This window comes from Mesorhizobium sp. M0136 (genome assembly GCF_040322515.1).
Taxonomy (GTDB): Bacteria; Pseudomonadota; Alphaproteobacteria; order Rhizobiales; family Rhizobiaceae; genus Mesorhizobium.
The window spans coordinates 54803-110742 of record NZ_JAMYTP010000002.1 but is presented as its reverse complement, the minus strand read 5'-3'; the positions used below and the strand labels follow the sequence as shown (position 1 = coordinate 110742).

At 63.4% G+C, this 55940-nt stretch carries 53 protein-coding genes and 1 pseudogene (2 of these 54 running past the window's edge); 35 read left to right on the top strand and 19 right to left on the bottom strand.

Annotation, left to right across the window (positions count from 1 at the left end):
• The 11 genes from murC to NKJ35_RS02350 all read left to right on the top strand — a co-directional run.
• Positions 1-174, top strand: partial view of a UDP-N-acetylmuramate--L-alanine ligase gene (murC, locus tag NKJ35_RS02400; RefSeq protein ID WP_352644712.1) — the 3' end only. It extends 1233 nt beyond the left edge of the window; 174 of the gene's 1407 nt are visible here — the last part of the coding sequence; its start codon lies off the left edge, out of view; the stop codon is at positions 172-174.
• A complete protein-coding gene (gene murB, locus NKJ35_RS02395; RefSeq protein ID WP_352505601.1) occupies positions 171-1136 on the top strand; it encodes a UDP-N-acetylmuramate dehydrogenase in 966 nt (321 codons plus the stop codon). The genes murC and murB overlap by 4 nt, the downstream gene beginning before the upstream one ends.
• A 312-nt stretch (positions 1137-1448) precedes the next feature.
• The gene (locus NKJ35_RS02390; protein WP_352475369.1) at positions 1449-2375 is read left to right on the top strand and encodes a D-alanine--D-alanine ligase; all 927 of its coding nucleotides are present in this window, start codon (positions 1449-1451) and stop codon (positions 2373-2375) included.
• A complete protein-coding gene (locus NKJ35_RS02385; protein WP_352644710.1) occupies positions 2363-3304 on the top strand; it encodes a cell division protein FtsQ/DivIB in 942 nt (313 codons plus the stop codon). Before NKJ35_RS02390 ends, NKJ35_RS02385 begins: the two co-directional genes overlap by 13 nt.
• On the top strand, positions 3301-4608 hold the full coding sequence (ftsA, locus tag NKJ35_RS02380; protein ID WP_254818984.1) for a cell division protein FtsA: 1308 nt from the start codon (positions 3301-3303) through the stop codon (positions 4606-4608). The genes NKJ35_RS02385 and ftsA overlap by 4 nt, the downstream gene beginning before the upstream one ends.
• A gap of 67 nt (positions 4609-4675) precedes the next feature.
• Positions 4676-6346: a cell division protein FtsZ gene (gene ftsZ, locus NKJ35_RS02375; RefSeq protein ID WP_352644708.1), complete on the top strand. Its 1671-nt coding sequence runs from the start codon at positions 4676-4678 to the stop codon at positions 6344-6346.
• A gap of 279 nt (positions 6347-6625) precedes the next feature.
• On the top strand, positions 6626-7573 hold the full coding sequence (lpxC, locus tag NKJ35_RS02370) for a UDP-3-O-acyl-N-acetylglucosamine deacetylase (RefSeq protein ID WP_352644706.1): 948 nt from the start codon (positions 6626-6628) through the stop codon (positions 7571-7573).
• Between the two features lie 204 nt (positions 7574-7777).
• Positions 7778-8647 carry an outer membrane protein assembly factor BamD gene (locus NKJ35_RS02365; protein WP_254818981.1) on the top strand — a complete coding sequence of 290 codons (870 nt, stop codon included), beginning with the start codon at positions 7778-7780 and terminating at the stop codon, positions 8645-8647.
• Between the two features lie 13 nt (positions 8648-8660).
• Entirely contained in the window at positions 8661-10334 is a 1674-nt protein-coding gene (recN, locus tag NKJ35_RS02360) for a DNA repair protein RecN (RefSeq protein ID WP_352644703.1), read from the top strand.
• Between the two features lie 255 nt (positions 10335-10589).
• Positions 10590-12797 (top strand): NAD-dependent DNA ligase LigA, encoded by a 2208-nt coding sequence (ligA, locus tag NKJ35_RS02355; RefSeq protein WP_352644701.1) that lies wholly within the window; start codon positions 10590-10592, stop codon positions 12795-12797.
• Positions 12797-13489, top strand: coding sequence for a DUF2461 domain-containing protein (locus NKJ35_RS02350; RefSeq protein WP_352644699.1), 693 nt, complete (start codon positions 12797-12799; stop codon positions 13487-13489). The genes ligA and NKJ35_RS02350 overlap by 1 nt, the downstream gene beginning before the upstream one ends.
• Positions 13490-13505: 16 nt before the next feature.
• Here the strand turns inward: NKJ35_RS02350 and NKJ35_RS02345 are convergent, their stop codons facing one another.
• Positions 13506-14303: a class I SAM-dependent methyltransferase gene (locus NKJ35_RS02345; RefSeq protein WP_352644697.1), complete on the bottom strand. Its 798-nt coding sequence runs from the start codon at positions 14301-14303 to the stop codon at positions 13506-13508.
• Positions 14304-14537: 234 nt separating this feature from the next.
• Between NKJ35_RS02345 and NKJ35_RS02340 the strand changes: the two genes are divergently transcribed.
• From NKJ35_RS02340 to NKJ35_RS02330, 3 genes are all read left to right on the top strand, one after another.
• Positions 14538-15266 carry an AzlC family ABC transporter permease gene (locus NKJ35_RS02340; RefSeq protein WP_352644695.1) on the top strand — a complete coding sequence of 243 codons (729 nt, stop codon included), beginning with the start codon at positions 14538-14540 and terminating at the stop codon, positions 15264-15266.
• Positions 15263-15559, top strand: a complete 297-nt coding sequence (locus tag NKJ35_RS02335) for an AzlD family protein (RefSeq protein ID WP_254818975.1) — start codon at positions 15263-15265, stop codon at positions 15557-15559. The genes NKJ35_RS02340 and NKJ35_RS02335 overlap by 4 nt, the downstream gene beginning before the upstream one ends.
• Positions 15560-15875: 316 nt before the next feature.
• Complete coding sequence (locus tag NKJ35_RS02330) at positions 15876-16766, top strand: LysR family transcriptional regulator (RefSeq protein ID WP_352644693.1); 891 nt, start codon at positions 15876-15878, stop codon at positions 16764-16766.
• Here the strand turns inward: NKJ35_RS02330 and NKJ35_RS02325 are convergent.
• Positions 16756-18600 carry an aminopeptidase P family protein gene (locus NKJ35_RS02325; RefSeq protein ID WP_352644691.1) on the bottom strand — a complete coding sequence of 615 codons (1845 nt, stop codon included), beginning with the start codon at positions 18598-18600 and terminating at the stop codon, positions 16756-16758. The two genes, NKJ35_RS02330 and NKJ35_RS02325, sit on opposite strands and share 11 nt — an antisense overlap.
• A 36-nt stretch (positions 18601-18636) precedes the next feature.
• Between NKJ35_RS02325 and NKJ35_RS02320 the strand changes: the two genes are divergently transcribed.
• Complete coding sequence (locus NKJ35_RS02320) at positions 18637-18981, top strand: hypothetical protein (protein ID WP_352644689.1); 345 nt, start codon at positions 18637-18639, stop codon at positions 18979-18981.
• A 39-nt stretch (positions 18982-19020) separates the two neighbouring features.
• Here the strand turns inward: NKJ35_RS02320 and NKJ35_RS02315 are convergent, their stop codons facing one another.
• Positions 19021-19893: a 50S ribosomal protein L11 methyltransferase gene (locus NKJ35_RS02315; RefSeq protein ID WP_352644688.1), complete on the bottom strand. Its 873-nt coding sequence runs from the start codon at positions 19891-19893 to the stop codon at positions 19021-19023.
• 11 nt (positions 19894-19904) lie between these two features.
• Complete coding sequence (locus NKJ35_RS02310) at positions 19905-20483, bottom strand: SCO family protein (protein ID WP_352644687.1); 579 nt, start codon at positions 20481-20483, stop codon at positions 19905-19907.
• A gap of 204 nt (positions 20484-20687) precedes the next feature.
• Between NKJ35_RS02310 and NKJ35_RS02305 the strand changes: the two genes are divergently transcribed.
• From NKJ35_RS02305 to NKJ35_RS02295, 3 genes are all read left to right on the top strand, one after another.
• Positions 20688-21176, top strand: coding sequence for a CreA family protein (locus tag NKJ35_RS02305; RefSeq protein WP_352644685.1), 489 nt, complete (start codon positions 20688-20690; stop codon positions 21174-21176).
• Between the two features lie 97 nt (positions 21177-21273).
• Positions 21274-21915, top strand: a complete 642-nt coding sequence (locus tag NKJ35_RS02300; RefSeq protein ID WP_352644683.1) for a DapH/DapD/GlmU-related protein — start codon at positions 21274-21276, stop codon at positions 21913-21915.
• An 87-nt stretch (positions 21916-22002) separates the two neighbouring features.
• Entirely contained in the window at positions 22003-22434 is a 432-nt protein-coding gene (locus NKJ35_RS02295) for a low affinity iron permease family protein (protein WP_254819100.1), read from the top strand.
• A 40-nt stretch (positions 22435-22474) separates the two neighbouring features.
• On the opposite strand, the gene NKJ35_RS02290 is transcribed toward NKJ35_RS02295, so the two are convergent.
• A complete protein-coding gene (locus tag NKJ35_RS02290) occupies positions 22475-23338 on the bottom strand; it encodes an SDR family NAD(P)-dependent oxidoreductase (RefSeq protein WP_352644681.1) in 864 nt (287 codons plus the stop codon).
• Positions 23339-23465: 127 nt separating this feature from the next.
• On the opposite strand from NKJ35_RS02290, the gene NKJ35_RS02285 reads away from it, so the two are divergent.
• Positions 23466-23747: a hypothetical protein gene (locus NKJ35_RS02285; protein ID WP_023721174.1), complete on the top strand. Its 282-nt coding sequence runs from the start codon at positions 23466-23468 to the stop codon at positions 23745-23747.
• 113 nt (positions 23748-23860) lie between these two features.
• Here NKJ35_RS02285 and NKJ35_RS02280 read toward each other — a convergent pair whose 3' ends face one another.
• Positions 23861-24436: a TMEM175 family protein gene (locus NKJ35_RS02280; RefSeq protein ID WP_352475354.1), complete on the bottom strand. Its 576-nt coding sequence runs from the start codon at positions 24434-24436 to the stop codon at positions 23861-23863.
• 156 nt (positions 24437-24592) lie between these two features.
• Here NKJ35_RS02280 and NKJ35_RS02275 point away from each other — a divergent pair, with 156 nt between their 5' ends.
• Positions 24593-25801, top strand: coding sequence for an MFS transporter (locus NKJ35_RS02275; RefSeq protein WP_352644679.1), 1209 nt, complete (start codon positions 24593-24595; stop codon positions 25799-25801).
• Complete coding sequence (locus NKJ35_RS02270) at positions 25789-26130, top strand: PfkB family carbohydrate kinase (RefSeq protein ID WP_352645035.1); 342 nt, start codon at positions 25789-25791, stop codon at positions 26128-26130. The genes NKJ35_RS02275 and NKJ35_RS02270 overlap by 13 nt, the downstream gene beginning before the upstream one ends.
• A 31-nt stretch (positions 26131-26161) precedes the next feature.
• Here the strand turns inward: NKJ35_RS02270 and NKJ35_RS02265 are convergent, their stop codons facing one another.
• On the bottom strand, positions 26162-27187 hold the full coding sequence (locus NKJ35_RS02265) for a LacI family DNA-binding transcriptional regulator (RefSeq protein WP_352475350.1): 1026 nt from the start codon (positions 27185-27187) through the stop codon (positions 26162-26164).
• A 195-nt stretch (positions 27188-27382) separates the two neighbouring features.
• Between NKJ35_RS02265 and NKJ35_RS02260 the strand changes: the two genes are divergently transcribed.
• From NKJ35_RS02260 to NKJ35_RS02240, 5 genes are all read left to right on the top strand, one after another.
• Positions 27383-28417, top strand: a complete 1035-nt coding sequence (locus NKJ35_RS02260; protein ID WP_352644677.1) for a Gfo/Idh/MocA family protein — start codon at positions 27383-27385, stop codon at positions 28415-28417.
• Positions 28414-29322, top strand: a complete 909-nt coding sequence (locus NKJ35_RS02255; RefSeq protein WP_352644675.1) for a sugar phosphate isomerase/epimerase family protein — start codon at positions 28414-28416, stop codon at positions 29320-29322. Before NKJ35_RS02260 ends, NKJ35_RS02255 begins: the two co-directional genes overlap by 4 nt.
• A gap of 105 nt (positions 29323-29427) precedes the next feature.
• On the top strand, positions 29428-30441 hold the full coding sequence (locus NKJ35_RS02250) for a substrate-binding domain-containing protein (RefSeq protein WP_352475347.1): 1014 nt from the start codon (positions 29428-29430) through the stop codon (positions 30439-30441).
• Positions 30442-30527: 86 nt separating this feature from the next.
• Positions 30528-31325 carry an ATP-binding cassette domain-containing protein gene (locus NKJ35_RS02245; protein ID WP_352644674.1) on the top strand — a complete coding sequence of 266 codons (798 nt, stop codon included), beginning with the start codon at positions 30528-30530 and terminating at the stop codon, positions 31323-31325.
• Positions 31322-32371: an ABC transporter permease gene (locus tag NKJ35_RS02240; RefSeq protein WP_352644672.1), complete on the top strand. Its 1050-nt coding sequence runs from the start codon at positions 31322-31324 to the stop codon at positions 32369-32371. The genes NKJ35_RS02245 and NKJ35_RS02240 overlap by 4 nt, the downstream gene beginning before the upstream one ends.
• A gap of 9 nt (positions 32372-32380) precedes the next feature.
• On the opposite strand, the gene NKJ35_RS02235 is transcribed toward NKJ35_RS02240, so the two are convergent.
• Entirely contained in the window at positions 32381-35146 is a 2766-nt protein-coding gene (locus tag NKJ35_RS02235) for an ATP-dependent helicase (RefSeq protein WP_352644670.1), read from the bottom strand.
• A 253-nt stretch (positions 35147-35399) separates the two neighbouring features.
• Between NKJ35_RS02235 and NKJ35_RS02230 the strand changes: the two genes are divergently transcribed.
• A complete protein-coding gene (locus NKJ35_RS02230; RefSeq protein WP_352644668.1) occupies positions 35400-37712 on the top strand; it encodes a glucose/quinate/shikimate family membrane-bound PQQ-dependent dehydrogenase in 2313 nt (770 codons plus the stop codon).
• Positions 37713-37722: 10 nt separating this feature from the next.
• Here NKJ35_RS02230 and NKJ35_RS02225 read toward each other — a convergent pair whose 3' ends face one another.
• Positions 37723-38154, bottom strand: coding sequence for a hypothetical protein (locus NKJ35_RS02225; protein ID WP_352644666.1), 432 nt, complete (start codon positions 38152-38154; stop codon positions 37723-37725).
• A 9-nt stretch (positions 38155-38163) separates the two neighbouring features.
• A complete protein-coding gene (locus NKJ35_RS02220) occupies positions 38164-38313 on the bottom strand; it encodes a hypothetical protein (RefSeq protein WP_352644664.1) in 150 nt (49 codons plus the stop codon).
• Between the two features lie 272 nt (positions 38314-38585).
• Between NKJ35_RS02220 and NKJ35_RS02215 the strand changes: the two genes are divergently transcribed.
• A complete protein-coding gene (locus NKJ35_RS02215) occupies positions 38586-39485 on the top strand; it encodes a dienelactone hydrolase family protein (RefSeq protein ID WP_352644662.1) in 900 nt (299 codons plus the stop codon).
• Here the strand turns inward: NKJ35_RS02215 and NKJ35_RS02210 are convergent, their stop codons facing one another.
• Complete coding sequence (locus NKJ35_RS02210; protein ID WP_352644660.1) at positions 39486-40394, bottom strand: EamA family transporter; 909 nt, start codon at positions 40392-40394, stop codon at positions 39486-39488.
• A gap of 90 nt (positions 40395-40484) precedes the next feature.
• Here NKJ35_RS02210 and NKJ35_RS02205 point away from each other — a divergent pair, with 90 nt between their 5' ends.
• Positions 40485-40964, top strand: coding sequence for an Lrp/AsnC family transcriptional regulator (locus tag NKJ35_RS02205; protein WP_352645033.1), 480 nt, complete (start codon positions 40485-40487; stop codon positions 40962-40964).
• Positions 40965-41224: 260 nt separating this feature from the next.
• Here NKJ35_RS02205 and NKJ35_RS02200 read toward each other — a convergent pair whose 3' ends face one another.
• Both NKJ35_RS02200 and NKJ35_RS02195 read right to left on the bottom strand, forming a co-directional pair.
• On the bottom strand, positions 41225-41422 hold the full coding sequence (locus tag NKJ35_RS02200; RefSeq protein ID WP_352466944.1) for a hypothetical protein: 198 nt from the start codon (positions 41420-41422) through the stop codon (positions 41225-41227).
• A 164-nt stretch (positions 41423-41586) separates the two neighbouring features.
• Positions 41587-42072: a thioesterase family protein gene (locus NKJ35_RS02195; protein ID WP_352644658.1), complete on the bottom strand. Its 486-nt coding sequence runs from the start codon at positions 42070-42072 to the stop codon at positions 41587-41589.
• A gap of 119 nt (positions 42073-42191) precedes the next feature.
• On the opposite strand from NKJ35_RS02195, the gene NKJ35_RS02190 reads away from it, so the two are divergent.
• Together NKJ35_RS02190 and NKJ35_RS02185 are read left to right on the top strand one after the other, a co-directional pair.
• Complete coding sequence (locus tag NKJ35_RS02190; protein WP_352644656.1) at positions 42192-43607, top strand: FAD-binding oxidoreductase; 1416 nt, start codon at positions 42192-42194, stop codon at positions 43605-43607.
• 96 nt (positions 43608-43703) lie between these two features.
• Positions 43704-47732, top strand: coding sequence for an AsmA family protein (locus tag NKJ35_RS02185; protein WP_352644654.1), 4029 nt, complete (start codon positions 43704-43706; stop codon positions 47730-47732).
• Between the two features lie 11 nt (positions 47733-47743).
• On the opposite strand, the gene NKJ35_RS02180 is transcribed toward NKJ35_RS02185, so the two are convergent.
• A complete protein-coding gene (locus tag NKJ35_RS02180; RefSeq protein WP_352644652.1) occupies positions 47744-48181 on the bottom strand; it encodes a MarR family winged helix-turn-helix transcriptional regulator in 438 nt (145 codons plus the stop codon).
• Positions 48182-48332: 151 nt separating this feature from the next.
• Between NKJ35_RS02180 and NKJ35_RS02175 the strand changes: the two genes are divergently transcribed.
• Positions 48333-50126: a chloride channel protein gene (locus tag NKJ35_RS02175; protein WP_352644651.1), complete on the top strand. Its 1794-nt coding sequence runs from the start codon at positions 48333-48335 to the stop codon at positions 50124-50126.
• 3 nt (positions 50127-50129) lie between these two features.
• On the opposite strand, the gene NKJ35_RS02170 is transcribed toward NKJ35_RS02175, so the two are convergent.
• The 4 genes from NKJ35_RS02170 to NKJ35_RS02155 form a co-directional block, all read right to left on the bottom strand.
• The gene (locus NKJ35_RS02170; protein WP_352644649.1) at positions 50130-50351 is read right to left on the bottom strand and encodes a ribbon-helix-helix domain-containing protein; all 222 of its coding nucleotides are present in this window, start codon (positions 50349-50351) and stop codon (positions 50130-50132) included.
• Positions 50352-50370: 19 nt separating this feature from the next.
• Complete coding sequence (locus tag NKJ35_RS02165; RefSeq protein ID WP_352644647.1) at positions 50371-50574, bottom strand: DUF4169 family protein; 204 nt, start codon at positions 50572-50574, stop codon at positions 50371-50373.
• 17 nt (positions 50575-50591) lie between these two features.
• Positions 50592-51128: an SspB family protein gene (locus NKJ35_RS02160; RefSeq protein WP_254818944.1), complete on the bottom strand. Its 537-nt coding sequence runs from the start codon at positions 51126-51128 to the stop codon at positions 50592-50594.
• A gap of 134 nt (positions 51129-51262) precedes the next feature.
• On the bottom strand, positions 51263-51946 hold the full coding sequence (locus tag NKJ35_RS02155; RefSeq protein WP_352644645.1) for a TetR/AcrR family transcriptional regulator: 684 nt from the start codon (positions 51944-51946) through the stop codon (positions 51263-51265).
• A 152-nt stretch (positions 51947-52098) separates the two neighbouring features.
• Here NKJ35_RS02155 and NKJ35_RS02150 point away from each other — a divergent pair, with 152 nt between their 5' ends.
• Both NKJ35_RS02150 and NKJ35_RS02145 read left to right on the top strand, forming a co-directional pair.
• The gene (locus tag NKJ35_RS02150) at positions 52099-53304 is read left to right on the top strand and encodes a multidrug effflux MFS transporter (protein WP_023676705.1); all 1206 of its coding nucleotides are present in this window, start codon (positions 52099-52101) and stop codon (positions 53302-53304) included.
• 101 nt (positions 53305-53405) lie between these two features.
• A pseudogene (locus NKJ35_RS02145) lies at positions 53406-54221 on the top strand (LysR family transcriptional regulator); the annotation flags it as partial.
• Positions 54222-54293: 72 nt separating this feature from the next.
• Here NKJ35_RS02145 and NKJ35_RS02140 read toward each other — a convergent pair.
• A complete protein-coding gene (locus tag NKJ35_RS02140; protein ID WP_352644644.1) occupies positions 54294-55034 on the bottom strand; it encodes an SDR family oxidoreductase in 741 nt (246 codons plus the stop codon).
• A gap of 402 nt (positions 55035-55436) precedes the next feature.
• Here NKJ35_RS02140 and NKJ35_RS02135 point away from each other — a divergent pair, with 402 nt between their 5' ends.
• Positions 55437-55940: the start of an acetolactate synthase 3 large subunit gene (locus NKJ35_RS02135; RefSeq protein ID WP_352644642.1), read on the top strand. The gene runs 1296 nt beyond the window's last position; only the first 504 of its 1800 coding nucleotides appear in the window; its start codon is at positions 55437-55439; its stop codon lies beyond the right edge, outside the window.

Genomic DNA, 55940 nt, shown 5'->3' with positions numbered 1-55940 from the left:
CGCATCCGCTCCGGCGGCCATCGCGACGCACGCTACATCGAAGGTCCGGCGGCGATTGCGCCGATCGTGCGCGAAGTGACGAAGCCGGGCGATTTCGTGGTTTTCCTCGGCGCCGGCAACATCACTCAATGGGCCTATGCGCTGCCCAAGGAACTCGGCGGGACCATCTCATGATGCGCGGCCAGGCGTTGATCGAGAAGCTTGGCGACCGGCTTGCCGGACTGCGCGGCCGCATCACGCCCAATGCCGAGATGGACAAGATCACCTGGTTTCGAGCCGGCGGGCTCGCGGACGCATTGTTCCAGCCGGCCGACGAGGACGATCTTGCCGCGTTCCTGAAGGCGGTGCCCGAGGAAATACCACTGACCATCGTCGGCGTCGGCTCGAACCTGCTTGTCCGTGACGGCGGCATTGCGGGCTTCGTCATCCGGCTTTCGGCCAAAGGCTTTGGCGAGACCGAAGTGATTGCGCCGACCATGATCAAGGCGGGCGCCGCAACGCCCGACAAGCGCCTTGCGGCCGTCGCATACGAGGCCGGCATTGGTGGCTTTCATTTCTACCACGGCATTCCCGGCGCCATTGGCGGAGCGCTGAGGATGAACGCCGGCGCCAACGGCGTCGAGACACGCGAGCGTGTGGTCGAGGTGCGGGCACTCGACCGCAAGGGCAATGTTCATACGCTGAGCAATGCCGACATGGGCTATGCCTATCGCCATTCAGCGGCGCCGTCGGGGCTGATCTTCACATCGGCGCTGCTCGAAGGCGTTCCCGAGGACAAGGCGGCGATCAAGGCCGCGATGGATGCTGTCCAGAACCATCGCGAGACCGTGCAGCCGATCCGCGAAAAAACCGGGGGCTCGACCTTCAAGAATCCCGAGGGCACCTCGGCCTGGAAGGAAATCGACAAGGCCGGCTGCCGCGGCCTGATGGTCGGCGGGGCGCAGATGTCGCCGATGCATTGCAACTTCATGATCAACACCGGAACCGCCACCGGCTACGAGCTTGAATATCTCGGCGAGACGGTGCGTGCGCGCGTGCTCGAAAAATCAGGCATCCGGCTGCAGTGGGAGATCAAGCGCATCGGTAATTTTCGGCCGGGCCACGCGGTCCAGGAATTTCTCGGGCAGTTGCTTTAGCAAGTCCACCGCCGTTGCTTTTCGGACTCATGAATTCACATTTTGCTGCCGTTTTTGCGGAAAGTGAATCCATCGGAATCGTAAGCACTTGCCAGCGAATCAACTCTCTGATTCTCTGCCCTGAAGCGTTTCCTGATTTGAGTCGTTTCGACGCGTTGCTCGCGTTTCCGTCTGGGGGGGCAACCTGCCGGGAGACTCGGACTCAATGTTGCGGAAACACGGAGCGAAGTTGCTCGGCGCGTGTGAGTGTGCGCGATGCTTTTCGGGTCGTGCACGATAGTGCAGGCCTGCTGTGAGAGGAAATGACGGGGAATGACAAGCAAGCACGTGGCCGTCCTTCTGGGAGGATTCTCGTCCGAGCGGCCCGTGTCCTTGTCGTCGGGCAAAGCCTGCGCCGATGCGCTCGAGGGAGAGGGCTACCAGGTCACCCGCGTCGACGTCTCGCGCGACATCGGCTCGGTGCTCGGCGCGCTCAAGCCTGACGTCGTCTTCAACGCACTGCACGGCCCTTTCGGCGAGGACGGCACCATCCAGGGCATCCTCGAGTACCTCGCCATTCCGTACACCCATTCGGGCGTGCTTGCCTCGGCGCTCGCGATGAACAAGGAACAGGCCAAGAAGGTCGCCAAGGCGGCCGGCATTCCGGTGGCGGAATCGAAGGTGGCCAATCGCTTCGCCATCCAGAACAAGCACCCGATGAAGCCGCCCTATGTGGTCAAGCCGGTCAACGAAGGGTCGAGCTTCGGTGTCGTCATCGTGCATGAAGGCCAGTCGCATCCGCCGCAGATCATCGGCTCGTCCGAGTGGAGATACGGCGATACGGTCATGGTCGAGCGTTATGTGCACGGGCGGGAATTGACCTGCGCGGTGATGGGCGATGTGGCGCTCGGTGTCTGCGAGATCATCCCGACCGGCCATTCCTTCTACGACTATGATTCAAAATACGTCGCGGGAGGATCAAAACACGAATGCCCGGCAAAACTTTCACCGAATATTTACCAAAAAATACAGACACTGGCACTCAAGGCTCATCAAGCTATCGGCTGTCGGGGCGTTTCCCGATCGGACTTCCGTTATGACGATCGTCACTCCGAAAACGGCGAAATTGTCTGGCTCGAGGTCAACACCCAGCCGGGCATGACGCCGACGTCTTTGGTGCCGGAAATCGCCGCGCAAGCGGGACACTCGTTCGGCGATTTGTTGAGTTGGATGGTGGAGGACGCTTCGTGTCTGCGTTGAAGTGGGGACAGGGCAGGGGGAAGGGCGCGGCCGGGCCGGCGCTGTTCGGCATGCCGTTGTCGTTCGACCATTTCGTGCTGCCACGCCTGCTCCGCCGGCCGGTGCGCGTGCTGGCGCGCCTCGGCGAAGGCGACTTCGAGGCGCCGCCCTATTGCGCTGCCATGCTGTCGGCGGCACTGCTTGTTTCGAGTAGTGCCTATGGCGCCTATCTCGGCGGACATGCCGACGCCATCGTCCAGAGTGTCACCGCCCGAACCGGCTTTGCCGTCGATCAGGTCAAGGTCGTCGGCAACCGCGAAACATCCGAGATCGATATTCTCGACAGGCTGGAACTCGACGGCTGGACCTCGCTGATCGGCTTCGACGCCGAAACCGCGCGCGAACGCATCACCACGCTACCCTGGGTCGAAGCCGCGGCAGTGCGCAAGGTCTACCCGCATACGCTGGAAGTGCGCGTCGAGGAGCGCGAGCCGTTCGCGCTGTGGCAGCAAGGCAGCGCGCTTTGGGTCATCGAGAAATCCGGCGCCGTCATTGCGCCGTTCTCCGGCGGCAAGCAGATATTGCTGCCGCTGATCATCGGCACCGGCGCACCGGCCAAAGCGCCGGATTTCCTAGCGAAGATCAAGAATTATCCGGAGCTTGCCGCGCGGATCAAGGGCTATATCCGCATCGGCGAACGGCGCTGGGATCTCAAGCTTGAAAACGGCATCACGATCAAACTACCCGAAGACGGCGAGGACCAGGCGATTGCCGACCTGGTCAGGATGGACCACGAGAACGGGCTTTTGACGCGCGACATCGCCGCCGTCGACATGCGCCTTTCCGATCGTCTGGTCGTCCAGTTGACGCCGGAGGCGGCGACACAGCGCCAGGCCGCGCTCAACGAAAAGCCCAAGATGCTGAAGCGCAAGCCGGAGACGAAGATATGAGCTGGCTTGGCGGCAATAGCGATGCTTCGGCGCGCCGGTCCGGCATCTTGACGGTGCTGGATGTCGGCTCCAGCAAGGTCTGCTGCGTGGTGGCCAAGCTCAAGCCGCGCGAGGATGGCAAGCTGCTGCGCGGACGCTCGCATCGCGTCCAGGTGATCGGCATCGGCCACCAGAAATCGCAAGGCGTGAAATCGGGCGTCGTCATCGATCTCGACCGCGCCGAGCACGCCATCCGTCTTGCCGTCGACGCCGCCGAACGCATGGCGGGACTGACGGTCGATTCGCTGATCGTCAACATGACTGCCGGCCGGTTGAAGAGCGAGGCTTTTTCGGCCACCATCAATCTCGGCGGCCATGAGGCCGACGAGGCCGACATCAAGCGCGTGCTTGCCGCCGGCGCCAAGCAGGCGCTGCGGGCCGAGCGCGAGGTGATCCATTCGCTTCCCGTAGCCTTTTCTCTGGATGCAGAGCGCGGTGTGCGCGATCCGCGCGGCATGGTTGGCGACCAGCTTGGCGTCGACATGCACGTGCTGACGGGCGACGCGGCGCCTTTGCGCAATCTTGAGCTCTGCATCAACCGCTCGCATCTGTCGGTCGAGCGCATGGTGGCGACGCCTTATGCCAGCGGGCTTGCCGCGCTGGTCGACGACGAACTCGAAATGGGCGCGGCCTGCATCGACATGGGCGGCGGCACGACGACGATCTCGGTATTTTCGGAAGGCAAGTTCGTCCACGGCGACGCCATCGCGATCGGCGGCAACCACGTCACGCTAGATATGGCCAAGGGCCTGTCGACCTCGCTCGATGCCGCCGAAAGGCTGAAAGTGATGCATGGCTCGGCGCTGCCTGGCAGTGCCGACGACCGCGACCTGGTTTCCATCCATCCGATCGGCGAGGACGGCGAGGTGCCGTTGCAGATCCCGCGCTCGGTGATGACGCGCATCATCCGCGCCCGCATCGACGAGACGCTGGAATTGCTGCGCGACCGGCTGAACAAGTCCGGCTACGGCAATGCCGTCGGCAAGCGTGTGGTGCTGACCGGCGGCGCCAGCCAGCTTGCCGGCCTGCCCGAAGCAGCACGCCGCATTCTCGGCCGCAATGTGCGCATTGGCCGCCCGCTTGGCGTGGCAGGCCTGCCCGAGGCGGCCAAGGGGCCGGCTTTTTCGACGCCCGTCGGGCTTCTGATCTACCCGCAGATGGCGAGCTTTGAGAGCCGCCCGGCGAAGGGAATTTCCGGTCTTCGGATGACCGGAACAGGTGGAAAACTGCATCGAATGAGTCAGTGGTTGAGAGACAGTTTTTAATTTGACGGGGACAGCCCCATAGGCGGCCGCGGCGGCGAAGCGGCGGGAAAGGCAAAGGACGAAGACAATGACCATCAATCTGCAGAAGCCGGACATCACCGAGCTCAAGCCGCGCATCACCGTGTTCGGTGTCGGCGGCGGCGGCGGCAATGCCGTCAACAACATGATCACCGCCGGCTTGCGCGGCGTCGAATTCGTGGTGGCCAACACCGACGCACAGGCACTGACGATGTCGAAGGCCGAGCGGCTGATCCAGCTCGGCGCGCATGTCACCGAGGGTCTCGGCGCCGGATCGCAGCCTGAAGTCGGGCGCGCGGCGGCGGAAGAGTGCATCGACGAGATCATCGATCATCTCTCCAACACGCATATGTGCTTCGTCACTGCCGGCATGGGCGGCGGCACCGGCACCGGGGCGGCTCCCGTCGTTGCCCGCGCTGCCCGCGAAAAGGGTATCCTTACCGTCGGCGTCGTCACCAAGCCGTTCCACTTCGAAGGCCAGCGCCGAATGAAGACGGCCGACATGGGTATCGAGGAACTACAGAAATGCGTCGATACCCTGATCGTCATTCCCAACCAGAACCTGTTCCGGCTGGCCAACGATAAGACCACCTTCGCCGATGCCTTCGCCATGGCCGACCAGGTGCTCTATTCGGGCGTTGCCTGCATTACCGACCTGATGGTCAAGGAAGGCCTGATCAATCTCGACTTCGCCGACGTCCGCTCGGTCATGCGCGAAATGGGCAAGGCGATGATGGGAACCGGCGAGGCTTCGGGCGAGGGCCGCGCAATGGCCGCGGCTGAAGCCGCCATCGCCAACCCGCTGCTCGACGAGACCTCGATGAAGGGCGCCAAGGGCCTGCTGATCTCGATCACCGGCGGCCGCGACCTGACCCTGTTCGAAGTCGATGAGGCCGCAACCCGCATTCGCGAAGAGGTCGACCAGGACGCCAATATCATTCTGGGCGCCACCTTCGACGAAGAACTCGAAGGCGTTATCCGCGTGTCGGTGGTCGCCACCGGCATCGACAAATCGGCGGCCGAAATCGCTGCCGCGCCGATCGCCATCCGCGCGGCTACGCCGAAGCCGGTCAGCCGCCCGGCGGCCCAGGTCACGGAAATGCGCCCGGCGCCTGTCCAGCAAACGATCTATGAACCACGTGCTGCCGATCCGGTCGCCGAGGCCATTCAGCTCGCCGAGGCGAATGCGGCAGCGATGGCGCAGGCCCGCCCGGCACCGGTCGCCCATGCGGAAGATTTCCGTCCGCAAAGCAAGATCTTCCAGGCGCCTCCCGCTCAGCCGCAGCCGATGATGCAGCCGGCGGTTCAGCAAGCGATGCAGCCAGCTCCGCATCGTGAAATGCCGCAGCCGGTTGCCGCGGCACCCCAGCGCATGCCGCGGGTCGAGGATTTCCCGCCGCAGGTGAAGGCCGAAGTGGAAGCCAAGGCCCGCCCGGCCGACCACGAGAACAGCGGCCCGATGGGCTTGCTCAAGCGCCTGACCAACGGCTTGACCCGCCGCGAAGAGGAACCTGCAAGACTGCAGCCGGCGCAGCCTCGCGAACCGAAACTGCGCCAGGCGCCGGCGGAAGTGCGCCGCCTAGCCAGCCAGGATCCGCAGCTTTACGCACCACGTCGCGGCCAGCTGGATGAGCAGGGCCGCCTGACGCCGCAGAGCCGGGCTGTCCAGGAAGACGATCAGTTGGAGATTCCCGCCTTCCTGCGCCGACAGGCCAATTGATCTGTTAACGGTTCGTAACCGTTGTTAACAGGCGAGCAGGAAACTGTTCGCCTGTTAATATTAAAAACACTGTTAAAACAACGACTTATGCGGCAATCCCGCGCTGGGCCGCGGTTACAACGAGTAAGAAACCGTGATTTGGAGTCTCCCTGCGGGACCATTATCTTCGCCACCGACGAAAGTCGGTTTGCTGGGAGTCTCGGGGAAGTGGCCCTGCCTGCCGATCAATCAAGAGCCGCGCCCTCAGGGCAGATAAAGCGGACCTAGGCAGTACGGGCTATGGGGATTGTTTTGCACGACTATCAGACGACACTTAAATCGCGTGCGACGCTGACCGGCATCGGCGTTCACAGTGGCAATCCGGTCACTGTCCATTTCCTACCGGCAGACGCCGATACGGGTGTCGTCTTCCAGCTTTCGAATGCAAACGGAAGCCACGAATTTCGCGCGCTCGTTTCCGAGGTCGGTGCCACCGACCTCTGCACCATGCTCGGCGATCCGCAAGGCGAGCACATCGCTACGGTCGAGCATCTGATGGCGACGCTTTTCGGGCTTGGGATCGACAATCTCGTCATCGAAATCGATGGCCATGAGGTGCCTATCCTCGACGGCAGCGCAGTGATGTTCGTCGAGGCCATTGACCAGGCAGGCATCGAAACGCTGCCGGTCAAGCGTCGCTACATCAGGGTGGTCAAGCCGGTTCGTATCGAGAACGGCGCCTGCTGGGCGGAGTTCCGGCCCTATGACGGCACGCGCTTCGAGATCGAGATCGATTTCGAAAGCCCGGCGATCGGGCGCCAGCTTTTTGCATCCGACATGAACGCCGACATTTTCCGGCGTGACGTCGCGCGGGCCCGCACTTTCGGTTTCATGAAGGACGTCGAGCGGCTGTGGGCGGCCGGCTATGCGCTCGGCTCCTCGTTGGAAAACTCCCTGGTGATCGGCGATGACAACCGCGTGATCAACATGGGAGGCCTGCGCTATCCCAACGAGTTCGCGCGCCACAAGACGATGGATGCGATGGGCGATCTGGCGCTCGCCGGCGCCCGGTTCATCGGCTGCTTCCGCTCCTATCGTGGTGGCCACAGGCTGAACGCCGCTGCGCTGCGCCGTCTATTGTCGGACCGTTCGGCTTTCGAGATCGTCGAGACGACGCGCCGCGAGCGCGGGCGTACCGCGGAGATGAGCGCCGTCAACGCACCCCTCTATGCGCCCTGGATGATCTGATTCTTAAGATCTTACGGCCCACGTTGCGGTCAAGCTGTGTTGCATGGATGCATCACTGGCCGGCCAAATTACACGGCTTTCCAGGTGGCGCCAAACCGCCACAAAAATGTGCGATTGGCCGGGGATAGCGTTGCCGGGCAAGGCAATTATGGTTTATGGCTGCTGCCGTCGACTGAAATGACGCCGAAAGGGCGGAATCCAAACATGTTTTTCAAGCGAGTTGGTCAATCGAAGGCGCTGCGGCGGGCTGTTTTCCTGGCGCTTTCGGTGGTCGTTCCATCGCTGTTCCTGTCGGCCTGCATGTCGTCTGAGAAGGACGTCGACCTGTCGACCTATGTCGATCAGACCGAGCCGGCCGACGTGCTCTACAATCAGGGTCTCGCCAATCTGAATGCCGGGCGACTGCAGGAGGCAAGCCGCAAGTTCGATGCCGTCGACCGCCAGCATCCATATTCCGAATTCGCCCGCAAATCGATGGTGATGGGTGCCTTTGCCGACTACCGTCAGGGCAATTACGATGAGGCGATCGGTTCGGCCAAGCGCTACCTGACCCTCTACCCGTCGACCGACGATGCAGCCTATGCCCAATATATTATCGGGCTGAGCTACTACCGCCAGATCAAGGACGTCACCCAGGACCAGAAGGAAGCGCGTCTTACCGCGCAGACGATGCAGGACCTGGTGACGCGCTGGCCGACTTCCGAATATGTCGACGATGCCAAGGAGAAGATCCGCTTCGCCAACGATCAGCTCGCCGGCAAGGAGATGCAGATCGGCCGCTACTATCTCGAGCGCCGCGAATACATCGCGGCCGTCAAACGGTTCCGCAACGTCGTGGAGAACTATTCCAACACACGTCATGTCGAGGAAGCGCTGGCGCGTCTTACCGAGAGCTACTATGCGATGGGACTGACGTCGGAAGCGCAGACCGCTGCGGCCGTGCTCGGCACCAACTATCCCGACAGCCAATGGTACAAGGACTCCTACAAGCTCCTGCAGAGTGGTGGGCTCGAGCCGCGCGAGAATGCCGGATCGTGGATCTCCAAGGCCGGGAAGCTGATCACCGGCGCCTGAGCGGCGCGTCACCATGCTCTCCAGACTGTCGATCCGCGATATCGTTCTGATCGAGAAGCTGGACATCGACTTCTCGTCCGGCCTTTCGGTCCTTACCGGCGAAACCGGCGCCGGAAAATCTATCCTGCTCGACGCGTTGTCGCTGGCGCTTGGCGCCCGCGGCGACGCTTCACTGGTGCGGCATGGCGCGGCACAAGGCCAGATCATCGCCGTGTTCGACGTGCCGCGCAACCACGCGGCTCGCATGCTGCTTGCCGAGAATGCCATCGAGGACGACGGCGACATCATCCTGCGCCGCGTCCAGACGGCTGACGGCCGCACGCGCGTGTTCGTCAACGACCAGCCGTCCAGCGTGACGCTGATGCGCGACATCGGCCGTGCGCTGGTCGAGATCCACGGCCAGCATGACGAGCGCGCTTTGGTCGATCCCGGCGCTCATCGCGAGTTGCTCGACAGTTTCGGCGGCCATCTCGGCGCTGCCCGGGCAACCGGCGAGGCGTGGCGGCACTGGCGTACCTGCGAGCAGGAATTTTCACGGCACCGGGCCAAAGTCGAGGCAGCTGCCCGTGACGCCGATTATCTGCGTGCTGCGGTCGCCGAATTGACCAGACTCGATCCGCAACCGGGCGAAGAGACCGAACTGGCCGAACTGCGCGCCTCGATGATGCGTGCCGAAAAGATCGCCTCGGAAATCCACGATGCGCAGGATGTGCTCTCGGGCCCGTCCTCGCCCTTGCCGCAACTGGCCAGCCTGCTCAGGCGGCTGCAGCGAAAGGCGACCGAAGCGCCCGGGCTGCTCGAGGACGTCGTCAAATCGCTCGACGAAGCGATGCTGTCGCTCGACGCGGCGCAGTCGGGCGTCGAAGCAGCACTTCGCGCGACCGAATATGATCCGCAGCGGCTGGAGAAGGCTGAGGAGCGGCTGTTTTCGCTGCGTGCCGCCTCGCGCAAGCACAGCGTCGCCGTGGATGACCTGGCGCAATTGCGTGACACCATGGCTGCCGACCTTGCCGATCTCGACGCCGGCGAGGAGCGCCTGCATGCGCTGGAGAAACAGGCTGCGGCGGCGCGCCAGGCCTACGACATTACGGCGGCCCAGCTGTCGTCGCTTCGCCATGCGGCGGCCGTCGGGCTGACCAAGGCGGTAATGGCCGAACTGCCGGCGCTGAAGCTCGAACGGGCCGAGTTCATCGTCGAGATCGCAAGCGATGCCGAGAGCCGCATGGAAGAAGGCATCGACCAGGTCGAGTTCTGGGTGCGCACCAATCCCGGCACCAGGCCCGGCCCAATGATGAAGGTCGCTTCCGGCGGCGAGCTTTCGCGCTTCCTGCTGGCGTTGAAGGTCGCGCTGGCCGATCGCGGGTCGGCGCCGACTTTGGTCTTTGATGAGATTGACACCGGCGTCGGCGGCGCGGTTGCCGACGCCATCGGCCAGCGGCTGGCGCGGCTGGCAAAACGCGTGCAGGTGCTTTCGGTCACGCATGCACCGCAAGTGGCGGCGCGCGCGGCGACGCATTTCCTGATCTCCAAATCAGGCGGTGCCGACCGCGTCTCGACCGGCATCGCCGAGATGGACCGGGCGGCACGGCAGGAAGAGATCGCACGCATGCTCGCCGGCGCCACCATTACAGACGAGGCGCGCGCGGCGGCCGAGCGGCTGCTGCGGGAGAATACCGCGGCAGCCTAGGATCAAACACCTAGAGCGGTTCATCGTTTCACGGAAACGCCGAATCGCTCTACCTCTTTGTTTTGCGCAATTCCGGACGGAAAACCGTTTCACAGTTTTCCTGGAATTGCTCCAGACGAGTTCGTTTCCGGCGCTCGCGACCTGAGTCAGGGTATGGCGCCATCCTGCTGTTCAGGAATGATTTTCGGTGTCTGGTCTCTCCCTCATGAGAAAATCCTGTTCTATTGTGTCGCGCCACCGTGGAGGGAGCAGTGCATGGACGAAGAACCAGTCGATTCGCTCAGCGAAAGCGAGGCGGCAAGCGAGTTAAAGCGGTTGGCGCAGGAGATCGCCGAGCACGACCGGCGCTACCATGGCGAGGACGCGCCGATAATCACGGATGCGGAATATGACGCGCTGACCCGGCGCAACCTCGCCATCGAACAGCGGTTCCCGCATCTTGTGCGCGAGGATTCGCCCTCGCGCAGGGTCGGCGCGCCGCCGGCGGAAGGTTTTGCCAAGGTGCGGCACGCGGTGCCGATGCTCAGCCTGGCCAAGGCTTATAGCGACCAGGACGTCGCGGACTTCATAGAACGGGGCCGGCGATTCTTTGATCGCGACAAGGATCTGAACATCGCCTTCACGGCTGAGCCGAAGATCGACGGGCTATCGGCTTCCCTGCGGTATGAAGGCGGTGTGTTCGTGCAGGGGGCAACGCGCGGCGACGGCGTCGTCGGCGAGGACATCACAGCCAATCTCAAGACCATCGCCGACATTCCCAAGGCCTTGAAGGGATCGGGCTGGCCCGAGGTCATCGAAATACGCGGTGAGGTCTATATGACCTACGCGGAATTCGAGGCGCTGAAGCAACGCTCGGCGGCGATCGGCGGCCAGGATTACGTCAATCCGCGAAATACGGCGGCCGGGTCGCTCCGTCAGAAGGACCCGTCCGTTACCGCCAGCCGCAACCTCAAATTCTTTGCCTACGCCTGGGGCTATACTTCGAAGGATCCAGCTCCGACCCAATACGATTCCGTGCAAAAATTCGCGGAGTGGGGATTCAAGGTCAGTCCGCTGATGGTCCGGGCAAAGTCGGTCGACGAACTGATCGCGCATTATCACCTCATCGAGGCCCAGCGCTCATCGCTTGGCTACGACATCGACGGCGTGGTCTACAAGGTCGATCAATTGGAGCTGCAGCGCAGATGGGGCTTCGTCACCGGCGAACCACGCTGGGCCATCGCTCACAAATTTCCGGCCGAACAGGCGATGACGATCGTGCGCAGGATCGACATTCAGGTCGGCCGTACCGGTACGCTGGCGCCCGTTGCCCGGCTTGCGCCCGTCACGGTCGGCGGCGTCGTGGTCGAAAATGTCACGCTTCACAACGAAGACTACATCAAGGGTCTGGACAGCAACGGCCAGCCGATCCGCGACGGCAACGACATACGTATCGGCGACACGGTGGTCATCCAGCGGGCGGGGGACGTCATTCCGCAGATCGTCAGCGTTGTGGTCGACAAGCGTCCGCCAGATGCCGTGCCCTACGAATTCCCGCACAAATGTCCGATCTGCGGCTCGCCGGCAACGCGCGAGATCAACGAGAAGACCGGCAAGGAAGATTCCCGCCGACGTTGCACCGGCGAGCTGATCTGCCCCGCCCAGGCCGTGGAAGGATTGCGTCACTTCGTGTCACGCGGCGCCATGGATATCGAAGGCCTGGGCGCTGAAAACATTGACCTGTTCTTCAATGCCGGGTTGGTCAAGACAGCAGCCGATATCTTCACTCTCAGGGACCGCCGACCCGCCGTCATCAAGGTATTGGCGGAGCGGCGGGAGGAGCAGGCCAGGCAGCGTGAGGCTGCTTCAGGCAAGACGCGCAAGAACGTGCGAAGTGTCGAGGAACGCAACTACGAGGGCCTTGACAAGCTCTTCGCTGCCATCGACGCTCGCCGCGAACCGGAACTCGATCGCTTCATCTTTGCGCTGGGCATCCGCCATATCGGCGAAACGACGGCCGCCGTGCTCGCCCGAACCTTCTCGACGATCGAGGAGTTGATCCGCATTGGCAAGGAGACAGCAGCGGCAGCCGATCCACACAGCGTTTTTCCTTCGATCAACGGCATCGGCGATACGGTGATAGGCGCTCTTCGCGATTTCTTCGGCAATGAACGCAACGACGCCGTGCTTGAAGCGCTGCTCACGCAGGTCCACCCGAAGCCGTACATCGTGAACGTCTCAGCCGATAGTGCGGTGGCCGGCAAGACGATCGTGTTTACAGGCACGCTGGAAAAGATGACGCGCCCCGAGGCCAAGGCGATGGCTGAACGTCTCGGCGCGAAGGTCGCCGGCTCGGTCTCTGCGAAGACCGATCTCCTGGTGGCAGGCCCAGGCGCCGGTTCCAAGCTGAAGGACGCGACCAAATTCGGCATCGAGGTGATCGACGAGGACACCTGGTTGCAGCGGATCGGCAAGGGCGGGTGATGGCGGCTGCGTTCAACGGTTTTGGGCAAAAGGCTATTCCCTTCTTCAAGGCACTGGATTTTCATCAGAGCCGGGAGTGGTTTTTGGAAAACCGCGACCTTTTCGAGCGGGACCTGCGCGATCCCTTCGGCGATCTGGTCGAGGCGCTCTCCGAGCGCTTCACGGCATTGGGGCTCGGCCTGCGCGGCGACCGCAAGAAGTCGCTGTTCCGGATTAATCGCGACGTGCGTTTCGCCAAGGACAAACGGCCTTACAACCGGCATCTGTCGGCGATCCTTTCGCCCGACGGCACCAAGATGGAACAGGGCGTGTTTTACATTCACGTCGGGCTAGAGCGCTGCTTTGCCGCTGTTGCCTGGTGGCAGCCCGGACCGGAGCTATTGCTGGCGCTGCGCAACGCCATCGCAAAGCGGCCCGCTGAGTTCCGCACGCTCGTCGCGGCGCTGAAGAAGAATGGTCTCGAGCTCGACCCGGACGGCTGTATGAAGCGCACGCCGCGCGGCTTCGAGCACGTTATCGAGCCCGATCTCGTGGCCGCCATCCGCAACCGTCATTTCGCCGTCCGGCACGCAATCGAGCCGGCGGATATCTACGGAGCTGGATTGGTCGACGAACTCGTCGACTTCGTCATGCGGGCAAAACCGCTGCTCGACTGGGGCAGGGCGATCGAAGGCAAGGCTTCGCAGCGCTAGCGGAAAAGTCAGACGGTCAGCTGCGCCGCGCAGTGTAGAGGCTGGTGGTCATGTTGCGGGTTATGGAGCCTTGGAACTCGTCGCGGACGATGCGACCCAGCTCCGCCAGGATTGCTTCGCGGTCACTGCGGATGTTGATATTGGAAAAAGTGGCATAGAGGGCGACCGTCTGGTCAGGATCGAGGACGAGCGACCAGACACTTGTCCGATGTTCGATGGCATCGAACGCGCCGGTTCGCTCCAGTGCCGCCACGCGGGCCTCGGCATCAAGGGCGAACGGAATACCATTTGAGCCCGCCGACGGGCTCGAAGGCCCGTCAAGCAGCGCCTTGGTCGCATCATGAAAGGGATCGGGGCGACTGTCGTCGCCGAATACATTCCAGACCATTGCCCACCAGCCGCCCGGCCGAAGCAGCTCTGCGACCTTGATCAGCGCCGTGTCCTCATCCAGCCAATGAAAGGCAGTGGCGCTGACACCGAGATCAAAACCGGCCTTCTCAAGGACGGCATCCTCAAACGCAGAGACGCTCACCGAGAGCGCCTTGTCCTGAATAGTCTCGCAAAGGAAAGACGCGAGGCGGGAATCCGGCTCAATGGCGAGCAACGGGCTCGCGCCCAGTTCGAGTAAGCGGCGCGTTGCAGTTCCTGTACCTGCGCCAATCTCGAACGTCGCCGTGCCATGCGCGAGACGGCACCGCTCACATAGAATTTCGAATATCCAATCAGGATACCCAGGTCGCGTCGCGTGATAGCTGCCGGGATCGGCGCCGAAGGCCAGGCGGCCGAATTTTGGATCGATGAAAAATTCGCTCATTGGAACCACCTGTCCGGCCCAGCAGGTTGGTCTATGGCCGTCGCTTCGGCAAGGACCGGTCGTCGCCAACGAATATGCGCTCAGGTACCAAGCCTCTGATTTTGTCCACAAGTCTGGAGGCGAGCTTGCCGCGACGCTTCAGCCATCAATTTCCGCTGATCGTTTGCCTCAAGCGAATTGGTGTGACAAGCCGGACCGCCCTCTCTACATACGGCCCTTCCTAAGGAGCGGTCGATGTCGGCGGAAGCAATCTCCGAAAACGGTGCGAAAAGCGATTTCTGGGACGGCGTGCGGCTCAGCATGCCCGTCGTGGTGGCGTCGGCGCCGTTTGCGTTGCTGTTCGGGGCGCTCGCCGTCGACAACGGGTTCTCCGTGCTCGAGGCGTTCTTGATGAGCGCAACGGTGTTCGGCGGCGCCAGCCAGATGGTCGGCATCGAGCTGTTCGGCCAGCATGTCGCGCCGTGGCTGATCGTGCTGTCGATCTTCGCCGTGAATTTTCGCCATGTGCTCTATTCGGCCGGTATCGGCCGGCGAATCGCGCATTGGCCGCTGGTGCAGCAGGCGATAGGCTACTTCGTGCTGACCGATCCGCAGTTCGCGGTGGCCGAGCGCAAGGCGGAGGCCGGCGAGACCGTCGGCTTTGCCTGGTATATGGGGCTCGGGCTGCCGGTCTACGTGTTCTGGGTCATCGAAAGCGCGCTCGGGGCGTTGTTCGGCAAACTTATTCCCGACACCCACGCGCTGGGCATCGACTTCCTGCTGCCGATCTATTTTCTCGGCCTGGTCATGAGCTTCCGCAAGCGGCCGCTGTGGCTGCCGGTGGTCGTCGCAAGCGCTGCCGCCTCCATCATTGCCCACAAGACGGTCGGCTCCCCCTGGCATGTCTCCATCGGCGCGCTGGCCGGCGTGCTACTCGCCGTCATCCTGCCGCCCCGCCACAGCGGCGTGGAGGCACGGCCATGAGCACGACCTTGTGGATCATCGTCGCCGCTTCGATCGCGACCTATTTGACACGCATTGGCGGTCATCTGGTGATCTCACGCTTCGACCATATCCATCCGCGTGTTGAGGCCGGGCTGAACGCCGTGCCGGCGGCGGTGCTGACCACGCTTGTGGCGCCGGCAGCGCTGAGCGCCGGACCGGCGGAATGGGGGGCCTTGGTCGTCGCCGGCCTGGTCTCGCTGCGCGGCGGCCTTATGGCGATGTTCCTGGCGGGTGCTGCCGTGTTGATCCTCGCGCGGCAGGTCGTCGGCTGATCGACTTTTGCCTTGCCGGCGAGAGCACACATGCGCTTTACCGCAGCGACTATTGCCGCGCTGACCCGCGACAGGCTCAGCCGGATCGCCTCCGATCTCTCCTGGTGGGCGCGACGCACGGCGTCGCTATAGAGCGCTTCGCGCTGCTTCGGCGTCAATGCGCTTAGATCGGTCGGCTGGATGCCGAAGGGCTCACGCGACATTTCCATCTCCCCAGGTTTGCCGTGTTCATCGGCAGCTACACCGGCGATTTACGGGAAAGGCATAATCAGCTAAAATGAATAATTAAGATCGTTATGTTCTCCAGGAGAGATGTATGGACTTGGCCGATCTGCGCATCTTCCGCACGGTGGTGCGCGAGGGCGGAATCACCAGGGCGGCGGAAAAACTGTTTCGCGTGCAGTCGAACGTGACCACACGCATCCGGCAGCTCGAAGAGGATCTCGGCGTGCAGCTGTTTATCCGGGAGGGCAAGCGCCTGCACGTCTCGCCCGCCGGTCACAAATTGGTCGGGTATGCGGATCGGTTGCTGGCGCTTGCAGAGGAGGCGCGAACGGCGATGCTCGATCCACGCCCGCGCGGCACGCTTCGCCTAGGTGCCATGGAGAGCACCGCCGCGGCACGGCTTCCAAGTCTGCTCGCCGAATATCACGCACGTCATCCCGACGTGGAAATCCAGTTGCGCACCGGCAATCCGCAGGTTCTCGCGACCGCCATGCTTGCCGGCGACCTCGATGCAGCGTTCGCCGCCGAGCCGATCGCCGACGCTCCGTTCGAAAAGCTGCCCGCATTTCACGAGCAGCTGGTCATTGTCTCGGCGGCATCGCGCGTTTCGATCGACGACCGCCAGGACATGCCCAAAACCATGATAGCCTTCGAGCACGGCTGCCCGCACCGCCGGCGGCTGGAACAATGGTATGCGCGAAGAGGGTTCATGGCCGAGAAAACCATCGAGCTTGGTTCATACCATGCCATCCTTGGTTGCGTGGTGGCTGGCATGGGCATAGCGCTGATGCCGAAAAGTGTGCTTTCGGGTTTCCCAGAGAGCCGCTGGCTAAAGCTGCACGAACTGCCCGCTGACGAAGACAACGCCGTCACGGTGTTGTTTTGGCGCAAGGGAGCCGGTTCTCCCAACGTCACGGCTTTGCAGGGACTGCTTGCGGAGCAAAGTCTGTCACTTGGCGTTGCGGCCGCGACTATTGCTTGAAGTCGTGCGGCAGAGGGGCGGTTGCCTTTTCCAGCCAGGCCAGCGTTTCGCCGTCGAGCATCGGTCCAATCTCGGCCAGTACGCGCGCATGGTATTCGTCGAGCCAATGCAACTCGTCGCGGGTTAAAAGGTCCGATCGGACCAGCCGCTTGTCGATCGGCGCCAGCGTCAGTGTCTCGAAGCCGTGCATGGCGATGTCGCCGCCCTCGATTGCCTCGGCCGGTGTCACCAGAATCAAGTTCTCGATGCGGATGCCGTAGGAACCTTCCTTGTAATAGCCGGGCTCGTTGGAGAGGATCATGCCGGCCAGCAGCTTTTCGGTGCCGGTCTTGGCGATACGTTGCGGGCCCTCATGCACGGCAAGATAGGACCCGACACCGTGCCCGGTGCCATGGGCGAAATCGCAGCCGTGTCTCCATAGCGCCAGGCGCGCCACCGCATCGATTTCGGAGCCGCGCGTGCCCTGGGGAAAGCGCAGCATGGAGATGCCGATCATGCCTTTCAGCACCAGCGTGAAGCGTTCGCGCATCTCTTCGGTCGGCGCGCCGATCGGCACGGTACGGGTGATGTCGGTGGTGCCGTCCTGGTACTGCCCGCCGGAATCGAGCAGGAACAGCTCGCCATCCCCCAGCTTGCGATTGGTGGCGCGGGAGACGCGGTAGTGCATGATGGCGCCGTTAGGGCCGGCGCCGGAGATGGTGTCGAACGATACGTCGCGCAGCGGCATCTGCGTTTCTTCGCCGGTCTGACGGCGCGTCTCCTCAAGCCTGGTGACGACGGCGATTTCGTCGAGCGTGCCGGGCTTCTGGCGGTCAAGCCAGCACAGCAGCTTGGCGACCGCGGCGCCGTCGCGGCGATGTGCGGCGCGGGCGCCGGCGATCTCAGCTTTGTTCTTTGTTGCGCGTGGAATGCGGGCCGGATCGGCCGTGGCAATGACGGTGCCGCCATTATCCTCGACCAGCATTCTGAGCTTGTCCGCCGCGAGAACCGGGTCCAGCGCGATTTTTGCGCCGCCCTTGGCCCGGGTGACGATTGCCGATCCGAATTCACCTGGTTCGTGCAATTCGGCGAGCTGCGTCAGGTAGGCCGCAACGGTGCGCGAAAACTTGCGCTGGTCCATGAAAAGCAGATGCGAGCCGTCGGCGGCCAGCACGGCAAAGCCGAGCGCCAGCGGTGTGTGCGGTACGTCACCGCCACGGATGTCGAACGCCCAGGCAATGGAGGAGGGGTCGGTCAGCACGGCATGGGTGGCGCCGTCCTTCTCGACGGCCGCTGCCAGCCGCACCAGCTTGTCCTTAGCCAGTTCGCCGGCAAAGCCGATCGGGTGGATCTCGACCGGCGCCAGTGGCGGCCCGGGCTGGTCCTGCCAGATCGCGTCGATCGGATTCTCTTCGAGCGGCACCAGTGTCGCGCCGGATTTCTCGGCCGAGGCTTTCAGCGCCTTGACGTCGCTGATCGTATGCAGCCACGGATCGAAGCCCAATCGCACGCCCTTGCCGAGATTGTCCTTGATCCAGTTGGCCGGCGGGTTGTCGACAAGGCTCTCGATCGAAAAGATGTCGAGATCGACCTCTTGGCGTACCTGCAGCGTGTAGCGCCCGTCGACAAACATGACGGCGCGCTCGGCAAGCACAATGGCGACACCGGCCGAGCCGCTGAAACCGGTCAGCCATTTCAGCCGTGCCGAGCGGTCGGCGACATATTCGCCCTGGTGCTCGTCGGCGCGGGGCACGATGAAGCCATCCAGCCCGTTCGCCGCCAACCATTGGCGCAGCATCGCCACGCGCGGCTTGCCAACGGCCGGATCGCCGGCGGAATCGAAGGTCTGGAACATGTCGGCTCTCCTCGAATGCTGGCGCGACCGTAGCGCATGACTTCGAAAATCGGAATCGATTTTCGGAACGATCATCCCTGGTCGCCACAGTGTCTTTTTGTGCATGGAGGCCATGGAGAATCGGCGATTTCAAAAAGCGTCAGCAGAACTTACCTTCTTAACGTGGAGGAAAAGCCCTGTTGCCCCGCAAAGGAGACCGACATGTCCACGATTTCAGCCAGACGCGGATTTTTCAGAAACGCTGTGAACGCGCTGATCGAAGCTCGCCAGCGCGAAGCGAGCCGGTATGTGAGCGGCGTTCTGCTTGGCTTTGATGACGAAACGCTGAAAGCTCACGGCTACGATCGCGAACAGCTGAAGAAAGCGGCGAACTCGCGCTAGGTCCGAGCGGATTCCGGCTTGCGTTGAAAGCGTCGTGCCTCAGCGCTTGAGGTGAATCGTCACCCAGCCCTCGCGGTGCAAGGTGCGGACGTGCCGGAATTTCTGGCCGACATAGGCCGCGATTACCGCATTGCGCTGGCGCTCGAGGATGCCCGACAAAACAATCGAGCCACCGAGCGCGATATGCCCGGCCATTTGCGGCGCCAGACGCATCAGCGGCCGCGCCAATATGTTGGCGACGATCAGGTCGAAGGGCGCACGCGCGGCAAAGATCGGATGATGAAAACCGGGCGCCGCTGCCGTTTCAATGAGCCCCTTGACGTGGTTCAGCCGCGCATTGGCAGCGGCCACCTTGACGGCGACCGGGTCGATGTCCGTTGCCAGCACCGGAACATGCGCGAGCTTGGCCACCGCGATGGCGAGCACCGCGCTGCCAGTGCCAAGGTCGAGCGCGTTGCGCGGATGCTCGCGCTGTATGACCTGCTCCAGCATTTCGAGGCAGCCGGCGGTGGTGCCGTGATGGCCGGTGCCGAAGGCAAGGCCGGCCTCGATCTCGATGGCGAGTTCGCCGCTGTGGCGCTTCCTGCGGTCATGCGCGCCATGGACGAAGAAGCGCCCGGCCCGTACCGGCTTCAATCCCTCCAGCGAGCGCGCCACCCAGTCGATGTCGGGCAGCGCTTCTCGCTCTATCGATTTCGACAGCGACAGTCCGGCCAGGATGTCCCTAAGCCGCGCCTCGACCGCATCGACGTCGTCGTCGGCATAGAGCGATACTTCGTGGATATCGCGGTCCTCGTCGACCTCGAGCACCGCAACCGGCAGGCCCTCATCGTCGAACGCCGCACCGAGCGCCGCGAAGATGCGATCAGCCTCGATCTTGCCCGCGGTGAAATACAAACGCGTCTGCGTCATTCCCGGATACGTCAACCTTCCGCCGCCAGCCGCTTGAGCTTGGCGATGGCGGCGTCCGGGCTTTCGCCATAGGCAATGGTGCCGGCGAAATCGCCCTTGCCGTTGAGCAGCAGCACCGAAGCGGTGTGGTCCATCGTGTAGTCGCCGTCGTTCGTGTCGACTTTCTTCCAGTAGATGCCGAAGGACTTGGCCATGGCGTGGACCTTATCGGGATCGCCGGTGATGCCGAGGATGCGATCGGAGAAATTGCTGACATACGTGTTCATGATTTCGGGCGTATCGCGCTCCGGGTCGACCGTAATGAAATAGGCATGCAGGTTCTTGCCGTCGTCGCCCATCGTCTTCAGCCAGCCGGCCAACTCGAAAAGCGTGGTCGGGCAGACTTCCGGGCAATGCGTGAAGCCAAAAAAGACGACACTGGGGTGGCCACGAAAGGCGGCTTCGGTGACCGGTGCGCCCTTCTGGTCGACCAGCGTGAACGGCGCGCCGAACGGCTCGCCGCCATAATGTCCGCGGTACCAGTCGAACGTTAGCCAGCCGATGCCAGCGGCCATCAGGACGAGAATACCGACCAGAATTGAACGCATCATCAGTGAAGTCCGTCGTCATTTCCATCGGGCGCCGGATTGGCGCCATGAAGCCCTGGCTTGGCGAACACTCTTAGCGGTTCGGTCGCGCCGACGCAAAGATGTCGCGTTGCCGCAACCGGCAATGCTGTGGGGGGCGATCTGCTTGCAAAGCGCGGCCGTTCGTCCCACCTGAGGTCGGCAAAATTCGAACCGCAGGAGGCCTCTTTGCGAAAACTGATTGGCGGCGCGTTGGCCGCATGCCTTGTCATTGGCGCTGGCGCCGCCGCCGCCGAGGAAGTCGGCAAGGTCGGCGTCGATTGGCTCGGCAACGACATCATCGTCGAGGCGATCAAGGATCCGAAGGTCGAGGGAGTAACCTGCCACGTCTCCTATTTCGACCGTGGCATGATCGACCGCCTGCAGAAAGGCAACTGGTTCGAGGACCCGTCCGATTCCTCGATCTCCTGCCGCCAGACCGGGCCGATCACCATTGGGGACATCGACATGAGCGAGGCCGGCGAGGAGGTGTTCAAGCAAGGCATCAGCCTGATCTGGAAAAAGCAGGTGGTGAACCGCATCTACGACAAGGCCAACGAGACGCTGATCTACCTCGCGCATTCGCGCCAGGTGCAGGATGGCTCGGCAAAAATGTCGGTCACCACCGTGCCGCTCTACGGCCAGAATGTGGTGTGGACCAGCGGCAAGCCGAAATAGAGACTAAAGGTGCTCCAGGGTCCTTGGCGCGTCCAAACGGATGCGCGGCGCTGCACTCGGCTTGCGAGACTATGCGCGCGGGCGTAAAGCGCCCCGCATGGACCGTCCCGAACACCTTGTCCTGAAAGATCCCGAGCCGCGCATCCATCCGACGGCGGAGCTGAAGGCGTGCAAGCTTGGACGCTATGCGGCGATCGGCGAGCGCGTCATCTTACGTGAAGTCATGGTCGGCGATTTTTCCTACTTCGAGCGGCATGCCGAGGCGATCTATACGACGATCGGCAAATTCTGCTCGATTGCCGCCAACAGCCGCATCAATGCGCTGGAGCATCCGGTCGAGCGGCTGACGCAGCACAAAATCAGCTATCGGCCCAACGAGTACTTCCGCTGGCTGGGTGTCGATCAGGCATTCCGCGACCGGCGGCGGGCGAGACCCGTCAGCATCGGCCATGATGTCTGGATTGGCCATGGCGCCGTGATCATGCCTGGCATAGTGATCGGCAACGGCGCGATCGTCGGTGCCAACGCGGTAGTGACGCGAGACGTGCCGGCCTATGCAATTGTCGCCGGCGTTCCGGCCAGGCCATTGCGGCAGCGCTTCAGCGCGGGAACTGCGGCCCGGATCGAACGTCTTGCCTGGTGGGACTGGCCGGTCGAGAAACTGGCCAGGGCAGTCCCCGACATGCAGGCCTTGCCCATCGAGGCTTTCCTCGACCGCTGGGAAAACGACGCTACCTGATCGTTGCGAGCGCGGCGTGTGCACGGTTTGACCGTGAATTCCTCCTCGCAGGGAACTCGAAGCAGTTGCCGATTGTTTCTCCCTGTCATGATCGAAAAGCTGTTCACCAGGATCGCCAACTATATCGCCCATCTTGCCGGTCTGCCGCCGACGTTTGCCGTCTGTTTCCTGATCATTGTGGTCTGGGCGGTAAGCGGTCCGGTCTTCGGCTTTTCCGATACCTGGCAACTCGTCATCAATACCGGCACCACGATCGTCACCTTCCTGATGGTGTTTCTCATCCAGAACACCCAGAACCGCGACAGCGCGGCGATCCAGGCCAAGCTTGACGAGCTGATCCGCGTCAGCAAAGCCAAGAATACCTTTATCGGCATCGAGCACCTGACCGAATCCGAGCTCGAAGAAATCCGCGCCAAATGTGAACGCGCGGCGAAGCGGCACGACGAACAGATCGCCGACATGGCCGCAGCCAAGGCGGTGGCTAAAAAGCGCAACGCGAAGAAGCACGCGGCGGCGTGAGCGAGCTTGTTGTCGGGGTTCCTGCGCGGCGGTCGCGGGATCATTCCATGAATGCCGAAAAGGCTTCCTTGTAGTCCGGGTGCCAGCGCGACAGGGCAGGGCGGTTCTCGATGATGTCGCTAATCGCCCAGGCCATGCGTTTTTCGTCCATGGACCGGGTCGCCTCGTTATCGGGACACAGGATGTAGAAATCGCCACGCAGCAGCGAGGCCAGCATGAAGTCGATGACCTGCTCGCCGGTCCAGGCGCCGGCCGGCTTTTCGGTGGCGCCTTCGGTCAGGCCGGTAAAAGTGAACCCCGGAATGAGCAGATGCGCCGCGACGTTTGCGCCGGGCTCATTGCGCAGCGCGTGTGCAAGGCCCTCGGTATAGGTCTTCACGCCAGCCTTGGAGACGTTGTAGGCGAGGTTGCCTGGCGGCGTGGTAATGCCTTGCTTGGAGCCGGTGTTGACGATCAGGCCGGGCTTTCCCGCCGCCAGCATGCGCGGCGCGAAGGCCTCGACGCCATGGACGACACCCCAGAAATTGATGTCCAGCAGTCGCTTCCAGGCGTCACGGTTCTCCCACGGCTTCCCGGGGTTGTTGCCGACGCCGGCATTGTTCATCAGAAGCGAGACGTCGCCGAAGGTGTCGAATGTCCTTTGGGCCAGCCGTTCGAGGTCGTCGGCTTTCGAGACGTCAGTGGCGACGGCAAGCACGGCGCTCTCGCCGGCGAAGGTAGCGACGGCATGTCGGGCCTCATCGAGGCGTGCGGCGCCGATATCGGCCAGCACGATCTTCATGCCCATCGCCGCCAGCCGTTTGGCCGCGGCGAGGCCGATGCCGCTGGCCGCGCCGGTGATGACGGCGACATTACCGGAGGCAAGTGCGGGCAGGGCGGTCTGGATCTCGGCGTCGGTGGTCATGATTTTCTCCTGTTCTGGCCGCGGCGAACTTAGCGCGGAAAGAGGCTCGCGCAAGCCGGTGCGACATCTTCGGGTTGACCGCGTCGGCGGGCGCTGCGCATGCTGATATCGAAAAGGAGACTGACGATTGACCGACTGGATCGAGATCCTGAAAGAACAGACCGCAACCGGCGACCAGATGAGCCGCGAAGTGCCGCAAATGCTTGCCAACCCCGACATCAGCGAAGCGCAAGTGAAAACGCTGTTTTCGGCGCTCGAAAAACAGGCCGAATTCGTCGAAAAGCTGCGCATGGCGCTGGAAAAATTCGGCCATGATTTTTCAGTGATCAAAGCGGCCGAGCGGCTGGAGGAGCGCTACGCCGACCTTGCCGCTTCGGTAGCGGAAAAGCTCAAAGAAATGCGAGGCTAGAGCCTGTTCCATTCGATAAAATTCGGTATGGGCTCTATCTTCTCATGATCTTTTCCGAAAACCGGCATCCACTTTTCGCTGACGCGGTCCTTCGGTTCGGGATCTTGGTCTGCCTATTTCTCGATTAGCCGCTCGAAGCGCCTGTCCGGCACTAGCCAGACCATCGCCACCAGGACATAGATCGAGACACCGATCCAGTGATTGACGAAGGTCAGCGCGACGGCGGCGATATAGAGGGCCAGCGAGATTTTTCCCTTGAGGTCATTGCCCAAAGCCCTGGCGAAGAGGGTTTCGCTGCCGTGCAGCCGATGCAGGGCTATGGTGAGGATGTTGAAGCCGATGGCGCAGAGCGCCAGGTCGACGCCATAAACGGCGACCGGCACCGGCGCGAAATGGTTCTCACCCATGAAGGCTGTCGTCGCCGGCATCAGCGATAGCCAGAACAGCAGGTTGAGGTTCGCCCACAGCACGCGCCCGTCGACCCGCTGCACGGTATGGAACATGTTGTGCAAATTGTTCCAGTAGATGCCGACATTGATGAAGGACAGCACATAGCTGAGGAATACCGGCCAGAGTGGCGCCAGCGCGGAAAAATCCTCGCCATGCGGCACCTTCAATTCCAGCACCATGATGGTGATGATGATGGCGACCACGCCATCGGTGAATGCCTCGACTCGTCCCTTGCCCATCAATCTCCCCTGACAATCCGCTGAAGTTAAAAGAGGATCTCGCTCAGCGCCATCGCAAAGCTGCCAAAATTGTCAGGAGCAAGTCGGGGAGGGGGAACGGCTGACGAAAAGAAGGCGTTAGGGTGTCAGATCCCGAACAGCAAAAAGGTCCGAAAAATGACTGCTCACGCTCAAGTCATGACGCGCGATTACGAACTCGGCGGGCGCGCTGCAGCGGCCGCCGTGGCCGCCATGATCGCGGCTCTTTTCGCCGGCAGCACCGCGCTGACGCCGCTTTACATCATCTACAAGCAGGTCTTCGGCTTCTCGCAGATCACTTTGACGCTGGTCTACGCCGTCTATGTCATCGGCAATCTGGCGGCGCTGCTGATGTTGGGGCGTGTATCAGATGTCATCGGGCGCCGTCCGATGGCGTTGGCCGGAATGGCGGTGGCCGTCGTTAGCGCGGTGGTTTTCCTGTTCGCCGAAAATGTCGCCTGGCTCGACGTCGCCCGAATTCTGAGCGGATTAGGAATCGGCGTCGGCGCGGGTACCGGCACCGCCTGGCTTGCCGAATTGCTCCCGACCGACGACAAGTCACAGGCGGCGACGATTGCCACCAGCACCAATTTCCTCGGTCTCGGCCTTGGTGCGCTGGGGGCCGGGTTGCTCGCCGAATACGCGCCTTGGCCGCTCAGGCTGACATTCGTCGTCTACCTGGCGATGCTCGCGACTGTAACCCTGCTGGTCTGGCGCACGCAGGAAACCGTTTCGCGGCCGGGGAAACTGGCTGACGTTTCGATGCGGCCGCGCCTTTCCGTGCCCGATGCCATCCGCGCAAATTTCGTTGCGCCGGCGGTGACCGGCTTTGGCGCAATGGCGCTGGTCGGCTTTTATGCAGCACTCGCACCGAGCATTTTGGCGCAGCAGTTGCAGGTAACCAACCATGCTGAAGCGGGCGCTCTGTTCTTTGAATTGGCGATCGTGACGGCCGCCACCATTGTAGTGACGGCACGTCTTTCGAGCCGAGCCGCGATGTTCGCGGCGCTTGCGCTGATGATTCCAACCGTCGCGCTGATTGTTGCGGCGCAGGTCTTCGCATCGATGGCCACAATGATTGCCGGGACCGCCTTGTGCGGCGTGGCGGCAGCGCTCGGTTATCGCGGCGGCTTGCAAGTGGTGAACGAGATCGCGCCAGCGGACCGGCGCGCCGAAGTTGTCTCGGCCTTCTTCATCTGCTGTTTTTGCGGCAACGCGCTGCCGGTGATCGGCATCGGCGTCCTGTCGACCATGACAAGCGCGACCGTGGCAAGCGGGGCCTTTGCCGGCATGATGGTTATCTTTTCCCTGGTGGCGCTCGGGTTCGGCGCGAAATACGCGCGCTGAGCCGGCCTTTCAGCCGTTCGGCGTCTCGGGCGAAAGATGCGCGCGCTGGCGCGGCACGCCGAGGCCGGTATCCGGCGGTTCGCCGGCAGCCGGCCGGCTTTCGAGGCAGGTGGGGAGGGGTCGCCTATTGCGACTGCAATGGCCTGGCGTTCGCCTTGCCGGCGATGCCGGTGGAGGTGGTCAGCACCCACGGTGCCCGTGACGAATTCGTCGGCGCCTTTGCGGCGGGGCTTGCGCGCGGAGACCCTGTCGAGGCGGCACTGGCCGTCGCCAATGCCGCCGCTGCCTCGCTGGTCGCAACGCCGGAGTGCGAGCGCGGGCGGATTTGAGCAAAGCCGGCCTGCCCAGTGACTGCCACGATCAGTCGCTGTCGCGCGCGATCAGCTGCAGCGGCCAGACTTCACGGATGATGCGTGCGCCTTCGGCGCCGGCGTAAGCCGGGATCGATGCCAGCAGCATTTCGGCCAGCCGCTCGCCCATCGGCTCCAGCGCCGGGCGGAAGCCGGTCAGCGCCGGCGAAAAATAGCGGCAGAGCGGGGTGTCGACGATGACGATCACCGCGATGTCATGGCCGGGCTTGATGCCCGCCTCGGCCAAAGCCTTGCAGCCGCCAAGCGCCATCGCGTCATTGTTGAAGATGATGGCGGTCGGCGGGTCCTTGGAGCGCATGACTTTCGGCGTCACCGCGTAGCCGCCGGCCTCGTTGATGAAGCCGTCGGCGATCAACTCGGGGTCGAATTCGATGCCGTGCCGCCGCAACGCCTTGCGATAGCCGGCGAGGAACAGATAGCCGAAGTTGAGATCGAGCGACGGGCGGATGGCCGCGATGCGGCGGTGACCGCGCGCGACAAGACGATCGACCGCGTCAGCCCCGGCTTTTTCGAAGTCGAGGTCGAGCGAGGGGTAGGCATCGCCGCCGGAGCGGCTGCGGCCGAGCGTTGCGAACGGGAAACCGGCCTGGGTCAGATAGTCGATGCGCTCGTCCTCGCGCCGCGTCCAGGCCAGCACCACCGCATCGGCCCGCCGGGTCTCGACGACACGGCGCAGGCGCTCCTGCTGATAGTCGCCCGGCGCGCCCATCACAACGATCAGGTCGAGTCCGCTTTCGGCGAGCTTGGCCTGCAATCCGGTCAGGAACGGAATAAAGAACGGCTCGCCATATTCCTGATCGCCCGGATGCGGCTGCAGCATGAAGGCGATCGAATGGGTGGCGCCGCGCCGCAAACTGCGGCCGGACTGGTTCGGCGAATAATTCAGCTTCTTGGCCGCATCGAGCACGCGCTGGCGTGTGTCGGCGTTGACGTCGGCGCGGCCGTTGAGCGCGCGCGACACCGTGCCGATCGAAATGTTCAGGTGACGCGCAAGGTCGTGAATGCTGGACGCCAAAGGACAGTTCTCCCCCTTGCTTGGCTAGCACCGGCTGCTCTTCAGGCCAAGCCGGCATCACGTTTTTCGCTATCGGCCGATTGACATTCTACGCCATCGGGTGTGTTCTCGTAAACGTTTACGGAAAAACATTCACGGCCCTGCCGTGAACGCCGTGACGATCGGTCTGGAGGGGCCGAGAGGGAGGAGCACTGGATGATAAATGTCGTCCTGGTCGGCTGCGGCGCGATGAGCAAGGCTTGGCTCGATGCAGTCAGGCAGATCGACGGGCTCGCCATTGTCGGCCTGGTCGATATCGATGTCGAAAGGGCGCGGGCGAGGGCGCGCGAATACGAGCTTTCGAGCGCCATCATTGGAACCGACCTCGACGCCGTGCTCGACCAAACCAGGCCCGACGCGGTATTCGACGTAGTGGTTCCCGCCGCCCGCCGCGAGGTCGCGCTTTCCGCCTTTGCCCATAATTGCCACCTGCTGACCGAAAAGCCACTCGCCGACAGCCCGGACAATGCGCGTGCCATCGTCGAGGCCGCCCGCAGCGCCGGGCGTATCCATGCCGTCGTCCAGAACCGCCGCTATGTCGCCAATGTCAGGCGCATTCGGCGCTTTCTCGATTCCGGCGCCATTGGTGCGCCAACCAGCATCCACGCGGAGTTCTTCGTCGCGCCGCATTTCGGCGGCTTTCGCGAGGAGATGCGCCATGTGCTGCTGCTCGACATGGCGATCCACACATTCGATGCCGCCCGCTACATGGTGGCCGGCGAGCCGGCCGGTGTCTATTGCCAGGAGTGGGAGCCGGCCAATTCCTGGTATCGGCAAGGGTCGTCGGCAACCGCAAGCTTCGACCTCGGCGGCGGCAAGCTATTCACCTATGCCGGCAGCTGGTGCGCGGCCGGCTTCCGCACCAGCTGGGACAGTACATGGCGGATCATCGCCGAGCGCGGCAGCATTGTCTGGGACGGCGAGGACGGGCTGAAGGCGGAAATCGTGCAGCCGGTCCGTGAAGGCCTGTTCGACCGCACCGAACCGATAGCCGTGCCGCCGCTCGACCCGGCTGATCGCGTCGGCGGCCATCTCGGCATCATCCAGGATTTCGTCCGCGCCGTCGAGACCGGCACCGAGCCGGAGACGCGCGGCGCCGACAACATCAAGAGCCTGGCCATGGTTTTCGCTGCGATCGAGAGCGCCGAGACCGGGCGCCGGGTCGCCATCGCTGCACAGGAAGGATCATGATGCCAAACCCGCTGCTCGACATCAGGATTGGCACAATGGTGCGGGCCAATCTCGACGACCCGGCCGCCTATGTCAGGCAGATCCTGCCGCTCGGCTTCGAGAGCATCCAGCCGTTCTTCTGGCAGACGCTGGGCGGCAAGGACATTCCGCGGCTGGCGGGCGAGATCCGCGAGGCGATCGGCGATGCCGATGTCATCGTCTCGTCGATCGGCGTGTTCGGCAATCCGCTGGAGAGCGGCGAGATCGATCGCGGCGTGCTCCAGGCGTGGGAAACGATCATCGACAACGCGCATCTGTTCGGCACCAATATGGTCAGCGGCTTTACCGGCCGCATTCGCGGCAAGCCGCTGCCCGACAGCCTGCCGCGTTTCCGCGAGGTCTGGGGACCGTTGGCCAGGCGTGCCGCCGACAAGGGCGTGCGCATCGCGTTCGAGAACTGCGCCATGGACGGCAACTGGGCCAGCGGCGACTGGAACATCGCCCACAATCCGGACGCCTGGGAGTTGATGTTCAACGAGTTGCCGAACGACAATCTCGGCCTGGAGTGGGAGCCCTGCCACCAGCTGGTCTATCTGATCGACCCGATCCCGCAGATCCGCAAATGGGCGCCGCGCATCTTCCACGTCCACGGCAAGGACGCGACCGTGCGCTGGGACGTGATCCGCGAACATGGCGTGTTCGGCCGCCTGCCGTTCGTACTGATGCGCACGCCGGGTTTCGGCGACAGCGACTGGACAAGGGTGATCAGCGAGCTGCGGCTGGCCGGCTACAAAGGCGCCATCGACATCGAGGGCTGGCACGACCCGGTCTATCGCGGCGATCTCGAGATCACCGGCCAGGCGCGTGCGCTGGATTATCTCCAACAATGCCGGGGAGGCGCGAGCTACCTGCCGAACCCGGTGTGAGAACTCGGCCGGCGGGAGGTGCCGGCCAGCGAAAGATTGCGGCCCCTTGCCGAAGCGATCGTCAAAACCCCTCGGCTAGCGAGGGAACAAAGGGAGGATAAGTGCATGAGCATTACGATGAGAAGGACAGTTCTGCGCTCGACCGTCGCGGCGGCCGCGATGGCGCTCGCCGCCGCACTCTCGACCTTGCCGGCGCAGGCGCTCGATGCCCAGTGGTGCAAGGATGTCCATATCCGCTTCTTCGTCGGCGGCGCCGAGGGCGATGCCTTCGGCACGATCGTCTATAATGGTGCCAAGCAGGCGGCAGCCGATCTTGGGCCGAAGGTCGACTACATCTTTTCCCAGTGGGATGTCGAGAAGATGGTGCAGCAATTGCGCGAGGCTGTCGCGGTCAAGCCCCAAGGCATCGCCATGATGGGCCACCCCGGCGACGCCGCGATCATGCCGCTGGCCGAACAGGCACACAAGGACGGTATCAAGATGATGTACCAGAACGTGCCGGTGCCGACGGTCACGGCGGCGTTCGGCGGCGGCTATGTCGGCGCCCAGCAGGAGCAGCAGGGCCGCGCGCTCGGCGCCGAGGCGGTCAAGCTGGCCGGGCTCAAGGCCGGCGACAAGGCGATCATGATCGGCCCGTTCGAGAACGAGAGCCGCGGCGCGCGCGAACGCGGCACAGTCGCCGCGCTCAAAGAGGCGGGGGTCGAGGTCATCCAGCTCTCCTCGCCGCCGAGCGGCGAGTGGGCTTCCGATCCCAACCTGGCCATTCCGGTGATCACCGCGGCACTGCTCAACAATCCCGACGTCAAGGCAGTTGGCTATCCCGGCGGGCAGATGCTGGGCAACGTACCGACTTACATGCAGGCGGCGGGCAGGAAGCCGGGCGACATCTTCAACTTCGGCTTCGACACCAGCCCGCAGATCGTAGAGGGCTTCAAGGGCGGCTGGGTGCAACTGACGGCCGACCAGCAGCCGTTCCTGCAAGGCTACCTGCCGATCCTCAGCCTCTGCCAGCAGGTGGTGCTCGGCCTTGCGCCGATGAATGTCGACACCGGCGCCGGCTTCGTCACGCCACAGAATTACGAGATCGTCGCCGAGCTCGCCAAGCAGGCGCTGCGCTGACCTCCCAAGCCGTCGGCCGGGATCGAGCCCGGCCGGCGGGACCGCCGGCGAAAAGGCCGGCACGCGACAATCAAGTGAGGATCGCCATGGCCGAACGCATCATCGAACTGCGTGACATCAGCAAGTCCTATGGCCAGGTCTATGCGCTGGGCGGGGTCAATCTCAGCGTCGACCGCGGCGAGGTGGTTGGCCTGATCGGCGATAACGGCGCCGGCAAGTCGACGCTGATCAAGATCCTGTCCGGCGTGGTCAAACCGACCAGCGGCGAGATTCTCGTCCGCGGCAAGCCGGTGACCGGATGGAACCCTGCGCGCTCGCGCGACGCCGGCATCGAGACCGTGTTCCAGGACCGGGCGCTCGCCGTGCAGCAGACCATCGTGCGCAACATCTTCATGGGCCGCGAGCTCACCGGCTGGCTTGGTTGGCTGAAGGTCGACAAGGAGATCGCGGAGGCGAGCCGGCTGATGCGCGAGATCGGCTTCACCTCGAAAGTGTTCACGCCACAGTCGATCGTCGGCCAGCTCTCGGGCGGCGAACGCCAGGGCGTGGCGATCGCGCGGGCCATCTATAAGAAGGCGGAGCTGATAGTCCTCGACGAACCGACGACCGCGCTATCGCTGACCGAGACCGCCAAGGTCTTCCACTTCGTGCGCCAGGTGCGGGCGAGCGGACGCTCGATCCTGTTCATCGGCCACAATATTCACCACGTCTTCGACATCGCCGACCGGTTCGTGGTGCTCGACCGCGGCAAGGTCGCGCTCACCGCCGACCGCAGCGAGGTCAAGTCGGCCGAAGACCTGATCAACTTCATGGAAGACGTCGCCCACCCCAGCGGATTGCCGGGGTTGCACGACGTGGCCGATGCGGGGAGGGCGGCACGATGAGCAAGACCATGGAACCCGATCTGCAGAGCCCCCTCGGCGGCACGCATGGCGAAACCGCGGGGAAAGAGTGGCGACACCCGTCCGACAATTGGCTGCGCGGGTTCATCCTCGACAACCGCGCCGCACTCGGCACGTTGGCCGTGTTCATCGTTATGATGGCGGTATTCATGATCGCCAATCCGACGGTCTTCACCACCTGGTATCTTTACAGTTCCGTGCTGACCACGCTGCCGGTGGCCTTGTTCGTAGTTGTGCCGCTGGTCTTCGTCGTCACCTGCGGCGAGATCGACCTGTCGTTTCCGGCGACGATGGGCTTTGCCTCATGGGTGTTCGCGCTGGTCGTGCAGGCCGGCTACGACCCGTTCCTCGGCATCGCCGCCGCAATCGTCACCGGCATGCTGCTCGGCTTCCTGGTCGGCTCCCTGGTCGTCTATGGCGGGTTGTCGTCGCTGATCGCCACGCTCGGCATGAATTTCCTGCTGCGCGGCCTGATCCAGATCATCAACGAGGGCAGGTCGACGGCACTGACCGGCCTTGCCGACAGCTGGGCCTACAAGATCTTCTCCAGCCAGCTTTATGGCATTCCGGTGCAGATCTTCTGGGCCATCGCCTTCGTCGTGCTGTCGGCGCTGCTCTACAACCGCCATCGCTTCGGCGCGCAGGTCAAGGTGGTCGGCGACAATCCCGACAGCGCCCAGCAGATGGGCATCGACGTCAAGCGTGTGCGGGTAAAAGTGTTCGTCTTCGTCGGCATCGGCGCTGCGATCGCCGGCACGTTTTCGGTAATGATCAACTTCACCTGGTGGCCGACGGCCGGCGACGGCTACCTGCTGCCGGTGCTGGCATCGGTGTTCGTCGGCGGCACGCCGACCTGGGGCGGCATCGGCACGGTGGTCGGCGGCGCGATCGGCGCGGTCACGGTCTCGTTCATCCAGACCGGCGTCGTCGCGGCGGGACTGAGCGGCTTCTACGTCCAGTTCTTCAACGGGCTGATCATCATCCTGTCGCTGCTCGGCCATAAGTGGAACCAGGCGCGGTATCGGTGACCGGCGGCCTCACACTCCCGTGACAAACCCGTCCAGCACGCGTTTCTGGCCGGCTTTGTCGAAGTCGATGGTCAGCTTGTTGCCTTCGATGGCCGAGATGTTGCCGTTGCCGAATTTCTGGTGGAAGACGCGGTCGCCGACGTTGAAGGGGGACGGCGTGTCGGCGACGGATTTGGCGACCAGTTCGCCGTCGATTGTCCGGCCCTTGACCGAGGTGCGGCCGGCGCCGTAGCCGGAGTCGGTTTCGCCATAGCCGATGCGCTCGACCTGGTGGCCGGAGCGCGTGCCCCAATTGCGGTCGGTGGCTTCGGTGCGGTTGGCCTGAGCACGCTGCCAGCCCGGCGTCGCATAGGTGCTGGAGAAAGCGCCGGATTTCTCGGCGCCGTTATTGCCGCCGATGTTGTCGAAGCGCGATGCTCCATAGGGGTTCTGCCTGCCCGCCCCTTGGCCGCCACGACCGGAGGCGAACGAGCCGCCACCATAGGCATTGCCGTAGCCGCCATAGGAGTTGCCGCTCTCGGAAGCTTCGATATGGGCTTCCGGCAGTTCTTCGAGGAAGCGCGACGGGATGGTCGACTGCCAGAGGCCGTGGATGCGGCGGTTGGAGACGAACCAGATGTGCAGATTCTTCTTGGCGCGGGTCAGGCCGACATAGGCGAGCCGGCGTTCCTCCTCCAGCCCGGAGCGGCCACCCTCGTCGAGGGAACGCTGATGCGGGAACAGGCCTTCCTCCCAGCCGGGCAGGAACACGGTTTCAAATTCGAGGCCCTTGGCCGAATGCAGCGTCATGATGTTGACGGCATCGAGCTCGGCGTTCTGCTCGGCGTCCATCACCAAGGCGACATGTTCGAGGAAGGAGCGCAGCGATTCATACTCCTCCATGGAGCGGATCAGTTCTTTTAAATTCTCGAGCCGACCGGGCGCTTCAACCGAGCGGTCGTTCTTCCACATGTCGGTGTAGCCGCTCTCCTCCAGAATGGTCTCGGCGAGCTCGGTGTGCGGCGTGGTTTCCAGCGCCTTCTGCCAGCGTTCGAAATTGGCCGATACTTCGCGCAGTGCCGCGCGAGGCTTCGGCTTCAGCTCGTCGCTCTCGGCGAGTTTTGCCGCTGCCTCCAGCATCGGGATGCGCAGCGCGCGTGCGGTATCATGGATCTGGCGGATGGTGGCCTCGCCCAAGCCGCGCTTCGGCACGTTGACGATGCGCTCGAAAGCGAGGTCGTCGGCGCCTTGCGCGACGACGCGGAAGAAGGCCAGCGCATCGCGGATCTCGAGCCGCTCATAAAAGCGCGGGCCGCCGATGACGCGGTAATTGAGGCCGAGCGTGACGAAGCGGTCCTCGAATTCGCGCATCTGGAAGGAGGCGCGGACGAGAATCGCCATGTCGTTCAAGTTGTGCCTCTGGCGCTGGTAGGCCTCGATCGTCTCGCCGACGGCGCGGGCCTCCTCCTCGGAATCCCAGGCGGCGTGGACATGCACCTTCTCGTCGTCCTCGGCGATCTTTTCGGTGAACAGCGTCTTGCCGAAACGGCCCTCATTGTGGGCGATGAGGTGGGAGGCGGTGCCGAGGATGTGCGCGGTCGAGCGGTAGTTGCGCTCCAGCCTGATGATGGTGGCGCCAGGAAAATCCTTGTCGAAGCGCAGGATGTTGTCGACCTCGGCGCCGCGCCAGCCATAGATCGACTGGTCGTCGTCGCCTACGCAGCAGATATTAACTTTGCTATCGCTCACGGGCTGTTCCGCGCCTGCCGGCGCGGGCCCTCCGCGTGGGCCTCGCGAAGGCTCGGACGGACGGTCGTCCTTGCGGCCTTCGGCCGGAATTCCCGATTCATCCTTCGAAGCTGCCGGTCTATAGCTACCCGCCTCCGTTCTATCCGGAACTCCGGAAAGACTTGGAACGCGACCACCCGGCGAGCCACTTCGTGGTGGTTGCGGCCCGGCCGGCCGCTGCGCCAGCAGCCGCAGCCACATGTATTGCGCGGTGTTGGTGTCCTGATATTCGTCAACGAGGATGTAGCGGAAGCGCTTGTGGTATTCCTTCAGCACGTCCGGATTGGCGCGGAAGATGCGGATCGGGTGGCATAGGAGATCGCCGAAGTCGCAAGCGTTCAGCGTTTGCAGCCGTTCCTGATAGGCCTTGTAGAGCTCGCGGCCCTTGCCGTTGGCGAAGGCACGGGCATCGCCCTCGGGGATGTCGGCGGGACCGAGGCCCTTGTTCTTCCAGCCGTCGATCATCTGAGCGAACTGCTTGGCCGGCCAGCGCTTGTCGTCCAGCGCTTCGGCCTGGATGAGCTGCTTGATCAGGCGCACCACGTCGTCGGTGTCGAGAATGGTGAAGTCGGATTTGAGCCCGGCCAGCTCGGCGTGTCGGCGCAGCAGTTTGACTCCGATCGAATGGAAGGTGCCGAGCCACGGCATGCCCTCGACATTGCCCTCGCCGATTAACAGGCCGATGCGCTGCTTCATCTCGCGCGCCGCCTTGTTGGTGAAGGTGACGGCGAGGATCTGCGAAGGGAAGGCTTTGCCGGTGGCAAGGATGTGGGCGATGCGGGTGGTGAGCACCCGCGTCTTGCCGGTCCCGGCGCCGGCCAGCACCAGCACCGGGCCTTCGGTGGTTTCCACCGCCAGCCGCTGCTCGGGGTTGAGGCCGTTGAGATAATCGGGCGCGTTGTTCTGGTTGCTGCGGGCAGCCATGGCGCGCGCGGCAATGCCCGACGGGGCCACAGGCCGCGCGTTCGGTTCGTCAAAAAAGGGCATGTCTTCCGAAAAGCCGGACATCTCTCCCCGAATGTAGTGATTCGGCAGCGAAAGGCCAGAAGCGTCTCCGTTTTGTTCTCTGTCCGGTCGGTAGACTCACAATCTGAATGGGTCTGCTAACCAAAACGCCGGGCTTGCGATGGGCCGGCGCCGTAAAACGCCGAGCTTGCTTGACAGGGGAGGCGGGCCGGAGAAAGTTGTGCTCGGGGCAGGAGCGCAATGCCGGGTTGCCCATGGACGCGTCGCGGAGCGCACCAGTCGAAGGAGCACCGTCTTGGCTGTGGTCATCACCTCCCTGATCCTTTTCCTCATCGGCCTGGCGCTTGGCGGCGGCGGCATCTGGCTCGTGACGCTGGGCGGCAGCTGGTATTACGTCATCGCCGGTCTAGCTTTCCTTGTCGCGGCCTGGCTGCTCTACAGGCGCAGATCCACGGCGCTGTGGCTCTACGCGGCGATCGTGCTCGGCACGCTCGCCTGGGCGGTCTGGGAGATCGGCTTCGACTGGTGGGAACTCGGTCCGCGCGGCGGCATCATCGTGCTTGTCGCGCTATGGCTGTTGACGCCATGGGCGCGGCGCGGGCTTACCGGTCCCGACGGACGCGCACCGCTTATCCTCGCCGTGCTGGCATCGCTTGCCGTCGCCGGCTATTCGATGACGGTCGATCCAAAGGATATTGCGGGTGAACTCAACACCGACAAGGTGACGCCGACGGCCGATCTCGGCGGCAACGTGCCGCCCGGCGAATGGCACTATTACGGCCGTACGCCCTATGGCCAGCGCTATTCGCCGCTCGACCAGATCACCCCGGAAAACGTCGCCAATCTGCAGCCGGCCTGGACCTATCAAACCGGCGACGTGAAAGGGCCCGACGACATCGGCGAGACGACCTATCAGGTGACGCCGCTGAAGATTGCCGACACGCTCTACATCTGCACGCCGCATAATTTCGCCATCGCCATCGATGCCGCAAGCGGCAAGGAGAAATGGCGCTTCGATCCACAGATCAAGCTCAACAAGGACCGCCAGCACCAGACCTGCCGCGGCGTGTCCTATTATGCCGACGCCAAGATCGCCGCCGGCCAGCCCTGCGCCACACGCATCTACCTGCCGACGTCCGACGCTCGGCTGATCGCCCTCGATGCGGTGAATGGCCAGGTCTGCCCCACATTTGCCGAGGGTGGCACGCTGAACCTGCTCGCCAACATGCCATATCCGAAGCCGGGCTATTATTATTCGACCTCGGCGCCGCTGATCGTCGCCAACAAGATCATCGTCGGTGGCGCGGTCAACGACAATTATTCGACGCAGGAGCCGTCCGGTGTCATCCGTGCCTACGATGCCGACACAGGCGCGCTGTTGTGGAACTGGGATTCCGGCAATCCGGACCAGACGACGCCGCTGCCGCCGGGCCAGACCTACACCAACAACTCGCCCAACATGTGGTCGACGGCAAGCGCCGACGAAAAGCTCGGCCTGCTTTATGTGCCGCTCGGCAACAAGACGCCGGACCAGCTCGGCGCCGGGCGCAGCGCCAATGACGAGAAATTCTCCTCGTCGATCACCGCGCTCGATCTCAACAGCGGACAGTTGCGCTGGGTACGGCAGACCGTGCATCACGACCTCTGGGACATGGACGTGCCGGCGCAGCCGACGCTGGTCGACATCACCACGGAAAATGGCGTGGTGCCGGCGCTGGTCGGGCCGACCAAGCAGGGCGACCTCTATGTGCTCGACCGGCGCAGCGGCGAGCCGATCGTTCCGGTCAAGGAAGTGCCAGCACCCGGCGGCGCGATCGAGGGCGACCATACCTCGCCGACGCAGCCGTTCTCGGACCTGAGCTTCAGTCCGAAACCGCTGACCGGCGCCGACATGTGGGGCATTACCATGTTCGACCAGCTGGCCTGCCGGATCGAGCTTCGGAAGTTGCGCTATGAGGGCCGCTATACCCCGCCATCGCTGCAGGGCTCGCTGATCTACCCCGGAAATTTCGGCACCTTCAACTGGGGCGGTGTGGCAGTCGATCCGGTCCGGCAGGTGATGTTCGGCATGCCGACATACCTGGCGTTCATCTCCAAACTGGTGCCGCGCGCCGACGTGCCGCCGCCCGGTGACACCAAGGGCAGCGAACAAGGCCTGAACCGCAATGAGGGTGCGCCTTACGCAGTGATATTGAAGCCGTTCCTGTCGCCGCTCGGCATTCCCTGCCAGGCGCCGCCCTGGGGCTATGTGGCGGGTGCCGACCTTCGGACCGGCAAGATCGTCTACAAGCATCGCAACGGCACCGTCTACGACATGACGCCGCTGCCGCTGCCGTTCAAGGTCGGCGTGCCCGGCATTGGCGGGCCGATGATCACTGCCGGCGGCGTCGCCTTCCTTGGTGCGGCGGTCGACGACTATGTGCGCGCCTATGACCTGACGACCGGCAAACAGCTCTGGCAGGCGCGACTGCCTGCCGGCGGGCAGTCGACACCCATGACCTACACGGTAGCCGACGGACGCCAGTTCGTCGTCATCGTTGCCGGCGGCCACGGCTCGGTCGGCACCAAGCCGGGCGATTATGTGATGGCCTATACGCTGCCGAAATAGAGAAGTTCCTTCAGAGCCCGAGATGCCCTTTCAGGTCGGGTACCGATGCAAGGACCTCATTGGTCAGCTGCGGGCCGGCTGCTGCCTCGGCCTGCTGGACCAGCATCGTGCCGGCCTGACTGATTTGTGTCAGCGTAAGGCCTGATGCCTTGAGTATGGCGACGCCGTTGATCAGCGCGCCGGTCTTTTCGCCGAGAGCGCCGCCGAGCGCGCCCTCCAGCGAGGACAGGAGGCCACCACCGGAAGCCGCGCCGGGAGCCATGACATCATGTTGCTTGGCCAGGGCGTCGGCTCCCGGGATTTTGGCAAAGAAGCTGGACAGAGTCGTGCCTTCCGCCTCGTGTTCAAGCACCGAGAAAATCGTGCCGGCGATCTTTTCCGTCAAAGCCTGGTTGAGACCGGATTTCTGGGAGACGGTGTTGATGATGTCCTGAACGTCCATGATCTTTCCTCAGGCCTTGGTGTTTGCGGGCGGGTGCCGGGTGACGCGGATCTTGATCAACGATCGTTTGAAGGCGGGGAAGGCAGTGAACCGCAGCGCCAGCAAAGCCATGGCGGCGAGGGCGAACCCACTTGCCAGAAGCGGGGAGGGAAAGGTCATGGGCGTATTCCTTCGTCGTCAATCACGCATTCTTTTCCCGCCAAATGGCCATTCTAGTTCGCCAGATGGCCCGAATGAGGCATAGCCCGGTAACTTCTTTTTACATCGTGGTGCGTGCATTTAGCATTGCCACAAAGGACCAAAATTTAACGACAGTGCGGCGCCGGGCATCACGGTCGTCGTGCAGGGACTTTTGGCAGCCTCACTCAGCCGTGACTGGACCAGGCAAGCTTCGGCTCTATGTTGCCGCGGGGGCCCACGAGGAGCGCGCCATGACAACACCTGCCGGACCCACTGCCGCCAAGCCTGTCATTACCCAGGCGATGATCGATGCCTATGACGAATACACGCATCTGACGCTCGACCGGCGGCGCTTCATGGAGCAATTGACCAGGCTTGCCGGATCGGGTGCGGCAGCTGCCGCGATCGCGCCGCTGCTGGCGGCGAACCCGGCCCAGGCGGCAATCGTGGCGGAAGACGATCCGCGTGTGAAAGGCGAGGACATCAGCTATCCCGGCAGCGGCGGCGAGATGAAGGGCTATCTGGTCAGGCCGGGAGACCAGACCGGCAAGCTTGGTACCGTCATCGTCGTGCATGAGAACAGGGGTCTCAACCCGCATATTCGCGACGTGGCGCGGCGCGTTGCGCTGGAAGGGTTCGTGGCGCTTGCGCCGGACTTCATGACACCGCTCGGCGGCACGCCGGACGACGAAAACAGGGCACGTGACCTGTTTTCCCAGCTCGATCCAGCACAGGTCGCCCCCAATGCCGTGGCAACGGTCGCCTACCTCAAAGGCTACAAGGACGGCAACGGCAAGGTCGGCGCCGTCGGCTTCTGCTGGGGCGGCGGCACGGTGAACATGCTGGCCGTCAACGCGCCGGACCTCGCCGCCGCCGTCGCCTATTACGGCATGCAGCCAAAGGCCGAGGACGTGCCGAAGATCAAGGCCGCGCTCATGCTGCATTATGCCGGCCTCGACACCCGCACCAATGCCGGCATCGATGTCTTCAAGAAGGCACTCGACGCGGCTCATGTCGAATACTCGGTCTATGTCTATGAAGGCGCCAACCATGCCTTCAACAACGATACGTCGGCGGCCCGCTACGACAAGAAGGCGGCTGACCTCGCCTGGGGCCGGACGATCGCTTTCCTCAAGGAGAAGCTGGCCTGATCAGGTGGGCGCCGGCGCTGGTTTGTGAAGGGCGACGCCGGCCACCACCAGCGCGATGCCAATGCAGTCGGTGAGGCTCGGCACCTGCCGCAGCACGATGACGCCGATCAACGTCGCGGTGACCGGCAGCAAAGACAGCATCAGCGCGAAGCTGGAGCGCGGCAGCCGCGACATGGCAAGCTGGTCGCAAATATAGGGAATGACCGACGAGCAGATACCGACGCCGACCGCCGCAAGCAGCAGCGGCGGCGCCGAGAAAGCCGGCAGGGCATCGGCGAAACCGATCGGCAGAACGACGAGAAGGGCGACCGCCATGGCGGCACCCAGCCCGGCGATGCCATCGCCGGCGCCGCCGCGCGCGACGCGGTGGCCGAGCACGATGTAGCCAACGAACAGCGTGCCGTTGAGGAAGGCCCAGAACAGGCCGACGGGATCGCTCGACCATTTGACGTCGATCAGCAACAGGGTGCCGGCGACAGCGATTGCGAGGGCGGCGAGATTGCGCGGGCTTCTGAGGCCGACAAGCGCGACGCCGATAGTGCCGACGAATTCGATCGCCGCCACCAGCGAGATCGGCAGCCGGTCGAGCGCCAGGTAAAACGAGCAATTCATCACCCCAAGGCAGACGCCGAAGGCCACAAGCAACAACCGCGTCGAGCGATCGGCGCGGGCGAAGACCGCCCATGGCCGGGTCAATGGGGCAAAGACGAGTGCCGCGGTGGCGATGCGCAGCCAAGCCATGCCGAGCACGCCGACATGCGGGAACAGCAGCACCGCGAAGGCCGGTCCGAGATAGTGGAACACGGCGCTGACGCCGAACCAGAGATGCGGCGGGACCGCGTTTGCCAAGGTAAAGGCGGGGCCGGCGAGTGCCGGACTTGCTGCGGGGGCTTGCGTCCGATCTTGCATGGGATCAGTATCGCAGGCGATTTTTGCCATTGATATGGATGATGGCCGGTCATTGCGGCTATTCGCTTTCCGAAAGCAAGGAGTTGTCCGCTGAAACGCCTTCGAAATGAGAATACCGATCTGGACCCGGCGGATCTGAAAATCCTGCGCCTGCTGGAAAAGGACGCGCGCACCAGCACCGCCGAACTGGCGCGATCGGTCGGCCTGTCGGCGCCGAGCGTGGCCGAGCGCATCAAACGGCTGCAGGAAAGCGGTGTGATCGAGGCCTATACGGTGCGCATCAATCCGGCCGCGCTCGGCATGAAGCTGTCGGCATGGCTGCGCATCAGGCCGGTGCCGGGGCAACTCGCCGTCGTGGCCGAAATCATCCGCGACCTGCCGGAAATCGCCCAGTGCGACCGGGTCACCGGTGAGGACTGCTTCATCGCGCTGGCGCATGTCGGCTCGGTCGCGGAACTTGAGCGGGTGATCGACCGGATCATTCCCCATGCGATGACCAACACGGCGATCATCCAGTCGTCGCCGGTGGTGCCGCGCTCGCCGCTGGGGGCGATGAAGCGCCAGCCTTGATGCTTGAGGTCGTTCGTCAGCACGTCGTCCGCTTAACTCGAAACGTCGCGCCGCCCCTTCATCGCCCTGCCGGGCACTTCTCGGACGCTGTCACCCATGGTTTCGCCAAATTGCCAGCGTTGCTGAAAGAGCGCCGAGGCTGCGGCCAGCCCCTTTTCCCCGTCACTATACGCGGAGAAGGTGGCGGCAGCCGGATGAGGGGCAGCGCAAACGTCCCAGACATGCAAACCGGACGGCCGGTCTGTTTCTTCCCGCACCGTTCAGGCGTGGCCGCGTTTGATCCGCGCCTGCTTCAGGATGGCGCGCCAGCGGATCATGGCGAAGGGAATCGGCTCGTTGTTGTTGGCGATGTGGAAGATCTCGTTGTTGAGGTTCTTCAGCGAGCGCCAGAAATCATAGTCGGTGATGCGTGGATCAGCCGCCAGCCTGTCCGCCTCGACCTTGATGTCGGTTTTCATGCACGTTCCCCGAACCGCTGCTGCTCCGCCGCCCGTATCGCAATTCGATGCGGATAGTTTTCCAACGCCGCGCTGAGTCGTTCAACGTCTCAATTCGGCTTGTTCACGTTAAAACCTCGGTAAGGTTAACGGCGGTTGGCCAGTGGTTCAAGCGCTCTCTTGGTTCAAGCCGGCTTACGACGAATACCGATCGAGCGGCCGGCGCGCTCCGGCATCGGCAGGGCGGCATGGGCGGCGCGCATCGCTTCCACCCTGGCCAGGACGTCAGCGGGGAAGGGCGCGACCCTCGGGCCAGCCATGTCGACATGCAGCGACAGCGTTTCGGAGGTGGCGGCGAGCCAGCCGTCGAGATGGCGGATTTCCTGGTAGGCCCTCAGCCGCTTCTCGTCATGGTCCAGCAACTGGAACGAGACTGTGACCTTGTGGTCGAGATGCAATTCCTGGACGTAGCAGACATGGACTTCCGCGGTGTAGATGGTCAGCCGCCGTTCCCTTACATAGTCCGGCCCCATCCCCATCATCTCGAAGGCTTCGTCGGAGCACCGGTCGAACAGCACGTTGTAATAGGCCATGTTGAGATGGCCGTTGTAGTCGATCCAGGCCTCCTCGATGTCCATGGCGCGAGAGACGAAAGGGGCGGGGATGGGCATCGGAAACTTCCTTCTCGTCATGCCGGGATGAGCGTGGACTGGACAGAGCGTGGTTGGTGAGACTACGCATCCCTAGATGCAGAACAAGGGTGGACGCTGGTCCATTCGCGGAGGAATCGATGGCTCTAAGCGACCTCAATCCGGTCGAGCGCAACGAAGAAGGCATCGCCGCTGTGCTCGGCATCCTCAAACAGCGGCTCGGCGAGCGATTCCAGACCGGCCAGGCGATCCGCGCCCAGCACGCGCACACCACGACCTATATTCCGACGCAGGCGCCGGACGGCGTCGCCTTTGCCGAGACGACGGAGGAGGTGCAGGAGATCGTGCGCGCGTGTGCGGCACATCGCGTGCCGGTGATCGCCTTCGGCATCGGGTCTTCGCTGGAAGGCCACACCAACGCGCCGGGCGGGGGCATCTCCCTCGATACGTCACGGATGAACCGGGTCATAGCGGTCAATCCGCAGGACCTCGATTGCACCGTCGAGCCCGGTGTGACGCGCGAGGATCTGAACCGGCACCTGCGCGACACCGGCCTGTTCTTTCCGATCGATCCGGGCGCCAACGCCTCGCTCGGCGGCATGGCGGCGACGCGGGCCTCGGGCACCAACGCCGTGCGCTACGGCACGATGCGCGAAAACGTGCTGTCGCTGACTGCGGTGATGGCCGACGGCGAGGCAGTGACGACCGGCAAGCGCGCCAAGAAAAGCTCGGCCGGCTACGATCTGACACGGCTGCTGATCGGCTCGGAAGGCACGCTCGGCATCATCACCCAGCTGACGTTGAAGCTGCAGGGCATTCCGCAGGCGATTTCGGGCGGCGTCTGCCCGTTCCCCAGTGTCGAGGCGGCGTGCAATGCGGTGATCGCGACCATCCAGATGGGCATTCCGGTGGCGCGCATCGAATTGGTCAACGCGCTGCAGATGCGGGCGATGAAGACCTATTCGAAGCTTGATTATCCCGAGAGCCCGTGCCTGTTCGTCGAGTTCCACGGCAGCGATGCCGGCGTCGCCGAGCAGGCCGAAACCTTCGGCATGGTCGCCGAGGAAAATGGCGGCGGTCCGTTCCTATGGACCAGCGTCGCCGAAGAGCGGACGAAATTGTGGAAGGCCAGGCACGATGCCTACTGGTCGTCGCTGACGCTGCGGCCGGGTGCCAAGGGCCTGTCGACCGATGTCTGCGTGCCGATCTCGCGCTTTGCCGAATGTGTCACCGAGACCGAGGCGGATATCGCCGAGATGGGCCTGATCGCGCCGATCGTCGGCCATGCCGGCGATGGCAATTTCCATGTGCTGGTGCTGATGGACGTGGACGATCCGAAGGAGATCGCGCTGGCGGAAAAATTCGTGGCGCGGCTCAACATGCGCGCCATCGCCATGGACGGCACCTGCACCGGCGAGCATGGCATAGGGCAAGGCAAGATCGGCTTCCTGCGGCACGAGCTCGGCCATGGCGTCGACATCATGCGCACGATCAAGCAGGCGCTCGACCCGCTGAACATCATGAACCCGGGCAAGATATTGCCTGGAAAGGACTGATCCTCAGACCGCTGCCGTGCCCCCATTTGCCTCTTTATCGACACGCTGATGCGGGTAGAGTGCCACTGACTTTCAACCAAAACTATCCAGGAGCTGATGCTCGCACGCCTGTTCGTGATCTTCGGTGGGCTTCTTGTGCTGGTGCTGTGTGCGGCGCTGGTGGTGCCGTACTTTGTCGACTGGACGGGTTACCGTGCCGATTTCGAGCGCGAGGCGAGTGCCGTCCTCGGCCGCAAGGTGACCGTGCAAGGCGATGCGACGGCAAGGCTGTTGCCGTTTCCCTCGGTGACCTTTTCCAACGTCGCCGTTGCCGGTGGCCCCAACGGCCAGCCGGCGATGACCGTCGAAACCTTTTCGATGGATGCAGAACTCGCGCCATTCCTGCGCGGTGAAGTGCTGATCTTCGACATGCGGCTGGTGCGGCCGAAGGCGACGATCGACATCGCCGCCGACGGCACGGTCGACTGGACTATACGGCCATCCTCGCCTTTCGATCCCGGCCAGATCTCCATCGAGAAGCTGACGGTGACGGAAGGACAGATCGCGCTCAGCCACGCCGCCGGCGGGCGCAGCCATCTTATTTCCGAGATCAACTCGACGATCTCGGCCAAGTCGCTGGCCGGCCCCTGGCGGCTGGACGGCTCACTGTTGCTGGACGGGTTGCGGACCACGATCGCCGCTTCCACCGGCAAGGCCGAACCGGACGGGCAAATGCGGCTCAGGCTCAAGGCCGATCCGGATGCCTATCCGCTGGTCATCGAGACCGACGGCAATGTGGGCCTCGTGGAGGGCGCCGCCGTCTATTCGGGCCAGTTCAAGATATCGGGCGCAGACCGGACCGCGGCGCGGCCGCGCGGCACCGGCGGTGAGGCGCTGAAGGTCAGCGCCGGAAAACCGGACCCGGGCTTCAGGCTGAACGGCAAGTTTTCGCTCGACCACCAGAAGCTCGGCGTCGACGAATTCCGCTTCGAGACCGGGCCGCTCGACAATCCCTACACCGCTGACGGCAAGGCTGCGGTCGACCTTGGGCTGAAGCCGCATTTCTCTATCGAGGCCAATGGCGCGCAGGTGCAGTTCGACGAGGCCGTCGGGGCGGCGGCCGGGGCCGGATTGACGCTGTCCGAACGGGTGGCGGCGCTCGAGCAGGCGCTGCTCGATCTGCCGAAGCCGACCATACCGGGCACGGTCGAGGTGAAACTGCCGGCGGTGGTCGCAGGCGACACCACGGTTCGCGACGTGCATCTGTCCGCCGAGCCGGCCGAAGGCGGCTGGGCGGTAAAATCGCTGGCCGCCACGCTGCCCGGCCGCGCCAAGCTGGAAGCCAATGGCATGGTCAGCGTCGAGGACCATTTCGGGTTCACCGGATCGCTGCTTCTGGCGGTGGCGCAGCCCTCCGGCTTTGCCGCCTGGCTGTCGAAGGACGTCGACGAGGCGATCCGCCGTTTGCCGGCCGCCGGCTTCAAGGCCAAGGTGGATTTGAGCGAAAAACACCAGGCCTTCAGCGATCTCGAACTCATCCTCGGCAAGGCGAAGTTCTCCGGCCGCATCGATTCCAACCAGCCCGACGAAACCCGTCCATCGGTGCTGATGCAACTCGAAGGTGGCGAACTCGACGTCGATGGGCTCGCTGCCTTCGCCTCGATCTTCGTCAGTGACAAGGGCGCCAACCGCTTTTCCGATCGCGACCTCGATTTCCAGATCAAGGCCGGGCCGGTCAGCGCCGGCGGCTTGACCGCCGATAGCGTCGATACTTCACTTAGATTGCGTGAGGGGCTGCTTGAAATCGACCGCCTGTCGGTCGGCGGACTTGCCGGCGCCTCGATCAGCGCCACCGGCCGGATCAAGGATTTCCCGGCGAGCCCGACCGGCAAGCTCGACGCCTCGGTGGTCGCCGTCGACCTCAAGCCGCTGATCGACGTCGCCGTCCAGCATTATCCAGACAATGCGGTGCTGAAGGGCCTGGCGGAGCGCGCTGCTGCCTATCCCGAGCTGTTCCAGGATGCGCGTATCGACGCGGTCACGAGTGCCGCAGATAATGGCGATGGCACGACCGGACTGGCAATGAGCGCACAGGGCAAGGCCGGTGGCTCGGCCTTTTCGGCGTCGTTGTCCGGCAAAGGGGCGCTCGACCGGCCTCTCGAAGCGCCGGTGACGCTGACCTTCAACGCAAGGAACGCCGACGCCACCGCGCTTCTGGCGCTTTACGGTCTGCCGGCGCTGCCGCTCGGCATGCTCGGCGAGGCGACCACCGACGTCTCGGCCAAAGGCACGCTTGGCGGCGGCCTGGCGACACGATTCAGCCTGGCCGGCAATGACTTCAAAGCTGGTTTCGACGGGACAATTGCCGACACGCCTCAGGGCGCGGCGGCCAAGGGCAAGGTCAGCCTTGAAACGGCCGACATCTCGCCATGGCTGATGACGACCGGCGTCGGCCTGCCCGGCATGGAGACCGGCATGTCGACGTCGCTCGCTGCCGATGCCGACTACGGCAATGGTCTCCTGGTGCTGAGCGGGCTCAGCGGCGCCGTCAACGAAGCGGCGGTTTCCGGTGACGTAAATATCGACATCAAAGAGGGACTGCCGCATCTTGCCGGCGCGCTGTCGCTGGACGAGCTGGACCTCGATCCGATGGCGGTGATGCTGTTCGGCGACCAGGCTTTCCTTGTCAATGGCAGGACCTGGCCGACGGCACCGTTCAGCCAGAAATCCAGTCTGCCATTTACCGCCGATCTCGATCTGACGGCGGCGTCGCTTGCCGCCGGCCCGCTTGCCACCGCCTATGACGCTGCGCTTTCGCTGCAGCTCGACCAGGAGGGAATCCGTGTTTCCGACCTCAAGGCAAAATTCCTCGGGGGCGAGTTGAGTGGCCTGTTCGAGCTCAAGAACAATGACGGCACCGGGCTTTTCTCCGGTCAGATGAAACTCGCCGGCTCCGATTTGACAGCCGTGCTGCCGGAGGCCGGCATCAGCGGAAGCGGCGATTTCTCGACGGCGCTTTCGACCAGCGGCAAATCGGTCGATGCGATGGTCGCGGCGCTGTCCGGTTCCGGCACGGCGACGCTGAAGGGCATGACTATTGCCGGCTTTAATCCCGATGCCTTTGGCGCATTTATTGCCAAGGCCGACCCGATCGGGCGCGATATCGACGCGTCGAAGACTGCCGGTTTTGTGCCGCAGATCGCCGCGGCGGGCAGTTTTCCGGCGCAGGACACCGATATTGGCTTCACCATCGCCGGCGGCACGCTGAGGGCGCCGCCGGTCAAATTGGAAAGCCCGGGCGCGACGCTGTCCGCCGACATCACCGCCGATCTGAACACCAGCACCGTCGATGCCAAGGGCGAGATCGCCTATCGACCCGGCGATGAGGCGCTGGTCGGCTCCGAACCGATTTTGAATTTCAGCGTCGACGGTCCGTTCGGCGCCACCAAACGGCAGTTCGACAGCGAGCCGCTGGCCCAGTTCCTGACCCAGCGTGCGCTGGAAAAGGAGCAGCAGCGAGTCGAAGCTATGCAAGCCGCACTGCTCGAGAAACAAAGGCTGCGGCGTGAGGTGCGTTACTACGCTGCCCTGCAAACCGAGCGTGAAAGAGCGGCGGCGGAGCGGCGCAAGCAGGAGGAGGAAGCGGCGCGGCTGAAGGCTGAGGCCGACGCCAGGGCAAAGGCCGAAGCCGAGGCTCAGGCCCAAGCCGAAGCGGAGGCGAGGGCGCAGGCTGAAGCCAAGGCGAAGGCTGAAGCGGACGCCAGGGCAAAGGCCGAAGCTGAGGCGCAGGCCGAAGCCAAGGCGAAGGCGGATGCAGCGGCGAAGGCCGAAGCCGAGGCGAGGGCGAAAGCCGAGGCGGCTGCAAAGGCCAAAGCGGATGCCGAAGCCAAAGCCAAGGCGGCGCAACAGGCTGCCGAGGAAGCAGCGCAGGCCGAAGAACAGCAACGCCAGAGGGCGGAAGAGGCGTTGCGGATCGCCTCGGAAGAGAAGGCAAGGCTCGACGCCGAACGCAAGGCCGCGGCGGAGCGAGCGGAACGGGCGCCACCGGCCACAAATAACGTGCCATCGCCAGTGCAGCCCCCGCCAAAGCTCAAGTTCGATCCCTCGTCGATCGACGATCTGCTAAAATCGCTGAATGGCGGGTGACGGCGCATCCCTTATGTGTCGCGTCCAGCAAGCAAGCGCTTCAGCATCGGCTCGATCCGCCCGATTTCGTCGAGATGAGCGGCTGACAGATCGGCGAGACTGTCGTCGGCCCGCTCGGTCAGCCGCAGCAGCACGCGGCGGTGGTCCTCCTTGTCGTGGTCCCTCGCGACGAGCCCGGCTTCGCAAAGACGGTTGACCAATTCCACTGCGCTGTGATGGCGGATGCGCAGGCGCTCCGCGAGGTCGCCAATGGTCACCGGCCCTCCGCCGGGAAACCCTTTGATTGCAAGCAGGGCCTGATGCTGGCGTGGTGTCAGGCCGGCTTCCTGCGCCTGGATCTGGCTGAATTCGAGAAAGCGGCGGATCAGGTAACGAAATTCGGACAGCCTCTGGTAATCGGCCGGCCCGATCGTTGCGCCGCGCTTTTGTGGCTTCGAAGTGTCTGCCATCGATTCCTTTCCGACAAAGCCGCAAACGGGCCTTGAACATTTATATCGTGTTACGATACAGAGCGCACCATGGCTCGTGCCCGCCATCATCGGTGGCACGGCCGGCGACCCATCCGCAAGTCGGCACGCCGCCAGAAAGCAAGGTTTGCAAATGAAGTCCGATCACGCCAACCCCGGCCATCTGCGCGATTTTACCACCGATGCCCGGGTGCTGCTCATTGCCGGCATAGCGGTGGTGGTGGCGACGGTGGGGCTGTTTGCCGGCATTGCCCTTTTGAAGCTGATCCGGCTTGCCACGAACATCGCCTATTTTGGCCAGTTCACGCTCGCCGACCTGAAACTGCAGGATACGCCGTTTGGCTATGCCTCGGTATTTGTTCCGGTCATCGGGGCATTGATCATCGGTGTGATGGCTCGCTTCGGAAGCGACAAGATTCGCGGCCATGGCATTCCCGAAGCCATCGAGGCGATCCTGCTCGGACGCTCGCGGCTCGACGCCAAGGTGGCAATCCTGAAGCCGTTGTCGTCGGCAGTCTCGATCGGCACCGGTGGGCCATTCGGCGCGGAAGGGCCAATCATCATGACCGGCGGCGCCATCGGCTCGCTGATCGCGCAGATGCTGCCGGTCAGCGACAATGAACGCAAGACGCTGCTGGTGGCGGGTGCGGCGGCCGGCATGACCACCGTGTTCGGAACACCGATCGCTGCCATCATGCTTGCGGTTGAATTGCTGCTCTTCGAATGGACGCCGCGCAGCTTCATTCCCGTAGCGGTCGCCGCGGTTATTGCCGAGGTCGAGCGCACCATGCTGCACCTGCCGGGGCCGATCTTCCCGTTTCAGGGCGGCATGGAGGTGTCATTTCCAGCCCTTGCCGGCTGGGTGCTGGTCGGCATGGCAGCCGGGCTGCTATCGGGGTTGCTGACCCAGATGGTCTATGCCTGCGAGGACGGTTTCCAGAAGCTGCCCATCCACTGGATGTGGTGGCCGATGCTCGGCGGCCTGGTGGTCGGCATTGGCGGGCTGATCGAGCCGCAGGCGCTCGGCGTCGGCTATGACAATATCGCCGACATGCTGGATGGCCGCACCATAGCGACCGCTGCGCTCACCCTGTTGGTGGTGAAGGCGATCATCTGGTCGGTCGCACTCGGCTCGGGAACGTCGGGAGGTGTGCTGGCGCCGCTGCTGATCATGGGCGGGGCGATGGGCGCGGTCCTCGCCGGCTTCCTGCCGGCCGCCGATCCGGGCTTCTGGGCGCTGCTGGCGATGGCGGCGACGATGGGCGGCACCATGCGTGCGCCGCTGACCGCCACCTTCTTTGCGGTCGAACTGACCGGCAACACCCATGTCCTGGTGCCGCTGATCGCGGCAACTGCCACTGCGCACGCGGTGACCGTGCTGTTGATGAAGCGTTCGATCCTCACCGAAAAAATCGCACGGCGAGGGCATCACATGGTTCGCGAATACCGTGTCGATCCGTTCGCCCTGACCAGGGTGCGCGAGGTGATGACCAGCGACGTCGAGAGTGTGCCGGCGACAATGACGCTGCACGGCGCGGCAGCGTTCCTGACGGCGCCGGAGACACGACATCCGAGCTTTCCGGTCGTCGATGAAGAGCGCCACGTGCTTGGCGTCATCGACCCGCCGGCGATCCTGCGCTGGAGACGCACCGGCAAGCACCGCACGACGACGCTTGGCGAACTGCTGGCCGGCAGCAAGGTCACGCTGGCCTATCCGGATGAGTATCTCGAGGGTCTCTCCGACAAGCTGCTGATGGCGAACGTGTCCCATTTGCCGGTCGTCACACGAGAAAATGCCCGGCTGGTGGGCTATGTCGGCTGGAAGGACCTGATGCGCGTCAGATCGAAGAAACAGGCCGAAGAACGCGACCGCTCGGCTTTGCTGGGCTTCCGTATCCGGCGCAGGAAACAGGATAGCCTTGCCTGAAGGCTAAAACTTGCCGTGCTTGGCCCAATCCAGCACATAGAGCCTGAGCGCCGAGGAGAGGTTCGCATCGCGCGGGCGGCTCTCGTCGATTTCGGCGACAAGCGCGGCGAGCGTCAGTTTTCGCACGGCCGCAATAGCGATCAGGTCGTCGTAAAAAGGCTTTTCGAGCGAATAGCTGGTGCGGTGGCCGCGAATCGTGACCGAGCGCTTTTCGACCGGGCTCACGCGACGATCCTATTCACATTCAAGCATCGGATTTGTCCGAACCGCCCGATTTTTCGCGCCGATGGCCGGCGACGAATTTATCGGCCTTGTCGGCGATCAGGCGGTCGCGATCCCGGCTGGTTTTGGAACGGCTATGCAGCGCCCGGTTCTGCTCGGCCAGGCGCTCCTTCTCGGTTCGCGCCTTCTGCTTGCGTGCCTGACGGAGATTGACGATCTCGGCCATGTCACGCCGCCCGCCGGTCACTTCTTGCGGAAGGCGTCGAGCGACACCACGTCGGCGCCCTTGGCACCGGCATCGGCCGCGGCCGGCTTTTTTTCCACCTCAGCGTTTTTCTTCTTCGTCTCAGGCTTTTTCTCGGCGACTATGGCCAGCGGCTCGGGAGCAGGCTTGGCCTTTGTCTCCTGTTCCGCCGGGGTATCGGTCTTGACGTCGAATTCGAGCTCGAAGTTGACGGATGGATCGTAAAAGCCGCGCACTGCCGAGAACGGGATTTCCAGTTTCTCCGGCACGTCGGAAAACGACAGCCCGACTTCGAAGCCGGTGTCGCTCACCTTCAGGTCCCAATACTGGAACTGGATGACGATGGTCATCTGTTCGGGATAGCGCTCGCGCAGCCGCGACGACACGCGCACGCCCGGCGCGCCGGTGAGAAAGGTGATGAAGAAGTGATGGTTGCCCGGGAGACCGGTGCGTGCGACCTCGGCCAGGACTTTGCGCATGACGCCGCGCAACGCCTCCTGGGCCAGAATGTCGTAGCGGATGTGGTCGTCGGCCATGTGGCTGTCGGGTTCCGTTGAATCGTCCTGATAGCTGTAATCAAGCTTGAGCGCGGCGTAAACCGGATATAGATCGCCTGCGTGCGGAAGCGAAGCCCATCGGCGACGATTTGATCGTCAAACGGCTTTGATCGTCAAGCGGTGGCGAGCGCGCCCTGTTTACCAGCCACAGGCCGCCGCTTGCCGAAGGCGCGCAGGAAGGTGCGCACGCCATTTGTCGCCGACTGCACCACCTCGTCCTCGGTCGGTGTGCCGCCGAGCATGAACGTCGTCTGCAACTCGGCATTGGCAAGCGCCATGAACTGGCGCGCTGCGACGTCGGGATCATCGATATCAAGGAAGCCGGCATGAGCGAGGCGGGCGAAGCGGGCGGCGATCGCCGGCCATGTCCTGCCCGGTCCTTCTTCGCGCCATTCGGCGAACAACTCGGGATAGCGCCCGCCCTCGGTCTGGATCAGCTTGCGCAGGAATTTGCCGTCGCGGTTGCAGATGCAGTTGTGATTCATCCGCACAGCAAAAGCGATGAGGTCGGCCTCGAGATCCTTCGGCTGATCGGGAAAAGTGGAAATCGTGGAAAAGATGCCGGCGTTGCAACGTTCGGTGAGGTCGCGGACGATGGCAACGAAGAGTTTTTCCTTGTCGCCGTGATGATTGTAGATGGTCTGGCGGGAGACGCCGGCTTCGGCCGCAATCATGTCGATATTGGCACCGGCGAAGCTTTCGCGGCAGAAGACCGAGGTGGCGGCATCGACAATCGACATCCGCTTGGCCTCATGGCCCCGTGGCGGGAAAATGTCAGGAGAAACGTTGGCCTTCATGCAAAACTATATAGAGGTGGTTGACGAATTAGACAAGCCTGTCTAAATTTGTGGACTGCACGAAGGGAGTTTCGTTCCGCAGAAGAGTCGGAACGTCCTAGGGTTACGCGCCGGTCCTCGGCGGCAACCAGAATTCGAAAGAGCCTGCTATCATGAACGCCAAATTCCTCCGCATTGCGGTCGTGCTCGGCCTATTGTCCGCGATCGGCCCGTTTGCCATCGACATGTATCTTCCAGCCCTGCCGTCAATCGGCGAGGATCTGCATGCCGGCACTGCCGCGGTGCAGATGAGCCTGCTGATCTTCTTTCTTTCCATGGGCTTCGGCCAGATCGTCGTCGGACCGATCTCCGACATGGTCGGCCGCAAGCTGCCGCTCTACGGCGGCCTGGCGCTGTTCATGGTCGGCGGCGTCGGCTCGGCGCTGGCTCCCTCGATCGAATGGCTGATCGCCTTCCGCTTCCTGCAAGGGCTCGGCGCCAGCGCCGGCATGGCCGTACCGCGCGCGATCGTGCGCGACCTGCATACCGGCACCGAGGCCGCCAAGTTGATGTCGCTGCTGATGCTGGTGTTTTCGGTCTCGCCGATCCTGGCGCCGCTGACCGGTAGCCAGATCATCGAGAACTTCGGCTGGCGGGCCGTGTTCTGGACGGTGACGGGCGCGGCCGTGCTGGCCACCATCCTGCTGGCGACCTCTCTCAAGGAGACGCGGCCGGTCGAAGAGCGCGCCGGTTCGTCCTTCGGGACGGCACTTTCCGGCTATCGCTTCCTGATGGGCGACCGCAACTTCCTTGGCCTGACGGCCATCGCCGGCTTCGGCATTGCGAGCTTTTTTGTCTATCTGTCGAGCTCGTCCTTCATCCTGATCGACCATTATGGCCTGTCCCCTTCGGTTTACAGCGTGTTCTTCTCGATCAATGCGGTTGCCTTCATCGGCATGTCGCAGCTGACCGGGTTGCTGTCGGAGCGGTTCGGGCTGCAGCGCGTGGTGCGCGTCGCGGTGACCGGCTATGCGACGACGATGGTGGTGCTGTTCGCGGTGATGGCATCGGGTGTCGACCGGCTCGACGTAATGGCGGCGCTGCTGTTCATCGGCTACGGCTTTCTCGGCCTGGTCATCCCGACGACGTCGGTGCTGGCCATGGAAGAGCATGGCGAGATCGCCGGCACCGCTTCGGCGCTGATGGGCACGCTGCACTTCGCCATCGGCGCGGTCGCCATGGGCGTCGCCGGCGTGTTTTTCGACGGCACGCCGCTGCCGATGGTGGCGGGCATCACGCTGTGCGCGGCGATCTCCTTCACACTGGCCAAGATAACGCTCGGCCGCAGCCGGGACGTTGCGGAAGCGCCGGCGGAGTAAGCTTCACCTGTCGAGACAAAAAGGCCGGGCGATGTTCCCGGCCTTTTCACGTTTGCGGTCCCGGTTCAAAGCAGCCTATGCCTATATGACGGGTTCAAGACATGCAGCTTCGACATCTCAAGACCTTCGTGGCGGTCGCCACCACCTTGAACATCACGCGCGCCTCCGAGCGGGTTCATCTTGCCCAATCGAGCGTGACCGAACAGATCCAGGCGCTGGAAGCCGATCTGGGCACGTCGCTGTTCGACAGGTCACGGCGTGGCTTGAAGCTGACGGCGGCAGGACAGCGCCTGCTGGACTACGCAAACGATCTCCTCGACCTTGCGGACGAAGCCCGTTCCGCTGTCGCCGACGCGAGCGGTACGGTTGCCGGTCGTCTGACGGTCGGCGGCCTGGAGACGCTTTGCTCGACACGCTTGCCGGCTTTGCTGGGGGAATTCCATCGGCGTCATCCCGATGTGGAACTGGACCTCAGGGCGAACGATAGCAGTGGGTTGCGTGCCGGCGTGACAAGCGGGGCGCTGGACGTATCGTTCCATTTCGGAGCCGTCCCGGCGGCGGCGCCGGAGCTGCGAAGCGAACAGATAGCCGAGGAAGAGCTCGTCGTCATAATGCCGGCAAATCACCGGTTGGCCGGATATTCTGCCATAAGGTCCGACGACCTGGCTGACGAGGCCTTCCTCGTCACCCAGCCCGGTTGCGTCTATAGGCGGATGTTCGACGAAACGTTTGCCGCAACATTGCCTGACTGTCCAAAACTCGTCGGCGAGTTCGCAAGCATGGGTGCGATACGGGGCCTTGTTGCAGCCGGTCTTGGATGCGCGCTGGTTCCGCGTCTCGTGGCTTCCGCGGCCGACGCCAATATCGTCGTGTTGCCTTGGGTCGGAAGCAGCCCGGTGACGCCGGTCACCATGGTATGGCGCCACCGGCGCATTCAAGCGCCGGTGCTGCGGCTGTTCCTCGCAATGGTTCACGAAATTTGGCCATGGCTAGACCAGCCGCTGGCCACCATCGACATGAAGCACCGTTCCGGTGATGAAGCCGTTATGCATCAGGGACGTGATGGCCTGGGCAATGTCGGCTGCCTGCCCGATCCGGCCGACGAGCAGGCGCTTTGCCATGCCGTCCAGCGCAGCCGTCTTTCCGCTGCCGGCGACGGCATTCCAAATCGGCGTGTCGACCCAGCCCGGCGAGACGACGTTGACGCGGATCGGCGCCAGTTCGACGGCAAGCGCGTAGGCGAGTGAGGCGAGGGCCCCATTAACGGCTGCCACCACCGAGCCTTTCGCAGCCGGACGATAGGCGGCGATGCCCGAGGTCAGCGTGATCGATCCCCTGGGCGTCAGACGAGGCGCGCCATGCTTGGCAAGAAGAAGCGGTCCGACGACCTTGGAATCCATCACTTTCCGCGCCAACGAGATGTCCATGTCGGGAAGCAATACATAGACGCCCGTGACGTCGGCGGCGGTCGAGACGATGTGGTCGAGCGTACCGACATCCTGGAACAGGCGTCGGACCTCGTCCTCGCTTGTGACGTCGGCTGCGATCGTCCTCAGCCTTTCCGGGTGAGGCGAGCGGCGCCGTGCGGCCGACAACCGGTCCTGGGAGCGGCCGACGATCGTAACCTCGGCGCCGGCGGCAAGCCGCTGTTCGGCCAGCGACAGCCCCATGCCGGAACTGCCGCCAACGATCAGGATGCGTTCGTGTTTTGGTGTGGTTTCCTGGTTCATCTTGTCTCCATCAGTAGCTCGCCGGGCATGACCACACGCGGCGAGAAATTGAGGCCTTGTCCCGCAAAGGCATGAGAGAAGGGAAACGGGAAGATACGAATGCTGCCATCGGAGGTTCCGATGATGGGAAGCCCTTGGGCTTTCGCCTCAGCCTGAGACGCCTCAGCCTGAGACGTTGACGATGCACGATTTTCTGTGTAGCAGCGATCATCATGAAAATCGCAACGGTTCTTGCAGTGGTAGGAAAGCGCACGGGCAGGATGGTGTAACCATCCGGCGACAGCCACCCGTGCGCGACAAACAGGCTCCTGACGGGGCCTTTTTTTATGCCCGAAATTCCTCTTGCGCCCGAATTCGGCGACGCCCCGTCAACCCATCCTCATCACGCTACGGGACAGAACCATGACAGGCGATAATTCCATTCGGCATACGAGCAACCGCATGACAGGAGCGGAGATCGTTCTCCGCGCACTCAAAGACAATGGTGTGGAGCATATTTTCGGCTATCCCGGCGCGGCCATATTGCCGATCTATGACGAGATATTCCAGCAGGACGACATCAAGCATATCCTTGTGCGCCACGAACAGGGCGCCGGCCATGCCGCCGAGGGTTATGCCCGGTCCACAGGCAAGGTCGGCGTGATGCTGGTCACGTCAGGCCCAGGCACGACAAATGCCGTGACGCCCCTGCAGGACGCACTGATGGATTCAGTGCCGATCGTCTGTCTGTCCGGACAAGTGCCGACAACATTGATCGGCTCCGATGCGTTTCAGGAATGTGACACGATTGGCATCACGCGATCCTGCACCAAGCACAACTCTTTGGTCAAAGACGTCAATGACCTGGCGTCAGCGATCCATGGGGCATTCCACATCGCCCGGTCGGGGCGGCCGGGGCCTGTTCTC

Excerpts from the sequence above, each read along its gene's own strand:
- NKJ35_RS02315 (WP_352644688.1), bottom strand. The coding sequence starts at position 19,893 with ATGACGCAGACGCGTTTGTATTTCACCGCGGGCAAGATCGAGGCTGAT.
- NKJ35_RS02335 (WP_254818975.1), top strand. The coding sequence starts at position 15,263 with ATGAGCACGACCTTGTGGATCATCGTCGCCGCTTCGATCGCGACCTAT.
- NKJ35_RS02290 (WP_352644681.1), bottom strand. The coding sequence starts at position 23,338 with ATGACCACCGACGCCGAGATCCAGACCGCCCTGCCCGCACTTGCCTCC.
- ligA (WP_352644701.1), top strand. The coding sequence starts at position 10,590 with ATGGACGAAGAACCAGTCGATTCGCTCAGCGAAAGCGAGGCGGCAAGC.
- NKJ35_RS02390 (WP_352475369.1), top strand. The coding sequence starts at position 1,449 with ATGACAAGCAAGCACGTGGCCGTCCTTCTGGGAGGATTCTCGTCCGAG.
- NKJ35_RS02295 (WP_254819100.1), top strand. The coding sequence starts at position 22,003 with ATGATCGAAAAGCTGTTCACCAGGATCGCCAACTATATCGCCCATCTT.
- recN (WP_352644703.1), top strand. The coding sequence starts at position 8,661 with ATGCTCTCCAGACTGTCGATCCGCGATATCGTTCTGATCGAGAAGCTG.
- NKJ35_RS02345 (WP_352644697.1), bottom strand. The coding sequence starts at position 14,303 with ATGAGCGAATTTTTCATCGATCCAAAATTCGGCCGCCTGGCCTTCGGC.
- NKJ35_RS02255 (WP_352644675.1), top strand. The coding sequence starts at position 28,414 with ATGATGCCAAACCCGCTGCTCGACATCAGGATTGGCACAATGGTGCGG.
- NKJ35_RS02195 (WP_352644658.1), bottom strand. The coding sequence starts at position 42,072 with ATGCCCATCCCCGCCCCTTTCGTCTCTCGCGCCATGGACATCGAGGAG.
- NKJ35_RS02180 (WP_352644652.1), bottom strand. The coding sequence starts at position 48,181 with ATGGCAGACACTTCGAAGCCACAAAAGCGCGGCGCAACGATCGGGCCG.
- NKJ35_RS02175 (WP_352644651.1), top strand. The coding sequence starts at position 48,333 with ATGAAGTCCGATCACGCCAACCCCGGCCATCTGCGCGATTTTACCACC.
- NKJ35_RS02365 (WP_254818981.1), top strand. The coding sequence starts at position 7,778 with ATGTTTTTCAAGCGAGTTGGTCAATCGAAGGCGCTGCGGCGGGCTGTT.
- NKJ35_RS02150 (WP_023676705.1), top strand. The coding sequence starts at position 52,099 with ATGAACGCCAAATTCCTCCGCATTGCGGTCGTGCTCGGCCTATTGTCC.
- ftsA (WP_254818984.1), top strand. The coding sequence starts at position 3,301 with ATGAGCTGGCTTGGCGGCAATAGCGATGCTTCGGCGCGCCGGTCCGGC.
- NKJ35_RS02350 (WP_352644699.1), top strand. The coding sequence starts at position 12,797 with ATGGCGGCTGCGTTCAACGGTTTTGGGCAAAAGGCTATTCCCTTCTTC.
- NKJ35_RS02240 (WP_352644672.1), top strand. The coding sequence starts at position 31,322 with ATGAGCAAGACCATGGAACCCGATCTGCAGAGCCCCCTCGGCGGCACG.
- NKJ35_RS02190 (WP_352644656.1), top strand. The coding sequence starts at position 42,192 with ATGGCTCTAAGCGACCTCAATCCGGTCGAGCGCAACGAAGAAGGCATC.
- NKJ35_RS02275 (WP_352644679.1), top strand. The coding sequence starts at position 24,593 with ATGACTGCTCACGCTCAAGTCATGACGCGCGATTACGAACTCGGCGGG.
- NKJ35_RS02310 (WP_352644687.1), bottom strand. The coding sequence starts at position 20,483 with ATGATGCGTTCAATTCTGGTCGGTATTCTCGTCCTGATGGCCGCTGGC.
- ftsZ (WP_352644708.1), top strand. The coding sequence starts at position 4,676 with ATGACCATCAATCTGCAGAAGCCGGACATCACCGAGCTCAAGCCGCGC.
- NKJ35_RS02245 (WP_352644674.1), top strand. The coding sequence starts at position 30,528 with ATGGCCGAACGCATCATCGAACTGCGTGACATCAGCAAGTCCTATGGC.
- lpxC (WP_352644706.1), top strand. The coding sequence starts at position 6,626 with ATGGGGATTGTTTTGCACGACTATCAGACGACACTTAAATCGCGTGCG.
- murB (WP_352505601.1), top strand. The coding sequence starts at position 171 with ATGATGCGCGGCCAGGCGTTGATCGAGAAGCTTGGCGACCGGCTTGCC.
- NKJ35_RS02325 (WP_352644691.1), bottom strand. The coding sequence starts at position 18,600 with ATGTTCCAGACCTTCGATTCCGCCGGCGATCCGGCCGTTGGCAAGCCG.
- NKJ35_RS02330 (WP_352644693.1), top strand. The coding sequence starts at position 15,876 with ATGGACTTGGCCGATCTGCGCATCTTCCGCACGGTGGTGCGCGAGGGC.
- NKJ35_RS02155 (WP_352644645.1), bottom strand. The coding sequence starts at position 51,946 with ATGAAGGCCAACGTTTCTCCTGACATTTTCCCGCCACGGGGCCATGAG.
- NKJ35_RS02210 (WP_352644660.1), bottom strand. The coding sequence starts at position 40,394 with ATGCAAGATCGGACGCAAGCCCCCGCAGCAAGTCCGGCACTCGCCGGC.
- NKJ35_RS02140 (WP_352644644.1), bottom strand. The coding sequence starts at position 55,034 with ATGAACCAGGAAACCACACCAAAACACGAACGCATCCTGATCGTTGGC.
- NKJ35_RS02200 (WP_352466944.1), bottom strand. The coding sequence starts at position 41,422 with ATGAAAACCGACATCAAGGTCGAGGCGGACAGGCTGGCGGCTGATCCA.
- NKJ35_RS02215 (WP_352644662.1), top strand. The coding sequence starts at position 38,586 with ATGACAACACCTGCCGGACCCACTGCCGCCAAGCCTGTCATTACCCAG.
- NKJ35_RS02340 (WP_352644695.1), top strand. The coding sequence starts at position 14,538 with ATGTCGGCGGAAGCAATCTCCGAAAACGGTGCGAAAAGCGATTTCTGG.
- NKJ35_RS02300 (WP_352644683.1), top strand. The coding sequence starts at position 21,274 with ATGGACCGTCCCGAACACCTTGTCCTGAAAGATCCCGAGCCGCGCATC.
- NKJ35_RS02220 (WP_352644664.1), bottom strand. The coding sequence starts at position 38,313 with ATGACCTTTCCCTCCCCGCTTCTGGCAAGTGGGTTCGCCCTCGCCGCC.
- NKJ35_RS02160 (WP_254818944.1), bottom strand. The coding sequence starts at position 51,128 with ATGGCCGACGACCACATCCGCTACGACATTCTGGCCCAGGAGGCGTTG.
- NKJ35_RS02260 (WP_352644677.1), top strand. The coding sequence starts at position 27,383 with ATGATAAATGTCGTCCTGGTCGGCTGCGGCGCGATGAGCAAGGCTTGG.
- NKJ35_RS02185 (WP_352644654.1), top strand. The coding sequence starts at position 43,704 with ATGCTCGCACGCCTGTTCGTGATCTTCGGTGGGCTTCTTGTGCTGGTG.
- NKJ35_RS02280 (WP_352475354.1), bottom strand. The coding sequence starts at position 24,436 with ATGGGCAAGGGACGAGTCGAGGCATTCACCGATGGCGTGGTCGCCATC.
- NKJ35_RS02250 (WP_352475347.1), top strand. The coding sequence starts at position 29,428 with ATGAGCATTACGATGAGAAGGACAGTTCTGCGCTCGACCGTCGCGGCG.
- NKJ35_RS02225 (WP_352644666.1), bottom strand. The coding sequence starts at position 38,154 with ATGGACGTTCAGGACATCATCAACACCGTCTCCCAGAAATCCGGTCTC.
- NKJ35_RS02165 (WP_352644647.1), bottom strand. The coding sequence starts at position 50,574 with ATGGCCGAGATCGTCAATCTCCGTCAGGCACGCAAGCAGAAGGCGCGA.
- NKJ35_RS02235 (WP_352644670.1), bottom strand. The coding sequence starts at position 35,146 with ATGTCCGGCTTTTCGGAAGACATGCCCTTTTTTGACGAACCGAACGCG.
- NKJ35_RS02320 (WP_352644689.1), top strand. The coding sequence starts at position 18,637 with ATGACTTCGAAAATCGGAATCGATTTTCGGAACGATCATCCCTGGTCG.